Source organism: Campylobacter sp. RKI_CA19_01116 (genome assembly GCF_025771405.1).
GTDB lineage: Bacteria > Campylobacterota > Campylobacteria > Campylobacterales > Campylobacteraceae > Campylobacter_D.
This window is the reverse complement of the sequence record NZ_JAKMQF010000001.1, coordinates 171366-229036: the sequence shown is the minus strand read 5'-3', so window position 1 is coordinate 229036 and position 57671 is coordinate 171366. Positions and strand designations below refer to the sequence as shown.

General features: G+C 30.6%; 57 protein-coding genes and 1 tRNA gene (2 of these 58 cut by a window edge). 9 read left to right on the top strand and 49 right to left on the bottom strand.

Annotated features, from left to right (window positions below):
* The 27 genes from L8U41_RS01215 to L8U41_RS01085 all read right to left on the bottom strand — a co-directional run.
* Positions 1-111, bottom strand: the start of a protein-coding gene (locus L8U41_RS01215) for a type II secretion system F family protein (RefSeq protein ID WP_263727593.1). Its footprint begins 1050 nt before the window's first position; the window shows 111 of its 1161 coding nt (coding positions 1-111); its start codon is at positions 109-111; its stop codon lies beyond the left edge, outside the window.
* Positions 108-1622 carry a GspE/PulE family protein gene (locus L8U41_RS01210; protein WP_263727592.1) on the bottom strand — a complete coding sequence of 505 codons (1515 nt, stop codon included), beginning with the start codon at positions 1620-1622 and terminating at the stop codon, positions 108-110. Before L8U41_RS01210 ends, L8U41_RS01215 begins: the two co-directional genes overlap by 4 nt.
* Entirely contained in the window at positions 1615-1944 is a 330-nt protein-coding gene (locus tag L8U41_RS01205; RefSeq protein ID WP_263727591.1) for a hypothetical protein, read from the bottom strand. The genes L8U41_RS01210 and L8U41_RS01205 overlap by 8 nt, the downstream gene beginning before the upstream one ends.
* Positions 1925-3316 (bottom strand): pilus (MSHA type) biogenesis protein MshL, encoded by a 1392-nt coding sequence (gene mshL, locus L8U41_RS01200; RefSeq protein WP_263702492.1) that lies wholly within the window; start codon positions 3314-3316, stop codon positions 1925-1927. The genes L8U41_RS01205 and mshL overlap by 20 nt, the downstream gene beginning before the upstream one ends.
* A complete protein-coding gene (locus tag L8U41_RS01195; RefSeq protein ID WP_263678564.1) occupies positions 3288-3611 on the bottom strand; it encodes a hypothetical protein in 324 nt (107 codons plus the stop codon). Before L8U41_RS01195 ends, mshL begins: the two co-directional genes overlap by 29 nt.
* Positions 3612-3614: 3 nt before the next feature.
* Positions 3615-7169, bottom strand: a complete 3555-nt coding sequence (gene nifJ, locus L8U41_RS01190; protein ID WP_263663818.1) for a pyruvate:ferredoxin (flavodoxin) oxidoreductase — start codon at positions 7167-7169, stop codon at positions 3615-3617.
* A gap of 117 nt (positions 7170-7286) precedes the next feature.
* Complete coding sequence (locus L8U41_RS01185; protein ID WP_263727590.1) at positions 7287-7931, bottom strand: HAD family hydrolase; 645 nt, start codon at positions 7929-7931, stop codon at positions 7287-7289.
* 3 nt (positions 7932-7934) lie between these two features.
* Positions 7935-8921, bottom strand: coding sequence for an OmpA family protein (locus tag L8U41_RS01180; protein ID WP_263727589.1), 987 nt, complete (start codon positions 8919-8921; stop codon positions 7935-7937).
* 251 nt (positions 8922-9172) lie between these two features.
* The gene (gene rpsI, locus L8U41_RS01175) at positions 9173-9562 is read right to left on the bottom strand and encodes a 30S ribosomal protein S9 (RefSeq protein WP_039617655.1); all 390 of its coding nucleotides are present in this window, start codon (positions 9560-9562) and stop codon (positions 9173-9175) included.
* Positions 9563-9564: 2 nt separating this feature from the next.
* Positions 9565-9990: a 50S ribosomal protein L13 gene (rplM, locus tag L8U41_RS01170; RefSeq protein WP_039617653.1), complete on the bottom strand. Its 426-nt coding sequence runs from the start codon at positions 9988-9990 to the stop codon at positions 9565-9567.
* A 174-nt stretch (positions 9991-10164) separates the two neighbouring features.
* Positions 10165-12912, bottom strand: a complete 2748-nt coding sequence (locus L8U41_RS01165; RefSeq protein WP_263724598.1) for a RecB-like helicase — start codon at positions 12910-12912, stop codon at positions 10165-10167.
* A complete protein-coding gene (locus L8U41_RS01160; RefSeq protein WP_263727588.1) occupies positions 12909-15299 on the bottom strand; it encodes a PD-(D/E)XK nuclease family protein in 2391 nt (796 codons plus the stop codon). Before L8U41_RS01160 ends, L8U41_RS01165 begins: the two co-directional genes overlap by 4 nt.
* Positions 15299-15811: a FixH family protein gene (locus tag L8U41_RS01155; RefSeq protein WP_263724600.1), complete on the bottom strand. Its 513-nt coding sequence runs from the start codon at positions 15809-15811 to the stop codon at positions 15299-15301. The genes L8U41_RS01160 and L8U41_RS01155 overlap by 1 nt, the downstream gene beginning before the upstream one ends.
* Positions 15812-16387 carry a hypothetical protein gene (locus L8U41_RS01150; protein WP_149062089.1) on the bottom strand — a complete coding sequence of 192 codons (576 nt, stop codon included), beginning with the start codon at positions 16385-16387 and terminating at the stop codon, positions 15812-15814. It lies immediately after the preceding gene.
* The gene (locus L8U41_RS01145; protein ID WP_149062088.1) at positions 16384-16485 is read right to left on the bottom strand and encodes a hypothetical protein; all 102 of its coding nucleotides are present in this window, start codon (positions 16483-16485) and stop codon (positions 16384-16386) included. The genes L8U41_RS01150 and L8U41_RS01145 overlap by 4 nt, the downstream gene beginning before the upstream one ends.
* A gap of 2 nt (positions 16486-16487) precedes the next feature.
* Positions 16488-16700: a DUF4006 family protein gene (locus tag L8U41_RS01140; protein WP_039617641.1), complete on the bottom strand. Its 213-nt coding sequence runs from the start codon at positions 16698-16700 to the stop codon at positions 16488-16490.
* On the bottom strand, positions 16700-17578 hold the full coding sequence (gene ccoP / locus L8U41_RS01135) for a cytochrome-c oxidase, cbb3-type subunit III (RefSeq protein ID WP_263724601.1): 879 nt from the start codon (positions 17576-17578) through the stop codon (positions 16700-16702). Before ccoP ends, L8U41_RS01140 begins: the two co-directional genes overlap by 1 nt.
* Complete coding sequence (locus L8U41_RS01130) at positions 17578-17781, bottom strand: cytochrome c oxidase, cbb3-type, CcoQ subunit (RefSeq protein WP_039617636.1); 204 nt, start codon at positions 17779-17781, stop codon at positions 17578-17580. The genes ccoP and L8U41_RS01130 overlap by 1 nt, the downstream gene beginning before the upstream one ends.
* A gap of 8 nt (positions 17782-17789) precedes the next feature.
* The gene (ccoO, locus tag L8U41_RS01125) at positions 17790-18455 is read right to left on the bottom strand and encodes a cytochrome-c oxidase, cbb3-type subunit II (RefSeq protein ID WP_149062087.1); all 666 of its coding nucleotides are present in this window, start codon (positions 18453-18455) and stop codon (positions 17790-17792) included.
* 11 nt (positions 18456-18466) lie between these two features.
* On the bottom strand, positions 18467-19933 hold the full coding sequence (gene ccoN / locus L8U41_RS01120; protein WP_263663810.1) for a cytochrome-c oxidase, cbb3-type subunit I: 1467 nt from the start codon (positions 19931-19933) through the stop codon (positions 18467-18469).
* Positions 19934-20056: 123 nt separating this feature from the next.
* Entirely contained in the window at positions 20057-20719 is a 663-nt protein-coding gene (locus L8U41_RS01115; RefSeq protein WP_263724602.1) for a sulfite exporter TauE/SafE family protein, read from the bottom strand.
* Positions 20716-21834: a glutamine-hydrolyzing carbamoyl-phosphate synthase small subunit gene (gene carA / locus L8U41_RS01110; RefSeq protein ID WP_263708606.1), complete on the bottom strand. Its 1119-nt coding sequence runs from the start codon at positions 21832-21834 to the stop codon at positions 20716-20718. Before carA ends, L8U41_RS01115 begins: the two co-directional genes overlap by 4 nt.
* Positions 21831-22382: a DUF507 family protein gene (locus L8U41_RS01105; protein ID WP_039617626.1), complete on the bottom strand. Its 552-nt coding sequence runs from the start codon at positions 22380-22382 to the stop codon at positions 21831-21833. The genes carA and L8U41_RS01105 overlap by 4 nt, the downstream gene beginning before the upstream one ends.
* 61 nt (positions 22383-22443) lie before the next feature.
* Positions 22444-22959, bottom strand: a complete 516-nt coding sequence (locus tag L8U41_RS01100; protein ID WP_412174992.1) for a MotE family protein — start codon at positions 22957-22959, stop codon at positions 22444-22446.
* Complete coding sequence (locus L8U41_RS01095) at positions 22959-23378, bottom strand: flagellar FliJ family protein (RefSeq protein WP_263678553.1); 420 nt, start codon at positions 23376-23378, stop codon at positions 22959-22961. Before L8U41_RS01095 ends, L8U41_RS01100 begins: the two co-directional genes overlap by 1 nt.
* Entirely contained in the window at positions 23375-24625 is a 1251-nt protein-coding gene (locus L8U41_RS01090; protein ID WP_263702511.1) for an adenylosuccinate synthase, read from the bottom strand. Before L8U41_RS01090 ends, L8U41_RS01095 begins: the two co-directional genes overlap by 4 nt.
* Positions 24626-24649: 24 nt before the next feature.
* Positions 24650-24747 (bottom strand) — tRNA-Sec (locus L8U41_RS01085).
* Between the two features lie 158 nt (positions 24748-24905).
* Between L8U41_RS01085 and yedE the strand changes: the two genes are divergently transcribed.
* Entirely contained in the window at positions 24906-26120 is a 1215-nt protein-coding gene (yedE, locus tag L8U41_RS01080) for a selenium metabolism membrane protein YedE/FdhT (protein WP_263702513.1), read from the top strand.
* Positions 26117-26344 carry a sulfurtransferase-like selenium metabolism protein YedF gene (gene yedF, locus L8U41_RS01075; RefSeq protein ID WP_012661107.1) on the top strand — a complete coding sequence of 76 codons (228 nt, stop codon included), beginning with the start codon at positions 26117-26119 and terminating at the stop codon, positions 26342-26344. Before yedE ends, yedF (L8U41_RS01075) begins: the two co-directional genes overlap by 4 nt.
* 17 nt (positions 26345-26361) lie before the next feature.
* On the opposite strand, the gene putP is transcribed toward yedF (L8U41_RS01075), so the two are convergent.
* The 11 genes from putP to nspC form a co-directional block, all read right to left on the bottom strand.
* Positions 26362-27843: a sodium/proline symporter PutP gene (gene putP, locus L8U41_RS01070; protein ID WP_263678549.1), complete on the bottom strand. Its 1482-nt coding sequence runs from the start codon at positions 27841-27843 to the stop codon at positions 26362-26364.
* Positions 27844-27860: 17 nt separating this feature from the next.
* The gene (locus L8U41_RS01065) at positions 27861-31358 is read right to left on the bottom strand and encodes a bifunctional proline dehydrogenase/L-glutamate gamma-semialdehyde dehydrogenase (RefSeq protein WP_263727587.1); all 3498 of its coding nucleotides are present in this window, start codon (positions 31356-31358) and stop codon (positions 27861-27863) included.
* Between the two features lie 140 nt (positions 31359-31498).
* On the bottom strand, positions 31499-32530 hold the full coding sequence (gene selD / locus L8U41_RS01060; protein WP_263727586.1) for a selenide, water dikinase SelD: 1032 nt from the start codon (positions 32528-32530) through the stop codon (positions 31499-31501).
* Entirely contained in the window at positions 32527-33105 is a 579-nt protein-coding gene (yedF, locus tag L8U41_RS01055) for a sulfurtransferase-like selenium metabolism protein YedF (protein WP_263727585.1), read from the bottom strand. Before yedF (L8U41_RS01055) ends, selD begins: the two co-directional genes overlap by 4 nt.
* Before the next feature lie 48 nt (positions 33106-33153).
* Positions 33154-33882, bottom strand: a complete 729-nt coding sequence (locus tag L8U41_RS01050; RefSeq protein WP_263727584.1) for a winged helix-turn-helix domain-containing protein — start codon at positions 33880-33882, stop codon at positions 33154-33156.
* A gap of 55 nt (positions 33883-33937) precedes the next feature.
* The gene (fdh3B, locus tag L8U41_RS01045) at positions 33938-34507 is read right to left on the bottom strand and encodes a formate dehydrogenase FDH3 subunit beta (protein WP_263727583.1); all 570 of its coding nucleotides are present in this window, start codon (positions 34505-34507) and stop codon (positions 33938-33940) included.
* A gap of 10 nt (positions 34508-34517) precedes the next feature.
* Entirely contained in the window at positions 34518-37340 is a 2823-nt protein-coding gene (locus L8U41_RS01040; protein WP_263727582.1) for a formate dehydrogenase subunit alpha, read from the bottom strand.
* 16 nt (positions 37341-37356) lie between these two features.
* On the bottom strand, positions 37357-37560 hold the full coding sequence (locus L8U41_RS01035) for a twin-arginine translocation signal domain-containing protein (protein ID WP_012661099.1): 204 nt from the start codon (positions 37558-37560) through the stop codon (positions 37357-37359).
* Positions 37561-37736: 176 nt separating this feature from the next.
* Entirely contained in the window at positions 37737-38417 is a 681-nt protein-coding gene (locus tag L8U41_RS01030; protein WP_263682715.1) for a molecular chaperone, read from the bottom strand.
* 63 nt (positions 38418-38480) lie between these two features.
* Positions 38481-39410, bottom strand: a complete 930-nt coding sequence (locus L8U41_RS01025) for a formate dehydrogenase subunit gamma (RefSeq protein ID WP_263727581.1) — start codon at positions 39408-39410, stop codon at positions 38481-38483.
* A 136-nt stretch (positions 39411-39546) separates the two neighbouring features.
* Entirely contained in the window at positions 39547-40710 is a 1164-nt protein-coding gene (gene nspC / locus L8U41_RS01020; RefSeq protein ID WP_263727580.1) for a carboxynorspermidine decarboxylase, read from the bottom strand.
* A 143-nt stretch (positions 40711-40853) separates the two neighbouring features.
* On the opposite strand from nspC, the gene L8U41_RS01015 reads away from it, so the two are divergent.
* Genes L8U41_RS01015 through L8U41_RS01000 form a run of 4 tightly spaced genes read left to right on the top strand, consistent with a single transcriptional unit; the run spans position 40854 to position 44262 of the window.
* Entirely contained in the window at positions 40854-42398 is a 1545-nt protein-coding gene (locus tag L8U41_RS01015) for a multicopper oxidase family protein (RefSeq protein WP_263727579.1), read from the top strand.
* A 9-nt stretch (positions 42399-42407) separates the two neighbouring features.
* A complete protein-coding gene (locus tag L8U41_RS01010; RefSeq protein WP_039617593.1) occupies positions 42408-42629 on the top strand; it encodes a molybdopterin synthase, small subunit in 222 nt (73 codons plus the stop codon).
* A 3-nt stretch (positions 42630-42632) separates the two neighbouring features.
* Complete coding sequence (locus L8U41_RS01005; protein WP_039627992.1) at positions 42633-43079, top strand: molybdopterin synthase catalytic subunit; 447 nt, start codon at positions 42633-42635, stop codon at positions 43077-43079.
* Position 43080: 1 nt separating this feature from the next.
* Positions 43081-44262, top strand: a complete 1182-nt coding sequence (locus tag L8U41_RS01000) for a molybdopterin molybdotransferase MoeA (RefSeq protein WP_263727578.1) — start codon at positions 43081-43083, stop codon at positions 44260-44262.
* Position 44263: 1 nt separating this feature from the next.
* On the opposite strand, the gene L8U41_RS00995 is transcribed toward L8U41_RS01000, so the two are convergent.
* The 3 genes from L8U41_RS00995 to L8U41_RS00990 all read right to left on the bottom strand — a co-directional run bounded on the left by L8U41_RS00995 (position 44264) and on the right by L8U41_RS00990 (position 45868).
* Complete coding sequence (locus tag L8U41_RS00995; RefSeq protein WP_263727577.1) at positions 44264-44470, bottom strand: hypothetical protein; 207 nt, start codon at positions 44468-44470, stop codon at positions 44264-44266.
* A 158-nt stretch (positions 44471-44628) separates the two neighbouring features.
* A complete protein-coding gene (locus L8U41_RS07875) occupies positions 44629-44769 on the bottom strand; it encodes a DUF1643 domain-containing protein (RefSeq protein ID WP_412175016.1) in 141 nt (46 codons plus the stop codon).
* Positions 44770-44797: 28 nt separating this feature from the next.
* Entirely contained in the window at positions 44798-45868 is a 1071-nt protein-coding gene (locus L8U41_RS00990) for a Fic family protein (RefSeq protein WP_263727576.1), read from the bottom strand.
* A gap of 180 nt (positions 45869-46048) precedes the next feature.
* Here L8U41_RS00990 and L8U41_RS00985 point away from each other — a divergent pair, with 180 nt between their 5' ends.
* Entirely contained in the window at positions 46049-47131 is a 1083-nt protein-coding gene (locus L8U41_RS00985; protein ID WP_263727575.1) for an NAD(P)-dependent alcohol dehydrogenase, read from the top strand.
* Here L8U41_RS00985 and L8U41_RS00980 read toward each other — a convergent pair.
* Positions 47128-47580: a lipocalin family protein gene (locus tag L8U41_RS00980; protein ID WP_214114847.1), complete on the bottom strand. Its 453-nt coding sequence runs from the start codon at positions 47578-47580 to the stop codon at positions 47128-47130. The genes L8U41_RS00985 and L8U41_RS00980 overlap by 4 nt on opposite strands.
* Positions 47577-47906, bottom strand: a complete 330-nt coding sequence (gene rrpA, locus L8U41_RS00975) for a MarR family transcription factor RrpA (RefSeq protein ID WP_087700365.1) — start codon at positions 47904-47906, stop codon at positions 47577-47579. The genes L8U41_RS00980 and rrpA overlap by 4 nt, the downstream gene beginning before the upstream one ends.
* 417 nt (positions 47907-48323) lie before the next feature.
* Between rrpA and L8U41_RS00970 the strand changes: the two genes are divergently transcribed.
* Entirely contained in the window at positions 48324-48908 is a 585-nt protein-coding gene (locus L8U41_RS00970; protein ID WP_263727574.1) for an NAD(P)H-dependent oxidoreductase, read from the top strand.
* Here the strand turns inward: L8U41_RS00970 and L8U41_RS00965 are convergent.
* The 6 genes from L8U41_RS00965 to lgt form a co-directional block, all read right to left on the bottom strand.
* Positions 48898-50715: a dynamin family protein gene (locus tag L8U41_RS00965; RefSeq protein ID WP_263727573.1), complete on the bottom strand. Its 1818-nt coding sequence runs from the start codon at positions 50713-50715 to the stop codon at positions 48898-48900. The genes L8U41_RS00970 and L8U41_RS00965 overlap by 11 nt on opposite strands.
* Complete coding sequence (locus tag L8U41_RS00960) at positions 50705-52930, bottom strand: dynamin family protein (RefSeq protein WP_263727572.1); 2226 nt, start codon at positions 52928-52930, stop codon at positions 50705-50707. The genes L8U41_RS00965 and L8U41_RS00960 overlap by 11 nt, the downstream gene beginning before the upstream one ends.
* Positions 52908-53633 carry a fumarate reductase iron-sulfur subunit gene (locus L8U41_RS00955; protein ID WP_012661078.1) on the bottom strand — a complete coding sequence of 242 codons (726 nt, stop codon included), beginning with the start codon at positions 53631-53633 and terminating at the stop codon, positions 52908-52910. Before L8U41_RS00955 ends, L8U41_RS00960 begins: the two co-directional genes overlap by 23 nt.
* A complete protein-coding gene (locus L8U41_RS00950; protein WP_066007209.1) occupies positions 53626-55617 on the bottom strand; it encodes a fumarate reductase flavoprotein subunit in 1992 nt (663 codons plus the stop codon). Before L8U41_RS00950 ends, L8U41_RS00955 begins: the two co-directional genes overlap by 8 nt.
* Positions 55601-56380, bottom strand: coding sequence for a fumarate reductase cytochrome b subunit (locus L8U41_RS00945; protein WP_263727571.1), 780 nt, complete (start codon positions 56378-56380; stop codon positions 55601-55603). Before L8U41_RS00945 ends, L8U41_RS00950 begins: the two co-directional genes overlap by 17 nt.
* 77 nt (positions 56381-56457) lie before the next feature.
* A complete protein-coding gene (lgt, locus tag L8U41_RS00940) occupies positions 56458-57273 on the bottom strand; it encodes a prolipoprotein diacylglyceryl transferase (protein ID WP_257928651.1) in 816 nt (271 codons plus the stop codon).
* 72 nt (positions 57274-57345) lie between these two features.
* Between lgt and L8U41_RS00935 the strand changes: the two genes are divergently transcribed.
* Positions 57346-57671, top strand: partial view of a membrane lipoprotein lipid attachment site-containing protein gene (locus L8U41_RS00935; RefSeq protein WP_263727570.1) — the start only. 472 nt of this gene lie beyond the right edge of the window; the window shows 326 of its 798 coding nt (coding positions 1-326); its start codon is at positions 57346-57348; its stop codon lies off the right edge, out of view.

Genomic DNA, 57671 nt, shown 5'->3' with positions numbered 1-57671 from the left:
ATTTTCAAATGATTTTTGTGCAATATTTCTAGCTTCATATAGATTTTTAGCTTTAATTACACATTGCTTTTGCTCTTGTTTTAAGATATAAGAAATAATAAATTTTTTCAAAAACCAATCTTTCTTAGCTCATCTACACTTGTTAAACCAAGCTTAACTTTTTCCAAAGCATCCATACCTAAAGTTAAAAAGCCTTTTTTTAAAGCATATGTTAAAATATTTTCATAATTTGCATTATTTTCTATCATACTTTTTAAATTATGGTCTAAAAATAAAAACTCAGCCACCATTAAACGCCCTTTATATCCACTATACATACACTTAGCACAACCCTTTGCTTTATAAAATTTTCCTTCAAAAACTTGATTTTGAAAATGAAATTTTTCATCGCTAAGTTCTTTACATTCACATAATTTTCTTACCAAACGTTGGGCTATGATCAAATTAAGCGCATAAGCTATTAAATACTCTTTTGCACCCATGTGTTTCATTCTAAAAATAGCTTCTATAGCACCATTAGTATGCAAGGTGCTTAAAACTAAATGTCCACTTAAAGAAGCTTTTAAAACTATATCCAAACTCTCCTCATCTCTGATTTCACCCACCATAATCACATCAGGATCTTGCCTTAAAACCGCTCTTAAAGCCTTGTGAAAATCAAAACCAGTTTTAGAATTTAACAAAATTTGCTGAGCATGTTTAAGTTTATATTCTATAGGATCTTCTAGAGTAATGATTTTTTTATTTTGATCAAGCTCGTTTAAAATAGCATGCATAAAAGTGCTTTTACCACTCCCCGTTGGCCCGCAAAATAAAATCAAACCATAAGGTGCGTTCATGTATTTTTTCAAATAGATTAAATTTTCTTCTTTAATAAAAAGTCTATCAAGTTTTAAAACATGCTCATCTTGTTTTAAAATCCTAACCACCACACTTTGCCCAAATAACAAAGGCATAATTGAAATTCTAAAGTCATACTTTTGCTCTAAGATTATCTTAGAAAAACTCCCATCTTGAGCTTGTCTTTGTTCGGCTACATTAAGCAAGGCAATGATTTTTATATGCATTAATAAAGCCTGATAAGAATCCACATCAAGACTATGGATATATTTTAATTCTCCATCTATTCTAAATCTTATCAAAACTTCATTTTCCAAAGGCTCTAAGTGAATATCACTTGCTCTTAAAAAACAAGCATAAGTTAAAATTAAATTCAAAAACTGCTCTAATAAAAACTCATCTTTATTTTCATCACTTTTTAAATTAAGCTCTAATTTATCAAGATAGTTTTGAAAGCAAATTAAAAATTTAATCCTTTCTAGTAAGAATTTAAATTGTGTAAAATCACAAAGAAAAATTTTAATAACCTTTAAGCGGTATAAATTTTGTATTTTTTCTAAAATACTCTCATCTAAAGGTTTTAAAGAAGCTATATGAATATTTTCACCATCTTCATAAAAACAAAAAATATTATATTGTTCTATTAAAGAAAAAGGCAGAACATGGAGATATTTTTCTATTTTAAGAGTTTGATTTAAGTCTAAAATTTCCAATTTATACTCTAAAGCCAATTCTTGCAAAGAAAGTTCATTTAAAGCTTTTATTGTTTTTGCGTCATTCAAAATAATTTCCTAAAAGTTTTTCATACTCTTCTTTAGCTCTTAAAGCATCTTCATGCTTTCCAAGTTTTAATTTAGCATTGATAAAAACTAGCCATGCTTCTTTTTCCAACAACTCAAATTCATTTGCCTCAATAGCCCAAAAGATAGCTTTTTGATAATCTTTTATTTGATAAAAATATTTAGCCAAATTTAAAGCATTTTCATAACTTGGGTGATTAATAAATTTTTCATAAAATACATTTTGCTCAAAACTTTCATTTTGAATATTCATTGCATTCAAAAAAGACAAACAAATTAAAAAATTAAAACATATCATCTTCATGTTCAAAACCTAATTCTTTCAAACTTAATACTTTTTTATCAGCTCTTATTAAACTTGGCTTGATGATAAAAACTATTTCACTAATATCTTCTAAATTTTGCTTTCCTTGAAATAAAGCACCAAAAAGTGGTATTTTAGATAAAGCACTTACTTCATTATGGTTACTAATCGTATTTTTACTAATCAATCCGCCCAAAATTAAAGTTTGTCCATCATCAACTTCAACTACAGTAGAAAGCTTTTTTTGTATAGTATCTGGTGCTATATTTCTTGGTTTATTTTGTCTATGATTATCAACACTATATTTAAAATCACTCAAACTAGGATTAATCCTAAGCATGATTTTATGATCATCTGAAATTTCTGGCAAAATATTTAGTAAAATTCCTACAAAAATAGAATAATTATTATAAGTTTCACTAATAGTTGTACCATTTTCAGTACCCTTAGAGCTTTCTTTTACTTGATAATTAATCGTATCACCTATGGAAATAATAGCTTGCTGATTATTAAGTGCCATAAGTTTTGGGTTAGAAAGTACAGTAGTTTTACCATTTTCTTGTAATAAATTTAAAATAGCCTTAGTTTCAACATTAGCTTTAAGATTAATATTTTTAACACCGCCTTTATTGATTATAAAATCATTATCATCTCCATTAAGTTTAAAAGCAAGCTCTTGCCAATTAATTCCACTTGAATGACTTTTATTTAAATGTACTGCAACTATACTTACATCAATTAAAACTTGTTTTTTAAGTCTTTTATTTAAATCTTTTAAATATTTTTCAACCCTTGTAAGCTCATACAAAGTAGCATTTAAAGTGATAATCCCTGCATTAGTATTAATAATAGGCTTAGTTGTATTTTCATCTAATAAAGCTTGTATTTCTTCTGAAATTTTTTCCCAAAAATCAAATTTATCCGTGCTAATGACCAAATTATCTGCTTCTTTAGCACTATCATAATCGCCCTGTTTAGGTCTTGAATCCACTGAAGCTTTGGTAATACTTTGCCCTTCTCTAATAGAGCTTATATAATGCACTTTAAAAGTTTTAACTTGTCTTCCATAAATTTTTAAAATATTTTTTTCATACTCATAAGCAAGATTATTTTCCATCAATAAAAGTTTAAAAATTTCTCTTAAAGACATTTTTCTTATGTGTAAATAATTTTGAGTATGATTTAACTTTTCTCTGGCTAATGAATCTTTTATTATAATACTAAAACCACATTCTCTACCAAGTTCATTTAAAATTTCAATCAAAGAAGTTTTATTTTCTACACTTATATCAAAAAAGCGTTGATGACACTGTGAAGCAAAAACGTTTGTAAAGGTTAAGATGCTAATAAATAAAAATATTATTTTTTTCATACAATTTTAAAACCATGATTTTTTCTTCCTTTATCAATACAACTTGAGAATTTTTAATCTCAACAATCTTAAAACCTTCAATATCATCATTTAAAGCATACCATTTATCATTAATCTTAACTTTATTAGAAATGATAGCTTGCAAAGAAAAATCAGATTTTATATTTGTAGTCTTTTGAAAAAAAGGATCTTGAATCAAAGAAAAATCAATATTACTGCAATCTTGATTCAAAAATGGGTACTTAGCACCAAAAGCACTAAGCACCCATAAACTCACAAGTAAAAATCGAAGCAAATTTTAATTTTCATTACTAAAATCAGCACTTGCTAGACGTTTAAGTTGTCTATAACGGCGTTGTGCTTCTGCTTTATTTTTTTCAAATAATTCTTTTGCTTGCTCAGGATTTGATTTTTTCAAAGAATTATAACGCACTTCATTCATTAAAAAGCTTTCATACAAATCCCAATCAGGCTCTTTAGAAGAAATTGTTAAAGGATTTTTACCTTCTGCTTCTAAACGTGGATCGTAAATATAAGTTGGCCAATATCCACATTTTGTGGCAAGTTCTGCTTGATTTCCTGAATTTCCAAGCCCACCTTTAATACCATGAGCTATACAAGGAGAATAAGCAATAATCAAAGAAGGTCCATCATAAGCTTCTGCTGCTATTATTGCTTTTAACAATTGCGCATAATTTGCATTAGAATTTACTTGAGCTACAAAAATATAACCATAAGTCATAGCAATTTGTCCAAGATCTTTTTTCTGTACTGGCTTACCTGCTGCAGCAAATTGAGCTACTGAACCTGTTCTTGAAGATTTTGAGCTTTGACCTCCAGTATTAGAATACACTTCAGTGTCAAGCACTAAAATATTTACATTTTCACCACTTGCTAAAACATGATCAAGCCCGCCATAACCTATATCATAAGCCCAACCATCACCACCAAAAATCCAATGTGATTTTTTACTTAAATAGCTTTTCAGTTCTAAAATATCATTTACAGTTTTAATCTGTTTATTTTCTTCTAGCAATGGCACTAACTTATCTCTTAGCTCTAAAGAAGCTTTAGAATCTTCTTTATTTGCAATCCATTCTTTATATAACGCAGAAAGCGCATTAGGAACTTCTTGCATACTTTCATTCATGATTTGCTCAATTTTATGTCTTGTTGTTTCAGTTGCTATTTTCATACCAAGACCAAATTCAGCATTATCTTCAAATAAAGAATTACCCCAAGCTGGTCCATGACCATTTTTATTACTTTTTCTATATGGAGTTGAAGGAGCTGAACCACCATAAATAGAACTACAACCTGTCGCATTAGCAATAATCATTCTTTCACCAAACAATCTAGTGATTAAAGTGATATAAGGAGTTTCTCCACATCCTGGACATGCTCCATGGAATTCAAATAAAGGTTGAGCAAATTGAATACCTTTTGCATTTTCTCTATTTAAGATATTATCTTTATAGCTTACTTTTTTGAATAAATAATCTGCATTTTCCTGCTCACCATGATCAAGCTCTTCACCTAGCGGAACCATTACTAAAGATTTTTCTTTAGTTGGACACTCATGCACACAAAGCTCACAACCTGTACAATCAAGTGGCGAAACTTGAATTTTGAAATTTAATTTTTGCTCTTTTACGCCTTTTGCATTTAAACTATGTTCTTTTACACCTGCTGGAGCATTGTTTAATTCTTCTTCATCAATCAAGAAAGGTCTAATAACCGCATGCGGACACACTGAAGCACATTGATTACACTGAATACAATTAGTTTCTATCCATCTTGGCACCATAACACCAACACCTCTTTTTTCATACTCAGTAGTACCATGCTCAAAACTACCATCTTCATAACCCAAAAATGCTGAAACTGGTAAATCATCTCCCTTAGCTGCATTCATAGGTTTTGCGATTTTTTCAACAAACTCAGTGCCTTTATAGGCTATAGTTTCTTCTTTAACTTCATCAGCTAAATTTGCCCAAGAAGGATCAATATCAACTTTTACAAGTCCATCTGCACCCACATCAATAGCTTTGTAATTCATCTCAACTATAGCATCACCTTTTTTGCTATATGATTTATAGGCTAACTCTTTCATATATTTTTGCGCATCTTCAAAAGGAATGATATTAGCAAGCTTGAAAAACGCTGATTGCATAATTGTATTTGTTCTACTACCTAGTCCTATTTCTCTAGCAAGTTTTGTAGCATTAATAATATAAAAATTAATTTCTTTTTGCGCTAAAACCCTTTTTACTGCATTTGGAATCTTCTTAATAGTCTCTTGCGCACTCCAAATACTATTTAAAAGAAAAGTTCCGCCTTTTCTAATGCCTGCTAAAACATCATAAATTTCTAAATAAGCAGCCACTGAACACGCTACAAAATGCGGTGTAGAAACTAGATAGGTTGAAGTGATAGGTTTTTTAGAAAATCTTAAATGGCTTCTTGTATAACCACCTGATTTTTTAGAATCATAAGCAAAATAAGCTTGTGCATAAAAGTCTGTTTTATCCCCTATAATTTTAATAGAGTTTTTATTCGCCCCTACAGTACCATCAGCACCAAGTCCATAGAATAGGCACTCTATAGTACTCTCATCACCCAAAGAAATTTTTTCTCCCACAGGCAATGAAGTAAAGGTCACATCATCATTAATTCCTATGGTAAAACCATCTTTTGGATTTGCTTGATTTAGGTTTTCAAAAACCGCTAGAAGTTGAGCAGGATCAACATCTTTTGAAGAAAGTCCATATCTACCACCAACGATTAAAGGTGCTTTTTCTTTTCCATAATATGCGCTTTTTAAATCCAAATAAAGTGGCTCGCCTAAACTTCCTGGCTCTTTAGTTCTATCTAAAACAGCTATTTTTTCAACACTTTGAGGCATTACATCAAATAAATATTTTAAACTAAATGGTCTATATAAATGAACTTTTAAAACCCCTACTTTTTCGCCTTTGTTGTTTAGATGATCTACAACCTCTTTTAAAGCTTCAGTCACTGAACCCATTGCTACTACAATGCGCGTTGCGTTTTTATCCCCATAATATACAAAAGGTTTGTATTCTCTTCCTGTAATTTTTGAAATTTCTTGCATATATTCATTAACAATGTCAGGAATAGCTTCATAATATTTATTTGCCAACTCTCTTGTTTGAAAATAAATATCATCATTTTGAGCCGTACCTCTTGTTTTTGGATTTTCTGGATTTAGACAGGAATTTCTAAATTCTAATAAAGCTTCACGGTCAAGCAAACGATCAAAATGCGCATAATCCATTACTTCAATTTTTTGGATTTCATGGCTTGTTCTAAAACCATCAAAAAAATGCATAAAAGGTACTCTACCTTTAATAGCTGCTAAGTGTGCAACACCTGCTAAATCCATACTTTCTTGCACAGAATGTGAGCAAAGCATAGCAAAGCCTGTTTGTCTTGCTGCATAAACATCTTGATGATCGCCAAAGATAGATAGTGCTTGAGAAGCCAAAGCTCTAGCTGCCACATGAATAACCCCAGGTAAAAGCTGACCTGCGATTTTATACATATTTGGTATTTTTAGTAAAAGTCCTTGAGAGGCAGTATAAGTAGTAGTTAAAGCGCCAGCTTGCAAAGAACCATGAACCGTCCCTGCCGCTCCTGCTTCACTTTGCATCTCTACAACTTTAACCGGTACTCCAAAAAGGTTTTTTTTACCTTGAGAAGCCCATATATCAGTATAATCTGCCATTGGTGAACTTGGGGTAATAGGATAAATTCCGGCAACTTCTGTAAATGCATAAGCTGCATAAGCTGCTGCTTCATTACCATCCATTGTTTTCATTATTTTACTCATCTAATTATCCTTATAATTAAAATAATTACTTAAAATCAATAGCTACTTTATCTTGAATTGTCTTAAACAATGATAAAAAATTTTTATTATTTATGAGCATGGGGTTTGAGTGTGAAATTATCGGATATTTTTTATATACTCTATTGCCTCATAAGTATTTTTAAAAAGTGGAATTTTAAATTTAGCTAAACTTTCCTTGCTTTCATAACCACTACTTACTGCTATGGGTTTAACGCCAGCATTACAAGCTGCTTGGATATCTAAATGAGTATCTCCGATCATAAATGCATTTTCTTTACCTTTAGATAATTTTTCTAAAGCTAATAAAATAGGCTCAGCATTTGGTTTTGGGTGAGTTACATCATCTCTACCTATAATAACTTTAAAGTATTTTCCTATCCCTAAATAATCTAGCAAAGGTTTGGAAAATTTAGAACTTTTAGTCGTTACAACAGCTAAATCAGCAAACAAACTAGCCTCATATACACTTTCTTTTGCCAAAGAAAGCAAAGAAGTTTGCTCTATATAGATTTTTTGATATACGCTTCTATAAGCATTAATATACTCACTTGTTTTTTCTTTTGCCACTCCAAGTTTTTCAAAAGCTACATCTAAAGGAAAGCCTATTAAAGCTTTAATGGCTTCATGATCTCTTAAAGGCTCGCCAAAAGCTTTAAAAGCAGCATCAAAACCATCTAAAATGGCACTTGTAGAGTCTATCAAAGTGCCATCTAAGTCAAACAAAATTGTCTTTTTTAACAAAGTTTATTCTTTAATGAAAAATTTTGCTTCCACGCGTCTATTTTGCGCACGGCCTTCTTTAGTATCATTGCTTACTTTTGGCTTATCAAAACCATAGCCTTTAGTTGCAATTTTTTCTTTAGCAACACCTGATTTTTCAAGTTCTTTCGCAACTGCCTTTGCACGCTCTAATGATAATTTTTGATTATAAGCTTTAGTTCCTGTACTATCTGTGTGACCTTCTAAAATGGTATAATATTGTGGGTTTTCTTCTAAAACCTTACCTACTTCTTGGATTTTTTGTGCAAACTCAGGGTTTATAGTGATTTTATCAAAACCAAAATGCCCTTCAAGTGCTATTGTCTTTTCACAACCTATATGATCAAGCAAAGCACCTTTTCTTGGTTCTGGACATGATTTATCAATTTGTTTTGATTGCGGTTTTTCTTCGATTTGTTTAGTTGCAGTTTGAGGAGTTTTTGGAGCTTTATTACCAAAATAAAAACTCAAGCCAACACTAGAAATCAAATTATGTTCACCATTATTGAATTTAATTTGATCTCTTGCTTCAAGTCTTAAAGCCAAATCTTCGCCAAGTGCAAATTTAAAACCTGCACCATATTGAGCAAACATACCACTTTTATTTTCATAAGCTCCATGACTCAAATACTCATAACCTGTTCCCAACAAACCATATAAATATACATGATTAGCCAGATCAATTCCCTTAATAGCATTTACATAAAATCTTGAAACACTAGTATCTGTATGTGTATTATCGTTTGGATTATTATATTTTGCATTGTCATAATACTCTAAGCCAAGTTCAGCCTGATCTAGCCATAAATCATCATAATGATAACCAAATCTCAATCCCACTCCACCATAATTTTTAAGATCTAAATTTCCTTCTGGAGTTGTGTAGTTAAAGGTTGGAGTAATTTCTATTTTACTAGTATCAAAAGCAAACAAAGCACTAACTAAACTAACCAATCCTATGATTTTTTTCATCGACTATCCTTAAAAATGAAAATAAATGGGGTATTATATAAAATGAAGATTAAAATAAAATAAGCCCCTTTTGGGTAAGGGGCTTAAATTTACTACAAAAAGGAGGTTTCCCTGATCGGACTTTGAAATTATAAAAGTTTATTATAAATAAAAAATCCTATAATTTTAAACAAAACTAAAATACATGAAAAAATATGTTTTTTTTAAAAAATGAAAGAAAAAATGGATCCAAAAATGGATCCAAAAAAAGATTAACGTTTAGAGAATTGTGGGCTTCTTCTTGCTTTTCTGCGACCGTATTTTTTACGCTCAACAGTTCTACTATCTCTAGTAAGAAGTCCTTTTGGTTTTAATAATGCTCTAAAATCTGCATCCATAGCAGCTAAAGCTCTTGAAATACCATGTCTTAAAGCTTCAGCTTGAGCGCTGTATCCACCGCCTAAAGTTGTTGCTTTAATATCCATAGAAGTTTCTTGCTTAGTTACTAATAAAGGCTGAACTACTTTTAATTTTATAGCTTCATGTCCGCCAAGCCAAGTGTTTAAATCCATACCGTTAACGATGATTTTACCACTACCAGCTTTTACCCAAACTTTAGCTACAGCGGTTTTTCTTTTACCTGTTGCGTATGTTGTTGCCATGATTATTTTCCTTTATTAGCAATTTGAGCAGTATGAGGATGTTCGCTACCTGCATAAATTTTTAATTTTTTTAGCATAGCTCTACCTAGGTTTGTTTTAGGTAGCATACCACGAACTGCTAATTTATATAATTTAACTGGATTTTTTTCTAATAAATCACCAAATTTCTCACTTTTTACACTTCCAAAATACCCTGAATGTCTGTGGTATAATTTATCTTCTGCTTTATTTGCACCTGTGAAAACTGCTTTAGAAGCATTGATAATGATTACATAATCTCCACAATCAACATTTGGAGTATAGCAAGGTTTATTTTTACCTCTTAAAATAGTCGCTACTTCTGTTAAAAGACGACCAAAACGCTTTCCTTCAGCGTCTAAAACGATCCATTCGCGTTTTACTTCGTTTGGCTTTGTTATCTTTGTCATCATCTTACCTTTGCCAAAAATTTTTTAAAAATGAGATTATAATTATTTTAGCTTAATTAATACTTAATTTAAGAATATTTAAAGCTTAAATATTCTTACCACTATATGAAAAATATTGAGTATGAAAAAATACACAACTTAAAAAATAAAACGATATAGATATCTTATATAATGTTAAACCTCTATTACATCCACTTTATCTTTTAGAATATACACCAAAAAAGCCTTAGTGGAAGTCTTGGTTAAGATTTTTTCTATGGCTTCTTTGTAAAGTAAAACTTGCTTTTTATGCTCGTTTAAATTTAAACCTGTTTTATAATCTATAATGATAGCTTCATTATCATCAAATGTAAGCATATCAAGCTGTTTTTGCTCGCCTTTATAAGTGATGATTTGCTCTTTAAGTAACTTTTTACCCACTAAAAGTGCGTTAAAACTCTCATCTTTTAAAAGCATAGTAAGTCTTTTAAAAAGCTCACTAAAAGCTTCATCATCTAAGTAAAAACGATATTTTTTATACACCATTTGCTTACAAAATTCAAAATTATTTTTAGTGTTAAAATCAAAATATTGTAAAAATTCATGCAAAGCCAAGCCAAAATGTATTTGCTCGCTTGTAAAATAGTTTTTAACTTTAACTTCTTGTAAATTTACCTTTTGAAATTCTTCAAAGCTTTCTATTTGCTCTAAATTTTCCAAAGGCTCATTTGTTTTTGAAAGTTGTTCTTCTAAAATACCTATTTGCTTTTCTTCATAATCTTTAAAATATCCTTTAAAACCCTTATAATTTTCATCATTTTTTATAACAAAAAGAGAATTTTTAGCTCTAGTAAGTGCTACATATAGACAATTTATCTCATCTTCTGTTTGGAGTTTTTTTCTTTTGTCTAAAAAGGCATTATAGCTATCATCTTCAAGGTATTCTCTAGCACTATGTCTGTATTTTATTTCCCAGCCCTGCTCTAAATCATACTCAAACATTAAAGTATCAGTATCTGGAGCTTTTTTACTAAGTCTATCAAGCACGATTAAATTTTCAAATTCAAGCCCCTTAGACTTATGCACGGTCATAATGCTAACTCCATCATTTTGCGCTTGTAAAGAACTTAATTTACAAGGACTAAATAAAAAATCAAAAAAATTATCAAAAGTACTTGCATGTTCTAAATAAGCGATAAGATTAACATCACTTAGATCAAGCTTTAAATAATCAATCAAGTATTTTAAAATTTCACCTACACTGCGGTTTAGATCAAGCTCAAGATAGCTAAGTTCTTTTTTTAAAATATCATTTACAAAATACAAACTAAACTCATCTTTAAGCACACAAGCCTTTGCATACTCAAAAAGCACTCTTACGCTAACACAATCTAACAAAGGAACATTGCTTTGCGTATAAGCTTTAACGCCATTTTCTTCAAGAAATTCTTGAATCAAAGTGGCGTCTTTATTGACCCATACTAAAATGCAAATATCATCAAGCTTAATGCCTTTTTCTAAAAGTCTATGGATGATTTTTAAAGCTTCTTTAGCACTTGCTTCATAAACAGAACCATCTTTACTAGGGATGTGATTTTGCAAAATTTCTACATACCCGCCTTCTTTAACGCTTTTTTGCAAAGTAAAGCTAGGATTTAAAAAGCTATCAAAAAATTTATCTTTAAAAGTGTCATTGACATAATCAACAATGATTTTTTTACTACGATAATTAGTATCTAAATGCTCTAGTTTAATTTGTGGAAAGTCTTTTAAAAGCTTATCAAAAAGTTCTTTTTTACCCCCTCTAAAACCATATATACTCTGCTTTTTATCGCCTACATAAAAAAAACTTCTGTTTTTTTTCACACCCTCACCTGAAACAAGCTCAGCGATAATAGGCTTTAAAATTTGATATTGCAAGACATTAGTATCTTGAAATTCATCGATTAATAAATGAGAAATATATCCATCAAGTCTAAAATAAATCAATTCTTTATTAGCCTCATCACTAATTAATTCATAAGTTTTTAAGGCTATATCTGAAAAAGTTAATGCATTTTGCTTGGTATTGTTTTCATTTCTTGCTTCTTTAAAATGCTTCAAAAGCTTTGCAAGCATACTTATGCGGTAATTTTCTATTTGATTAAAATATTCTTTTGCATTTTGTATAAGCTCTGCTCTTTTTTGTAAAAATTCATTATCAATGACTTTAGTAAAATAATTTTTATCTAAATTACTAATAATAGGCTTAGCGAAAAAATCTTCCATTCTTTCAAAATTAAAATTTGAAAGATAATTTTTATTTGTGCTTAAATTTTTTGCATAAGCTATAAACTCATCAATATTTTTTTCTAAAGCAGCCTTGCTTGGAAGGTAAGCTTTTGGATTTGGCTTAACATCACAATGTTTGGTATATAAATTTTCAAGGTTTTTTAAAAAATCACTTTTGCTTTTTGTTTGGATAATGTAATACGCTAGACTTTTTAGCTCTTCTTCGTTTAATTTAGCAATGAAATTTTTATAACTATCTTGACTTTCTATGATCTCAAAATCACTCATAAAACCTAAATTTAAAGCAAAAGAACGAATGATTTGCGAAAAAAAACTATCAAAGGTATAGATATTGAGTTTAGATCTTAAAAATTCGTTTTTACGCTTTTGTCTTAAATCTACAAGCTCTTCTTTGCTTTTGCCTAGCATTCTCATAAGCTCATTGCATTCTGCTTTATTTTCTCCATTTTCAAGCACATCAAATTCTAAAAAGGTTTTAAAAATCCTTTCTTTCATCTCGCTTGTGGTTTTATTGGTAAAAGTAAGAGCTAAAATTTCATTAATCTTAGCTCCCATTAACACCAAAGCTACAAAACGCACGCTTAATGCAAAAGTTTTTCCACTTCCTGCACTAGCTTCTAAGGCCAAAAAAGGCTCAAAATTACAACTCAAAGCTTAAACTCCTTTTTATAAAGCATGGTATAAGAACTATAGGTATTATCATTTCTTTGATTAGTAAATTCTTTTTCTAAAGGATCTTTTGCAAGCTCATTAAGCATGTCTTTAAGCTCTTGCACCTTTTCACTTTCAGTATTTTCATAAACGATTTTCATATTTTTTAAATCATAAAAACAAGCATTTATATTTTCTAAAGGGTATACACCCTCTAATAAAAACTTATAAAAAGCAAGCTGGTAAGTTTTTTCATCTATTTTCCCAGTTTTATAATCTATGACTAATTTTTCATTTTCATTTTCATCTAATCTATCTAAACGACCAAAAATAGTAATTTTAACTCCATTTTGAGCGATAAAATCTTTTTTTTGTGAAAATTCACAATCTCTTACCATAAAACCTTGTTTAAAATGCTCATTTTCAAGCACTTGAAATTCTTTAAACATTGCTTGTATTAAAGCTAAATTTAAAGCATCGATTTTGTAATCTTTCAAATTTTTTACAATATCCATAAATTTTTCATAGTCAAAATATTTTGCTTTTTTGTTTTGTTTATAGTATTTTTCTAAAGCTTTATGAATAAAACTTCCTAGCTCATTCGCCCTAAGAGTATCTTCTAATTCTTTTGGTTCTTTTAGTCCTAAGACATATTTATAATAATAATCTAAGCCATAATTTATCAAAAGGTGGAATCTCGTAAAAGTAAGCTCTTTACTAAAATAATCATGCTTAGCCATTATATGTGTAATTGGCTCAAGGTTAAAATCGCACTTGTGTGTTTGAAAGTATTTGATATAGGCATTGTCACTGTATGTTTTATCCTCTATGAGTAAAAAATCAAGCTCACTTAAAAATCTTGACTTGATTTTTTCTTCATTCTCTACATAAGAAATTCCTACTAATTTTGCCTTGGCTATTAGGGTATAATAATAATGTCTTTGTAAATTTTCTCTTTGAGCATGAGTAATAAGTCCTGCTTTTTTTCGAATTTCATTATTTAAAAATAACTCACTTGAAACTCTTTTAGGGATAAACTCATCATTAAAATCAACTATAATCACCCCATCAAAGCTGAGCCCCCTACTTTCTAAAAGCCCCATTACAGTAACTTCACCACCGCCAACACTGCTTAGTTTTTTATTGTCAATTTGCATGAAAAATAACTCTAAAATTTGCTTAAAACTTAAAGTATGTGTTTTTATAAGTTCTTTAATGAATGCAAGCTCTTGATAGATATAATCTTGCAATTCTTGATTGTTAATATCTTCTAGCAAATTATGGATGAAGTTTTCAAAAAAATCAAAAGAGATATTTTCATCAAAAAGCTTTCTAAACTCTATAAAATCAATACCAGAAGGATAAAAATGCAAATTACATAGGTGCTTGTTTAACTTTTGCCTATCAAAAAAATCTTCACTCAGCTCATACTCAAACTCATCATCTTTAGCACTTTCATATAAAGTCTTTAATCTATGATAAAAAAGCGTATGTTTGATACTTTCCCCATTGGCATAGTTTAATACATTGTTTTTATCATAAAGTCTTAAAATATCTACAAAGTTCTCATCAGGAGTAATCACTACAATATCTTTTGCACTAATACCAGCTTTTAAAAAGCTGTTAATTTTTTCAAAAACAAAAGCAGCTTGCAAAGACCGTAAATTAAAACTTTTATAAGTGATTTTATTTTCTTGTACAAAAGGACACTCTTGTAATATTTGTTCTTGGTTTACATCATATAAATACGCATGATTTTCCTTAAGAGAAAGCCCTTGTAAAAAGCCAAGAGAACTTAAAAAATCTTTATTAAATTTAGTACAATTAAATTGCACTTTAAGAGGAAGTATTTCCTTAACTTTTAACAAAAGCTCTACTTCAAAAGCATTCAAAAAACCTTGAAAATCAAAAATAATCTCATCATAATTTTTTAAAAAATCATTATTAATTTCATAATCTAATACTAAAGAAATATCATCATATAAATTTTGTTCATGTAATAGGGTAAGATAATTTTTAAAAAGCTCTTCTAAAATTTGTAAATGTTCATCATACTGAGCATAAGCGTCATAATTTTTTAAAGCACTAATATCCTTTTTCTCCAAGCTAAGTTCTTTAAAAAAACTAAATAAATAAGCATTGTTTTTTAAAAATGCAAAAAAATTACTCGGTATTTTCAAACTTTGTTCTAAATTTTTGGTTTGTTCACAAGCCTTTTTCATCAAAAGCAAACACTCATAATGAGTTGCTTGAAAATGCGGAGAAAAAACTAATTTTTGCATAAATTCAGCTATACTCATAGCCGGATCTACTAAAGTGTCTATTTGTAGTTTTTTCTCATAATATTTTCTTAAAGCTCTTAGTGAGCTAAAAACAAAAAGCTTCATTATTTAGTCTGTAAAAAGAATTTAAAAAATCCTACGCTATTTTCATCTTGAGTGATTTTTAAAAGTATTTGCCATGCGCCTTTTTCTTTAATATTAAAATCAAACACCAAATCACTTCCTTCTAATCTTGCTTGTAAATTCTCATCATTTACATTTGTATGTGGACGCGAAAGTAAGGTTTGGATTTGAAGCTTACTTAAGTCATAATCTTTTAAATTTTCAATCGCAATCCTAAGTTCATTTTGCCCTTCATTAATATAATAAACTTGATTTTTCTTATGTATAAAGCTTTCTTTATCTTTAATGCTTAATTTAAAATTTTCATCAAAAGTCTTTTGTCTGTTTTGAATTTCATTATAATTTAACTCTACATTTTGATAAGAATCAAAATAAAAATTATCTTCATATACAGGTGCTTTGCTTGCGATAAAAATCGTTACAATACAAGCTATAACAATAAGCCCTAAAGAAATCAAAATACCATAAGGCCAAAATGTTTTCTGATTTTGCATTTATCTTCTCCTTTTGATTTTTCTTTGCACTAACATCAAAATCGCAACACATAAAAAGCCATAAATTAAAATTCTCATGATATTTAAAGTATCACGATTTGAATTTCCATAAAAAGGTTTTATATTAAAATGATTTGCCACTTGATCAGCAATATCTGCATAACCATTTAAAATAGCAGCATTATAAATGTCTTTTTGTTTAGGATTTGCAAGTATAGGCAAAATCGTTCCTTTTTCAGGGTAAGGACTCAAAACACCTTCTTTATCAAAAAAAGCTAAAGCATCATCACTTGCAAGTATATCCACCTTATGTGAAGCTTTAGAAAATACAAGTAAAATATATGGTTTACTTAAATTAGCTTCATAGCTCTTTAAACTTTCAAAATCTTTTTTATCACTTAATGCCAAAGCGATATTTACTCCGGTTAACTCACGAATTTGCTTAGAGCTTGAAGTAATATTTTGTTCTATTGCAGTATTTAAGATATTGTCATTTAATAGTATTTCAGCATGTAAGAAATTAGCAAAGCAAATAAAAACGGCGGTTAAAAAACCGCCTTTAAATATATTTTTCATCCTATAAAAAGGTGATTTACAGTTAAAACTGACCAAGCAGTAACTCCTGCTGCTACAACTAAGCCAGCTATGATTAAGTATTCAAGAACTTTTGCCATAATCATTCCTTTATGATGATATGTTCTTCTCTTTTAGAGTCAAACATTTTAATTTGCTCTGCATTTTCTATTTTATAAGGTTTTTGCATAACATCTTGCTGTGTTTTAAGACCCCAAACAGTAAGTCCAGCTAGAATCGATAGCAATAAAACAGTTGCTATTAACATTCCACTAACACCCGAAAGTGAAAATACACATCTATTTGAATTTTCCATTATTCACCCCTTGAAAGAGAAATTGCATATTCGCTAACTGCTTCTTTTTGAAGCTCATTTAATAAACCATTATTAAAATGAGGCATCACACCTATGCTACCTGCTTTACCACGATTTAAAACATCTACTACAAACTCAGCACTACCATATTTTGTAAGATCTGGAGCAACCAATTGTCCATCAATCGTTCCTTTTCCATCTTCACCATGACACACTGTACAAGTTGCAAAAAGTTCTTTTCCTTTTGCTACAAGTTGAGGATTTTCAGTTTTTTTAATTGCTGAAATTTCAGAAGCAACATAGGCAGCAATTGCAGGGATATCAGTCTCATCTATGCCATTATCAGCTGCACTTAACATTTCACCCATAGGATAATTCATACCCTTAGAACCTTTAGTAATTACCTCTATAAGCCCTTCTTCTGAACCCCAAATGTTAAGATTTTGTGCTTTTCCATTAATACCATCACCTGTAATACCATGACAAGAAGAACATTGAACCAAGAAAATATTCTTACCCATTTCTTGTTTATCTTGTGCACTTAAATTTGCAAATTTTTGTGCAAATTTTTCATTATGTGCTTGCACTTCTTTATTATACTCACCAATTTGAGAATAACTATTTAAAGGATATCCCCAAAGAAAATACCATATACACCATACTATAGCTAAGAAAAACACTACAGCCCAACCAAGTGGTATAGGATTTTTAAACTCACCTATACCATCCCAACTATGCTCGCTTAGTTCACCTTGGCTCTTTTCTTCTTTCATACTTTTAAACAATTTTCCTACCACAACAAGCGTAATTAGTATGATAAGAATTGCTCCGATAAAAGATAATAAATTAACATTATCTTGTAAATTCAACCATTGCATTAAGCACTCCTTTTATTTTGCTCTAAAACACGATCGCTGATTTCATCATGCAATGCCAAATCAGCGTATTTTTCATAGTTTCTTCTACCTGTTTTTTCAGATCTATACAAATGAAACCAATAAGAATATAAAACTACCACTAAAAATACTACAAGAGCAAAAAAACCATAAGCTTGTAGCTCTCTTATTAGTTCTAAATCCATAGTTTTTCCTATTTTAAGCTGTTAAGATACGCAATCAAAGCTACAATCTCTCTAATTTCACCTCTAGCAAACGCATCTTTAACATCTTGATTTTTCATTTGATCTACTATAGCTTGAGCTTCTGCTTTAACTTCTGCTTGAGCCTCTTCCCAAGTACCTAGTTTTGTACCATTTTCAGTATCATAAGGCACATTGAAAACTTTTTTTACAGTTAGTGCTTCTGCATAAGCTGTTTCTATATTTGCATTATTGCTAAACATATGTTTATAAGCTGGCATAATAGAACCAGGGACAACTGAAACTGGATCCCACATGTGATTTTCATGCCAATCTGTTGTTCTAAAATTACCTATACGCAATAAATCAGGCCCTGTTCTTTTTGAACCCCATAAAAATGGTCTATCATAAGCATATTCACCACTAACTGAGTACATACCATAACGATCTGTTTCTGATTTAAAAGGACGAATAAGTTGCGAATGACATGCATTACAACTTTCTTTAATATAAGCATGACGTCCTGCAAGTTGTAAAACTGTATAAGGTTTTTTACCTTCAATTGGTCTTGCATTCTGAGCAAAATCAGGTAAAACTTCTACAATACCTGCATATGCAATCACTATAAATACTGCCACAGCAAAAAAGAATGGATTTTTTTCTAACCAACTAAACATATTTTTCCTCCTTATGCTGCCATAGGTGAAGCACTTTTTGGCTCTTTATCAAGCACTCTACCCACTGAAATTGATTTATAAATATTATAAACAAACATGAAAAATCCTACTAAGTATAACAAGCCACCCACAGCTCTAATCCAATAATAAGGAACAATAGCTTCAACAGTATCAATGAAAGTATAAAGTAAGTTACCATACTCATCAGTAGCTCTCCACATCATACCTTGAGTAATACCTGCTATCCACATAGAACTAAAGTACAATACTATACCTGTAGTTTGAATCCAAAATTGAGCTTCCATTAATGATTTGCTATATAGTTCTCTTTTAAACATTCTAGGCACCATGTGATAAAGTGCAGCCATAGTCATAAAGCCAACCCAACCTAAAGTACCATCATGAACATGTCCTGGAATCCAATCTGTAAAGTGTGCTAATGCATTAACTGATTTAATAGAAAGAATAGGACCTTCTAAAGTTGAGAACATATAGAAAGTTGAAGCTAAAATCATAAATTTAATCAACGGACTTTCTCTTAATTGACTCCACTCACCTTTCATAGTAAGCAAGATATTAATTGCTGAACCCCAAGAAGGTAAAATAAGTACAATTGAAAAAACTGAACCCATAGTTTGCATCCAATCAGGCACAGTAGAATAAATCAAGTGGTGTCCACCTGCCCATAGATAAACAAACATTAAGCCCCAAAACGCAAATAAAGATAACTTATATGAGAAAATTGGCTGACCACTTTCTTTTGGTAAGAAATAATAAATTTGAGCAATAATACCAACAGTAAATACAAATGCAACAGCATTGTGTCCATACCACCATTGAACTAACGCATCATTAGTTCCTGCATACATAGAAACACTATGCCACCAATCGCCCATTCCACTTACAAAATAAGTTGGAACTGCCATATTATTAAACAAATAAAGCATTGCTATACCTAAGAAGGTAGCTATATAATACCAAAGTGAAACGTATAAAGTTTTTTCACGGCGAATTCCAATAAGCCCAAAAATACTTACACCCCATAAAACCCAAACTAAAACTACCAATATATCAAGTGGCCATTCAAGCTCTGCGTATTCTTTTGAAGTACTAATACCTGCAAACAAAGTAATAACAGCTATAATCATAGTGATCATATAAAGCCAAAAATGTAGTTTGCCAACAAACATTAAAAAGCTTGATTCTGCCATACTAACTTTTAGTACACGCTGACCAATATAATACCAAGTAGCCCAAATTCCTGAGAGCATAAAACCAAAAATTACACCTGAAGTGTGCAATGGTCTAAGTCTTGAAAAAGTGCCATATTCACCAGCTAAATAGTTTAAATCCGGATAAGCCATTTGAAAGGCGATAAGCGTTCCAATAGCCATACCAATAACACCAAACAATAAGGTAGCAAACATAAAATATTTAGCAACCGTATAGTCATAGTTTAATGCATTTCCTGGGTGCATTTCCTCTCCTTAAGTTTTTTTCTGCAATATGCAATCACTATATTATATGATAATTATCATCTTTTTTAGCTTAAAATCACAATGATTAATCATCTATTAAGAATTATAAGTAAATAATAAATTTTATCGAGTTAAAGAAAAACCTATATAAGAAAAATACAAGCCATAAAAAAATATTAAAATATAAGAAATCAAACTAGCTGTTTTTTGAAATTTTTCACTCAGTGTTTTAGAAAAATAAGCAAAAAATACCAAAGCAGGCAGTGTTGAAAGTCCAAAAACAAGCATAATTAACGCTGATAAGTATACATTTTGTACACTCATTCCAAAAGCTATATAAAAATACACCAAGCCACAAGGTACAAAACCATTTAAAAAGCCTAAAAAAATAGTACTTTTTAAAGACTTATTTTGAATTAATCTTGAAATGTTTTTTTTAATGACACAGTCAAAAATTAAAGAGCTTTCAAAAAAAGCTAACAATTTTCCTTTAAAAATTAAAGCAAAAGCTAAAACCACCATAAAAATCCCGATAGTAAAAAGCATTATACCTTTTGCAAATTCGCTAAAAGAAAATAAATTTCCAAAAAATCCAAAAAATACGCCCAAACAAACATAGGCAAAAATTCTAGATAAATGATAAGAGAAAATCAAAAGAGAAAAAGGGAGTTTGATCTGCTTTGAAAGCTGAGTATAAGCTAAAACAAAACCTCCGCACATTCCATAACAATGTCCAAAGCTAGAAAGAAAAGCTATACTCGCTAAAGCAATAAAATCTAAATTCACAAAAGCTCTAAAAATTCTTTAAAGATGTATTTGCTCTCATGTGGTCCTGAGGAGCTTTCTGGGTGATGTTGTACTGAAATGATAGGATAATTTTTGTATTTTACACCCTCTACATTATCACCAAATAAATTTCTATGAGTAATTGTTGCAACCTCTGCTATTTCTTCAGGAACATTATAGTTGTGATTTTGCGCTGTGATTTCTACTGTATTATTTGTAAGATTAATTACTGGATGATTTGCTCCATGTTGACCAAATTTCATCTTATAAGTTTCATAACCAAATGCATTACTTAAAAGCTGGTGCCCTAAACAAATACCTAGCATAGGAATTTTTGCTTCTGCTAATTTTTTAATCTCTGTAATTTCATCTTTTAAAATTTTTGGCTCACCTGGTCCATTGGATAAAAATACCCCATGAATTGCACCTTTTTGGTATAAATCAATCAAATCTTTTGCCTTGGTATTATAAGGAAAAACCTCTACTTCAAGTCCTACACTCACAAGTTCATTTAAAATATTTTCTTTTACACCATAATCAATCACAGCTACTTTTTTACCATTTGCTTTTACATTCTCATAAGTTTTGTTGCTATGATTCCAAGCACCTTTATTATGCTTATAAGAGCTTTTAGTGCTAACTTGTGCTACATAATTTACCTCATCGATTTTAGCACTAGAAAGAAGCATTTTCTTAAGCTCTTCTTTGTCTTTAATTTCAGTAGATATTATAGCTCTTAAATTTCCTTGATCTCTAATCATTTTAACCAAAAATCTTGTATCAATTTCACAAAGTCCTATTTTGCCATGGTTTTTCAAATAAGCACTCAAAGAATCATTGGCTCTAAAATTAGAATAATCTTCATTTAATTCCCTTATGATCATACCGCTAGCAAAAACTTCTTTGCTTTCATTATCTTCATCATTAACGCCAACTATACCAATTTCTGGCATTGAGAAAACCACAAATTGGCCCGCATATGAAGGATCAGAAATAATCTCTTGATAGCCCGTTAAAGAAGTATTAAAAACAAGCTCACCAAAAAAAGTTCCACTTTCTCCAAAAGCCTTTGCACTTAAAAAAACATCATTTTCTATATAAATATATGCTTTCATAAAAGTCCCTTTTTTCTAAGCTCTTCTTGGTAAAGCTTTTCAAACACCAATTCATATTCTTCAGAACCTGGGATAAGCTTTCTTTTATAATTTGAAATTTTTTCATAAACCAAATCTTCTAAATTTTCATACTCTTTTAAATAAGACATAATACTTGAGAAAATGAGATTTTTCACACGATTTTCTGATACATTATAATTTATCAAATCCTCTTCTACTAAATTTTCTAAAATTTTATGAGAAAGGTTATTGTATCTATCTTCACTATCAAGCATAAATTTAAACTCATTTGCTAATTTTTTCTTAATCATCCAAAACATACTTTTTCTATCTATTTGCATAAACTCGATTTCATCTTCCTGGCTTTCTAAAAGCTCTTTTGCTTTTTCATCAAGCTTACGCTCGTTTAAAACATCTATTTCTATAATCTCTTTTGCTATTTTTAAAAGTTTTTGACTATCATCTTTAATTTTAACAAAAGAAGAATGCATTAAATCAAGTATTATTTTATTTGCTATATAAGGTATGTGAGCTGGTTTGATACGCATTTATTCACCTTTTTATTTTTATTGAAATAATACTAAAAAAAAGGTAAAAACTGCTTAAAACTTACTGCGAACTTGCATTTTGATCTAAATTTTTTAAAAGTAATGTTAAATCTGAAGCTTTCTTAGGTTCCATTTTTGCCATAATGGATGAAATTTTTCTAGGATCAAGCGAAAGTAGAATTTTTGAAGCTTCATCAGGTTCCATTTCACTTAATATACCTGCAACAGCCACATCTTTCATTTTTGCATAGATTTCTGTAATACGCCCCATAGTTTTATCATTAATCGCTTGGAGATTTTCTCTAGTTGCTTTCAATATACGTTCATTTTGTTCTTTTAAGCTTTTGATTTGTTCTAAACTTGCATTAATATCAGCTTCTTTTTGTACCAAAGCTTGCATTTTTTCTTTTTGTAAAGCTTCAAAAGATGCCCTATATGCTTCTAAACTTTGTCTTGCCTCATCATATTCTCTAATTTGTTCTTGCATTTGTTCTTTTCTTGCTTCAAAATATTGCTCACAATTTTGTTGCGCATTTACAAAATTTAAAAAAATTAATAAAAATATTATTTTTTTCATTATTTATCCTTATTAAAATGCCTTGTTATAGCAAGTTCGTCTATAAATTTTTCTTCTTCTTTTTGTAAGGCTTTTTGAATCTTTTTTAATTCTTCATTTTCTAAAACTTTGATTTTTTCAAATTCCAAATGAGCTTTTTTATATAAATGCTGATGATGCGCTAATTCTTTTTTGGTTAAATCCAATTTTTGTTTAACCCTTTGCTTGCCTTCTCTTGCAATTTCTTGCAATTTTAAAGACGATCTTAACAAAGCTATTGAACCCTTATCGGCTAAAGTTAAGCTTTCGCAAGTTTTTGAAGCTTCTTTAAGCTCTTCTTCACACTGCAAAAGCTTTTGTCTTGTTTTGGTTAAATTTGCTTCTGCTTTATCAAGCTGTTGTTTTCTAAGCTTAATCACAGAAGAATATTTGCTTTTCATAAAATGATAGTATCTTCTCTTTCAGGGCTTGTAGAGATATAACCTACTTTAACACCACTTAATTCTTCTAAACGTTTAATGTATTTTTTAGCATTTTCAGGTAACAAATCATAATCCCTAATCCCTGCAACTTTATCCCAACCTTCCATTACTTCATAAATAGGTTTAGCATTTTCTAAATCACAAGGCACATAGTCTATTTCTTGCCCCTTATACTCATAAGCTTTACAAATTTTAACACTTTCAAAACCATCCAACACATCAAGCTTCATCAATGATAAAGTATCTAAGCCATTTAATCTTGCAGTATATCTTACCGCAACCGCATCAAACCAACCACATCTTCTTTTTCTACCTGTACTTACACCGATTTCTTTACCAATAAGTCCTATTTTTTCACCATCTTCACCTAAATCTTCACTTGGAAAAGCTCCATTTCCCACTCTTGTTGTATAAGCTTTTACTATACCTATAACTTTTCCAATTTCTTTTGGATTTAATCCCAAACCACTTAAAGCCCCAGCTGAAATAGTCGTTGAACTAGTAACATAAGGATAAGTTCCATGATCAATATCAAGCATTGATCCTTGTGCACCTTCTAACAATACTTTTTTATCCTCATCCAAAGCTTTCCAAAGCATTCTCGTGGTATCTGTAATATATGGCGCTAGCACTTCTTTAAAGCGTTTTAAATCTTTTAAAATTTCATCATAACTAGGCATTGCAATACCTAAAACATCAAAATAAGTTTTTTTAAGTTCAAAATCTTTCATTAAATTTTCACAAAGTTTTTCAGGCTCTAGCAATTCCCCTACTCTATGTCCATTACGACTTATTTTATCTTCATAGCTTGGCCCTATGCCTTTGCCTGTTGTTCCTATAGCTTTATCGCCTTTAAGTCTTTCTCTTGCTTGATCAATCAAAGCATGGTGGTTTAAATTTAAATGAGCTCTATCACTTATAAATAATCTTCCTTCTAAATTTTCAAATTGAGCCATTTCGCTAATTAATACATCGGGATTAACTACAACTCCATTTCCTATAACATTAACACATTGCTTATTCAAAACACCTGATGGCATTAAATGTAAAGCATATCTTATACCATCAACCCATATAGTGTGACCTGCATTATGTCCGCCTGCACTCCTGCAAACATAATCATAATTTTCACATAGTTTATCAACTATCTTACCTTTACCCTCATCACCCCATTGGATACCAACGACAATATCTGCTTTACTCATGAAAACTCCATTTTGACTTAAATTTGGCGAGAAGGTGAGAGAATCGAACTCCCCAAAAAGTAGTCAACTACCCTTTCATCTGATTTGAAGTCAGTGGCCATCACCAGATAAGCTAACCTTCCAAAAAGATATTATATCTTAATATTTTTAATTAAAACAAAAACCAAATACGTAAAATTGAAACTATTTTTAATAATATTTTATTTTGTATAAATTTATTAGCTATAATACTAACTTTATTAGTGTCAAGTTTTGACAATCACAATTTTTGGATACGACAATGCATTCTTTCAAACAATCTTTTTTTATAAATTTTTGGGATAATTCCAAAGGCATGATTATACTTGGAATTTTAAGTGCTATTTATTTTGGAATTTTTGGTAGCGTTTGGGCAGTCACTGGCGAAATGACGCGCTGGGGCGGAGAGTTTTTAGAATTTTTTGGTATGGACTTAAGCTCTTATTCTTATTATCAAAAGCAAAATTTAAGTGGCAGTCCCTTAACAAGAATTGATGGTATTATGCTTATAGGTATGTTTATAGGGTGTTTAAGTGCTGCATTTTTAGCAAATAAATTCAAATGGCGCTTACCTGCTAGCAAAATTCGAATTTTTCAAGCTATTATAGGTGGAATTTTATCCGGTTTTGGTGCAAGACTTGCCTTTGGTTGCAATTTGGCAAATTTTTTTACAGGTTTACCTTATTTTTCTTTGCATACTTGGGTTTTTACCTTATTTATGATTTTAGGGATTTATTTAGCTGTTAAAGTTTGCAATCTAGCACCTTTTAAACCAAAAGCTAAATTACAACGTGTATGCAAAGAAAACCAATCATTAAAAACACAAAATAAAACTGCAAAGATATATTTTTATATAGGACTTGGTGTATTTATAATTTTTATAACTTATGTTATATTTATACTACAAAGACAACCTTTAAATATTAAAAATAAAGAAAGTATTCTTCCTTTAGCGTTAATATTTGGCTTTGTTTTTGGTTTTATCATATCTAGAGCTCAAATTTGCTTTACTTCTTGCTTTAGAGATTTATTTTTATTTGGTAGGGATAATGCCATAAAGGGTGCTTTAATAGGTATGATTATAGCTTGTTTAATAGCTTTTGCTTTTATCTTACAAGGGCACACTAGCAAAATAATAGAAATATCACCAAATATTGCTTTAGGTGCTTTTTTATTTGGCTTTGGGATAGTTTTTGCCGGAGGATGCGAGTGTGGCTGGATGTATCGAGCTTGTGAAGGACAAAGTCATTTTATTATAGTGGGTATTGCAAATATTATTGGCACTATGATATTAGCTTTAAGCTACGATCATTTTCCAAATTTCTTAACAGATGGAGTAAAGATTCATCTTTTAAATGAATTTGGTTATTTTAATGGTTTAGCAATCAATTTAATTTTATTTGTAATTTTATTTTTATTTATATTAAAGTTTAAAAAATCATTCTTTTTCAAACAAAATAAAAAAGGAAAAATATGATTATTCATTATAGTTTAAATTTAGAAGGTGAGGCTTGTCCATACCCTGCTATAGCTACTATTGATGCCTTAAAAGAACTAAAATCAGGTGAAGTTTTAGAAATTTTATGTGATTGCCCACAAAGCATTAATTCCATACCACAGGATGCTAAAAATCGTGGTTTTGAAATTCTAGAAATAAATCAAGATGGTCCAACGCTTAGATTTTTAATTCAAAAGCCTTAAAGGCTTTTGAATATATATTAAAGATGTTTTAACATTGTTTCATAAGCTGCTTTAGTTCCTGGGCGAACTTTAGTTACCAAGCTCACTAAAACAATCACAATAGATGCAGCTAAAAATCCTGGAATGATTTCATAAATAGGAAAATTAAGCCACTCAGCCAAGAAATTTTTATATGCTACAACTACAACTGCGCCCGTAATCATACCTGCAATAGCAGCATATCTAGTCATTTTTGACCAAAATAATGAAAAGAGCATTACAGAACCAAAACTTGCTCCAAACCCTGCCCAAGCATAAGCTACTATGCTTAATACGCTTGAGTTTTTATCAGTAGAAATAACAAAAGCTATCACAGCCACTGCTAAAACACCAAATCTACCTAAAGTCATTACCATTTTATTAGACGCTTCTTTATTGAAAATTCTTTTATAAAAATCTTCTGCTATAGTCGAACTTGAAACAAGCAATTGTGAACTTGCTGTACTCATAATAGCTGCCAAAATAGCGCTTAATAAAATACCTGCTATCCAAGGATTAAAAAGTAATTGTGACATTACGATAAAAATCTTTTCAGGATCTTGTAAACTAAGTTCAAATTTACTCACATAAGCTATACCTAAAACACCTATCAAACAAGCACCAATTAAAGATATAACCATCCAAGAAATTCCTACAAAAGTAGCAGTTGGGATATCTTTAGTTGAGCGTATAGACATAAAACGCACCAAAATATGCGGCTGACCAAAATATCCAAGCCCCCAAGAAAGCGCTGAAACTATGCCTAAAAAGCTTAATCCTTCTCCCATAGAAAAAGTATTTGGCTTAATTTCTTTGACTATATTAACAGCTTCACTAAAGCCACCCAAATGATAAATCATCACTATAGGCACGATAATCAAGGCACTCATCATTAATAAACCCTGAATCAAATCCGTCCAACAAACTGCCTTATATCCACCCAAAAATGTATAAGCAACTATAATCACAGTTCCTGTAGTTAAAGCATAATCATATTGAATTCCAAAAGTTGCTTCAAAAAGTTTTGCTCCACCTACAAGTCCTGAAGAAACATAAAAAGTAAAGAAAATTAAAATAACAATAGCACAAACCACTCTTAATATATGCTTATCATCATCAAATCTTGTTTCAAAATAATCTGGAATGGTAATAGAATTTGCAATCACGCTAGTGTAAATTCTAAGTCTTTTTGCTATAAAAGCCCAGTTTAAAAACGCTCCTATACTAAGACCTATTGCAATATAACTTTCAGCTAAACCACTTACATATAAAGCTCCTGGCAAACCCATTAAAAGCCAACCGCTCATATCAGAAGCTCCAGCACTAAGTGCTGAAACCACAGGTCCCATAGAACGACCACCTAAAAAATAGTCCTCTGAATTTTTATTTTGTTTATAAAAATAAAATCCGATAAAAAGCATTAATGCTGAATATGCGACAAACATTATCGCAATTTGAGTATTAATTTGAACAACCTCCATTTTATCTCCTTTTTATATTATTTTAAAGCACGAATGCCTAGATTTCCATAACGATGGAAGGATATACTTAAAGCTTTTTCATTGTGATATAAAAGCAACTCAAAACGTCCATTCATTAAAGGCTTAGCATTAGCGATGATTTTTGCGCAACTTGCTGCCTTTATGAAAATTTCATCATTAACATCTAATGGAGCAAAATAACGAATTCTTTCATAATCAGCTATTTTGCTAATGAAATTTTCCTTACTTTCTTTAAGGAATAAAGTTTTTGAACTAATTTTTTGATTAATCTTTTGCACAAGATCTATTTTTTCATGCTCATCATAACTTAAAATAAGATCAATATTTAGCACACTAGCTGCTAAAATAACTCCTAAAATATCTTTTAAGCTATCATCTTTATGCACTCTATAAGCGATATTTTTAACCTTTGTATAAGAGAAAAGATTATCCTCACCTCTTATATTGACATAATCTTTCGCACTTGCAAATTCATGTTTTGCATGATAAGCATAGCTTCTTGCCATAGCTTTAATGACTTCAAAATCAGCTTTATCTTTTTCATTTAAATCCAAGCTTAAAGCGTTTAAATTTGATACTAATTCATTGTCTAAAACATTTTGATCAGCTTGACTTTGCTCTATATCTAAAAATTGGGTAATGTAATTATAAATTCCAACTTTTCTACCAAAACCAATGGCTGATTTTTTAATACCACCAAAAGGCTGTCTAAGAACTATAGCTCCTGTTGTTGGTTTATTAATATAAATATTTCCTGCCTCTATGTGAGTGTGAAAATATTCCCATTCTCTCTCATCTAAACTTTCAAATCCTGCTGTAAGTCCATAACCTGTAGAATTTACTATATCAATAGCTTCTTTTAAATCTTTTGCTTTCATTACAGTTAAAATTGGTGCAAAAAGCTCATTCATATGCGTAAAATCACCTTTTTTAGTACCATATTTAATCCCTGGAGTTAAAAGATAAGGATTATCATCTATAAATTTAGGTTTTAAAGCCCAACTTTCATACGGAGCTAATTCATCTAAAGCTTTTTGTAATTTCACATCTGGTTTATCTGCTAAAGCTCCAAGTTTATTTTTAAACACAAATGGATTTCCAACCGCCATAGAACTAGCAGCATCTACCAAAGTCTTTTTGAAATCTTCATCATTATAAACTTCTTCTTCTAAAACCAGTAAAGAAGTAGCAGAGCATTTTTGACCTGAATTTGAAAAAGCTGAATGAATGATATTTTTAATCGCACTATCACGATCAGCAAATTTAGAAACAATGGTTGCATTTTTACCGCCTGTTTCGGCACTTAAAAGCAATGTTGGATTAGCTTTGAGCATTGCATAAGCAGTTTCTTCTCCACCAGTTAATACTGAAAATTTCACACTTTGATCAACAAGTAAATATTTTGATATATCACTACCTTTAGCAGGTAAGAAAATCAAAGCATCCTTAGGAATTCCTGCATCCCAAAAGCATTTACAAAGCATATAACCTGTTAACATCGATAAAGATGATGGTTTATATATCACTTTATTTCCTGCGGCCAAAGGCGCTGCTATGGTTCCTACTGAAATACCTACTGGGAAATTCCATGGCGCAATCACCACGCCTATGCCTTTTGCTTTAAAAGTCGTATTTGGATTTTGCTCTTTTAATTTTTCTAAAGAATGTGGGTAAAATTCTAAAAAGTCTATAGCCTCACTAACTTCAGGATCAATTTCTAAGAAAGTTTTTCCTACTTCTAAAGCTGCTATACCTATTAAATCTCCTCTACGCTCTCTAACAAGTTGAGCAGTTTTTGCTAAAATTTTATAAATTTCATCATGACTTAAATCACTAAAATTTGAGCTCTTAGCTACATCTAAAGCGTATTTGATCTCTGCTTGGCCTGCTAAGTGTGCTTTACCTATAGTGCGATTTTTGATTTTATCTTTAACTTCTACTACTTGTAAGTTTTCGTTTTTAATTTCTTCTTTTGCAACTGGATAGACATCATAATTTTCTAAATTTTCATACTTAGCTCTTATACCCTTAGCCCATTCTCTATTTGCTTTTAAGATAAAATCTGTGTCAGGTTCGTTTTTAAATTCTTTACTCTCATAAGAACTAATAGCCTTTGTTTCATTATTTCTATCTTGAGTTCTATGAGTAGAATTATCCAAACTAGCAACACCTTCTAAAGATTTTATAAATAATTCTTTTTGTATTTGCCAATTTTTATCATTAATTTTAAGATTGAAAAAATATCTCATGAAATTATCTTCACTAGTATTTTCATCAAGTCTTCTTACTAAGTATGCAATAGCATTGTTAAAATGTGCTTCATCACAAACTGGTGCATAAAGTATTAGATCATGCATTTTAGAAAGCTCATAAGAGCATTGCAAACTCATACCCTCAAGCATTTCAAAAGTAAAAGATGATAAAGCTCCAGCTTGTGAAATTCTAGTATAAGCATAAGCAATTTCAAATAAATTATGACTTGCAATACCTATATTAATATATTTATGATTATCTCCCTCTAAGACAAAATCAAGCATTTTTTTATAGTTACTATCGGTGTCAATTTTTTTATAAAAAGTAGGTAGAGCCCAACCTCTTTGTGAAGCTATAGTTTCTTCACTTTCCATATTCGCTCCTTTAACAAAACGAATTTTTATAGGCTTCATACCTTTTAAAACTCTTTCTTTAGAAAAGGCAAAAAGTTTTTTCAAATACTCATAAGAATCAGGCAAATAAGCTTGTAAAACAATACCTGCTTTAATATCGTATTTTGCAACACTTTCCATAAAAGCTTCAACGGTTAATTCTAAATCTCTAAATTCTTCCATGTCAAGATTGATAAATTTAGACACACCTTGCTTTTTTTCTTCCTCTAAAGCAAGAGCATATAATTTATCCAATCTTTTTACCACCTCATCTTTAGAGTATTCAAAATCAATGATATTGATTTGGGAAAAAATGGTAGTAATTTTAATAGAAATATAAGTAATATAGCTTGTTTTTAATGCTTCTTCGTATTTTTTCATCCTATAAGCACTCTCAGCTTCGCCCAAAACCTCTTCACCAATTAAATTTACATTTAAAGTAATTTTATCTTCATCTTTTCTTTTACGCATATGAGGCTCTAAAACACTAGGATTTGCATCTAAAACCATAGCTTTAGTATCTTCTCTTAAATGCTTAATGAAAAATGGCACACTAAGAGTTGGTGCAAATTTTCCAAAATTTAAAAATGAAAAAAGTAAAAATTTTTCAAAAGCACTAAAAAAATCAGCTATACCATATTTGTTTAAAGTATGTTCTATAAGCTCAAAACTCGCGCTTTTATCTTTACATCTAAAAGAGCGATCTAAAAGCTCAATTAACATTACTTTATTTTTAGGATTGTTTAAAAGTTTTTGCATTTTGGCATGAAATTCTTTTTCGCTTTGAGAGATATTACTTTCTATCTTTCTTTGTAATTCTTCAGCTAATTGCAAAGCTTTTTGTATCATTTTTTCCTCCACTTTAATAGTTAATATGTATTTATGATACAAAAATTGCAACGAAAATCAACATATATTTATTTGTAATTTATTTTTTTATGTAAAAAAGTAACAAATATAAACATATATTTTTGATTGTAAATAAAATATTAGCGCAATAATAAATAATTATGAGTATTTCTTACACATCTAGCAATAATCTTTGCTTCAATATTATGATCCTTTAAGATTTTTAAAGCCTCAATTGCTTCATTTTCACTCATACTAGCTAAAAGTCCACCTGAAGTTTGAGGATCAAAATACACTATATCCTCATCTTTTTCATTTAAATTTTCAACCCAAATTTTTAGACTATCTTTATTTTTATAAGCTCCGGCTGGGATAATCCCTATATTAGCCATTGACAAAACTCCATCCATTAAAGGAATTTCATTTTTATATACTTCTATCATAAGCTCTTTATTTAACATTTCTTTTAAATGTCCCAAAAGGCCAAAACCGGTAACATCGCTTAAAGCACTAAGACTTTTAAAGCTCTTTAAAATACGACTTGCATAAAGATTTAAAAAACTCATTTGTTCTACTGCTTTTAAAATCTTTGCTTTTTCTAGCAAACCAGCCTTGATAGCAGTACTAATAATACCACTACCTATAGGTTTAGTAAGTAAAATCACATCACCATCTTTTGCGCTATTATTAGCTATAAATTTCTTAGGATGAACTACACCTGTTACACTAAGACCAAAAATAAATTCATCATTTTCTATAGTATGCCCACCTACTAGCACAGCACCAGCTTCTTCAACCTTAACTCTAGCACCTTCTAACACTTCAAGTAAAATTTCATTATTAAAATGACAAGTATCAAAGCCTACAATATTTAAAGCATTAATCGTCTCAGCACCCATAGCAAATACATCACTTAAAGCATTTGCAGCAGCTATAGCGCCAAAATGATACGCGCTATCAACCACAGGTGTAATAAAATCAAGAGTTTGCACTAAAGCTAAATCTTCATTTAGCTTATAAACACTTGCATCTTCATTATTATCAATACCACTTAAAATGTTTTCATGCGGTTTTAAAATGCCAAGAATTTTGTCAAGACCCACCGAGTCTAATTTGGCAGCTCAACCCGCAGCTTTTACATATTGGGTTAGTTTTTGATCTTTATATATCATAAAGAGATAATCTTTGCCTTTCCAAAAAGTTCATTTAAAATTTCATAAGCATTACCTATTTTACCTATTTTAAGCTCTTTGCTTTTGCCAAAAAATTCCAAACACGCCCCGCAACTATAAATTTCAACTCCTAAATTTTCAAGTTCTTTCATGGCTTCAAATGCCATATGAGAGCAATCAGTATTCATCAAAACACTATCATTAACACAAAGGATTTTTGCAGGTTTATTAGGTAAATCTTTTAAAGTTTTTAAAAAACCTAGCATTAGATTTTTTCCAAGTTCTCCCTCGCCTACTCTATCACTTTTTAAAAATAATACATTGTATTCTTGTAAATTTTTTTCTTGATTATGAGCTATATTGCTATCTTTTACAATGCTAATAATACTCTCATCATCTAAATCTTTAACATTAAATTCCAAATTTAAAGATTTTAAAAATCTCATTACATTTTCTTTAGAAGCTTGAGAATTTAAAAGAATTTCTAAATTTTCATTTTCTTTTAACTCTTCTAAAGCTTTTTTTGTTTCTATCACAGGACGTGGACAAGCTAAATCTCTACAATCAACTTTCATCTTTTACCTTTTTTATTTAATGATATATTGTTATAACTTGTATTCAAATTAAGTTTTGTTTTTTTCTTGATTTTTCTTAAAAAATAATTCTTTAAAGCGTTTATTGGTGTATTCTTCTACATCTTGTTGTAAAATTTTAAAATTTTGAATTAACTCATAAGCTCTTGGAGTAAGTTTACTACCTGACTCACTTCCTCTTCCTTTTTTAGCAATGAGTAATTCTTCTTTCATATTTTTTTCTAAATCTTGTATATAAAGCCATGCTTTTTTATAATTAATCCCTAGTTGTTTAGCCGCTTGGGAAATACTTCCACATTCTCCTACTAATTCTAAAATATCTGTTTTACCTTTACCAAAAAGCAATTCTCCTTCAGAATTTTCTACCCAAATTTTACTTTTTACATGAAATTTTTTACCTTTTTTTTCTTCAAAACAACCAAGTTCACAGTATTTAACATCAATTTTATAAGTTTTAAGTGTAGCTCTCATATCAGCCATATTAAAGTCTTTAGCATATTCTAAAGCATCTTTACATGTTATACGACGCTTAGAATCTAATTTTGTTTCTAATTTTTCTAAAATTTCACTTTTTGCTATATTTTTATTTAACTTGCCAAATTGACCTAGCTCACAATCTGAAATTTTTACGCCTAATTCTTTTATAATAGCTTGAAAATCTTCTTTAGAGTATTGTTTTAAAAGTTCTAGTGCTTTTTTACAAGTAAGTTTATTATTTTCATCAAGATTTTTTTGAATTTGTAAAATTAGCTCTTCCATGAATTAACCTTGGATTATAAGTGGTAAAAAGGGTGCTTGTAAACACCCTTTTGAGTTATTTTGCATCAAGTCCTAAGTTTTGACCCTTGAGTAAAACTCTTTTTCTATACATTGTACTAACTTCAGCTGCATCACCAACCAAAAGTGCATTTGTAGAACAAACCGCAGCGCACATAGGTACTTTACCTTCTGCAATACGATTTTGTCCATAAAGCTCTCTTTCTTCATGAGAGTTAGTAGGCTCAGGACCACCTGCACACATAGTACATTTATCCATTTCACCCTTAATGCCAAAAGCACCATCTCTTGGAAATTGTGGAGCGCCAAAAGGACATGCATAAAGACAATACCCACAACCTATACAAGTTTTTTTATCATGTAAAACAATACCATCAGCTCTAATATAAAAGCATTTTACAGGACAAACTTGCTCACACGGAGCATCTGTGCAGTGTTGGCAAGCAAGAGTTGTTGAAAACTCTTTGCCTTCTATACCTTCATTTAGAGTGATTACTTTTCTTCTATTAATTCCTACTGGCACTTCGTGCGCACTTGAACAAGCTACTTGACAAGCAAAGCAAGAAATACAGCGATTATTATCTACATAAAATTTCATTCTAGCCATAACTTACCCCTTAAGCCTTTTCAAGTCTGCAAAGTCCTGCGTTAAACTCAGAAATTTGCGTATTTATATCAAAACCATAGTTAGTAACCGTGTTAGAACTTTCCCCTATAGTATAAGGTTTAGTGCCTTCAGGATAATTATAACTTAAATCCACTCCTTGCATAATACCTGCAAAATTATAAGGCAAGCAAATTCTATCTGGTGTAACTGAATGATTATGCACACATTTTACTTTAATCTTAGTGCCTTGTGGTGAGTGAATCCACATCATATCACCATCATTTATGCCATATTTTAAAGCAAGTTCAGGGTGCACATTAGCAAACATCTCAGGTGTGATTGCAGCAAGATATTTACTAGTTCTCTCAAGCATACCCGCGCCACTTAAATTTACTAAACGCATACTTGAAATAATAGTTGGAAACTCTTTGCTCCAATCTGTTTTTTGTTGCTCGCTAATAAATTTACTCTCAACCCTAAAGTTTTTCTCTTGATCACCCCAAGTAGGATATTTTTTAACCAAATCCCAGCGAGGTGAGTGAATAGGCTCTCTATGTAGTGGAATAGGATCAGCAAATTCCCAAACTTTCATTCTCGCTCTTGCATTACCTAAACAACAAGCACTTTTTTCTCTACATTTTTCTAAGATTATACCTGAAATATCTGTGCTCCAGCTAGCACCCATTAATTCTTTTTCTTTATCACTTAGTTTGATATTAAACACTTTTTCGATATTTTCTTTAGTGATTTGCGGGTAGCCACCTTTAACTTTACATCCTTTTGGAGTAAAGGCTTCATCTGCTAATTGAGAATGCCCATCATGCTCTAAACCAAAGCGATTTCTAAAGCCCATACCACCTTCTTCATAAGGAATATCCGTGTTCCACATGATAGAAGTACCTGGGTGTTGTTTATCCCAACAAGGCCAAGGTAAGCCATAATATTCACCTTTAACTTCACCGCCAATACCTCTTTGAGTATCAGGATCAAAATGTTCCCAATTTTGTTGGTGTTTTCTTAGACGTTCAGCTGAAATACCTCTTAAGCCTATACTTAAAAGACCATTACTCATTTCTCTTGTAGCATCATCAGGCCATATGAAATTATCATCACTATCATCTCTTGTTTGTACAAGTTTATGATCTTTTAATTCCATTTTCATACCACGAGTGTATTCTTTATAAAAATCAAATTTTTTAGCAAAAGCAAACATAATCTCTTGGTCTTCTTTACTTTCATAAATTGGTTTTACTACTTGAGAACGCCATTGCATAGCACGGTTAGTCGCTGTTACATAACCTTCTGTTTCAAATTGAGTACAAGCTGGGATGATATAAATACCATCTGGACGATCTGCTAAAACTGCTACTTCATTTACAAAAGGCTCAGCAATTACGATCATATCAAGTTTTTTAAGTGCTTCTTGAATTTTTACCGTATGTGCCATAGAAGTAATACCCGTTCCTTGCACCCAAAGTACACGGATAGGTGAGTTTGAATAAGTTTTTTCTTCATGTAAAACACCTTGCCACCATTTTGCTAGTGAAAAGCCTTTTTCATGCATCCATTCTTTAGAATAAAATCTTGAATTTAAATACTCTCTCTCAACATTCCATACATTAGAGAAGTGATTCCAAGCATTATCATCAAGTCCATAATAAGCTGGTAAAGTATCTGCCAAACAACCCATATCAGTAGCACCTTGAACATTATCATGTCCTCTGATGATGTTTGTTCCTGCGCCTGGTTTACCTATATTACCAAGAACAAGTTGCAAGATAGCTAGAATTCTTGTGTTAGAGCTACCTACTGAGTGTTGAGTAATACCTAAAGCCCAAAATAGCGTAGCAGGTTTGATTGTAGCTAGCATTCTTGTGATTTTTTCAAGTTGAGCAGCCGGAACACCTGTTACATCTTCTACAACTTCAGGAGTCCATTTAGCAGCTTCTGCTTTTATTTCTTCAACCCCATAAGTTCTGGTTTTTATTAATTCTTTATCTTCCCAACCGTTTTTGAAGATCAAATGAAGCATACCATAAACTAAAGCTATATCTGTACCTGGACGAATTCTTACATATTCATCAGCATGTACTGCAGTTTTTGTAAATACAGGATCTACAACTACCAATTTAGCATTATTACGATCTTTTGCTTGCAATAAGTGTTTAAATCCAATAGGATTAGCCACAGCAGTATTTGCACCAAAAATAATCATCATTTTTGAATGTTTAGTCACATCACCAAAATGATTTGTCATAGCGCCATAACCCCATGTATTCGCCACACCGGCGACTGTTGCGCTGTGTCAAATTCTAGCAACGTGGTCTATATTATTAGTACCCCAAAATGCTGCAAATTTTCTAAAATAATAAGCTTGTTGGTTATTAAATTTAGCCGAACCTAAGAACATAACGCTATCAGGTCCATTTTCTTTACGGATTTCAAGCATTTTATCACCAATTTCATTGATAGCTTGCTCCCAAGTTAAACGCACCCATTTGCCGTTTTCTTTTTTCATAGGATATTTAATACGCTGTTTTGATTTAGTAAGATCGATTTGATCTATCCCTTTACAGCAGTGTGATCCTTGAGAAATAGGATGTTCTATAGCGTTTTCTTGACGCACCCAAACTCCATCTTGCACTTCTGCTTTAATTCCACAGCCTGCACTACAGATACTACAGATTGTTCTAACAATCTTAGAATCTGGATAAGGATTTGCTACTTCTTGTTCACTTGCAGCTCTAATAGCTTTGTTTTCACTACCAAAAGCCGCACTTCCAAGACCAGCAATACCAGCAAGCTTAAGAAAATTTCTTCTTGCTAATGCCATCTTCTTCCTTTCTTAATTAGTAAGCTATTTTGTAGTATTTTTCCCAATGCATAGTTTTTTTATAAAGCACTTCTTTTTTAGTACTTTTTCCTAAAACTACGGTATTTTGCTCTTGGTAATCATCTTTAGCTAAAGCATTAACGCTCGCTCCAGCTACTACCCCTAAAGCACCAATTTTCAAAGATTTTTTTAAAAAATCCCTTCTTTGATTGGCCTCCATGTTCTCTCCTTTGAAATAAAAGTAAAGAATAACTATAAATACTTAATTTTAAAGTATTTACACACTTAAACATTATAACTTTTGCATATTTTCACTTAAGATTTTATTTAATTTCTATTTTCATAAAAAGATGATTTTGATAATATGTATTTTGGTAACAAAATACATATTAATTTTTATAATTTGCTAAGTTCTTCTATATTTGTTTTACTAAATTTAGTAGGAAGTCTTGGTTCATAAGGAAGTCTTTGTAAAGCTTCATCTGCTATACTTTTACCTTCTTTTTTTACAGGTGCTTGTACTTCTAAATAAGCTCTTTCGTTTGTAAAAAAGACTTTCATAATATTGGCAATAGCAATGTAAAAATTTGAGTTTTTATGGATTTGTAATTTTTCTATAAACTCATCTATTACAGGATTTATCACAAAGCGAAATAATTGCTGTGCAACTTTCAAATCATGCTCAATAATGCTTGCCATAAAAGCAAACAAAAAGCCAAATTCATCTTCACTTTGTCTGCAATCTTCTTTTTTTCTAAATTTGGTTTTTCTAATGATTTCACAGGCTTGAAGCTTCATTTTGCCATCATCTCTGCCCTCATCATAAAAAGAAGCGCTAATAGGCACATTCACGTAAGAAAAATCAAAAAATACTCCATTTTGTTCTTCTTTAAAACTTGCAAAATCACATGCACTAAGTTTTTCAAAATCAGACTTTAAACTATCATCTAAAGGACTTTGAGCTAAAACTAAAACTTGTTCATGCCAAATTTTAAATTCATTTTCATCGATAAAATTAAAAGCTTTTGAAAAAAATTCATAAAAATATTTACGCGAAAGATCAATATCTTGTATCATTAATTTTCCTTGTTATTTTTATTTGATTATAACAAGGAAAATTTAAAAAAATCAAGTGAGATTTTAAAATTTTGTTTTAGAATCGTAAGTAAATGATGGATTGATTTGTTTTTTATCGCTTAATTCTTTATACCAATAAGAGTGTAAAATATAAACTTCCTCTTCTTCTTTATAACCACTAATCATAGAATGGATACTTCCTTTAATAGCAAATACAGCCATATAAATATGAATAGCAAAAAATACCGCACATAAAATACCCAAAATATTATGGATGATAGCTGAAGCTCTTAAAATATCTATATGAGAAATTCCAAAAATAGATTGTAAAGAAGTAGAATTAAAATCAAGGAAAAACATAAACGCACCGGTGATTATCATCAAAAATCCACCAAAAACAGCTATATAATACCAAGATTTTTGACCAAAATTAAACTTGCCAGCAGGCACAGGTTTTTTCTCTTTACTTAAATATCCACCAACCATCATCATCCATCTTAAATCATAACTTGCAGGAAGCATTCTTTTAATCCAACATAAAAGCATAGGAATGATAGAAATGATAAATAAAATAGTAGCAATGCCATGTAAGTTTTTACACATTCTTACAAAAAATCCACCACCAAAATATGATCCAAAAATCATAATAAGACCGGTTGGCACAAGGATAATCCAAGAAATTGCCGCTACAAAATGAAACAATCTTTCAAATACTGAAAAGGCATAAATTTTCTTACCATCATGAGAAAATTTCTTTGGACCTATGACCATATAATGCAATGCAAAAGCTGAAATTACCACTATAAGTATAATCAAAACAGCACTTGCAATATATTCACCTTGTAGTTTAGTCCACAAAGCACCAAAATTTTGATAACTTTCTATATTCATCACTCTTTGCACATCCCAAATTTGAGTATTTTTAACTTCAAAATTTTCTTGAGCAAATAGAAAGTTAAAACAGGCTAAAAGAGTTAGTATAACCCTATGCATAAATTACTCCTAAACATTACACACTAGCCAAAGCTTAGCGTTGTAGTTTTGTTAATTTTCAGTTTCCATTTTTATTTTAAAAAAAGTTTTATTTAAAAAACATAAATTTGCAAAAAACTACAAAAAAACTCAATTTTTAGTTTCTTTTTGAATAATTTTCATAACCAAATTCTCTTACCATAGATAAATTTTCATTCTTATCTAAGAACATTAAATTTGGAAGTCTTACTCCATTAAAAGTGGTGTTTTTAACTATGGAATAATGAATTTGATCTAAAAATACTATTTTTTGCCCTATTTTTAACTCTTGATTAAAAGCATACTCACCCATGATATCCCCTGCTAAGCAAGTATTACCACCAAGTAAATAAGCAAATTCATTTTCTTTTAACTCGCTATATTTTTCCCCATCACGGCTTGATAAAATTCTAGCATTTAAAACCTCACTTGTATAAGGCATGATGATAGTATCTGGCATATGAGCTTCGCTTGAAGTATCTAAAATAGCTATTTTTTTCTCATTTTCTACTATGTCTATCACACTTGCAACTAAAGTCCCACACTGCCAACCCACAGCCTCACCTGGCTCAAGATACACTTGCACCCCGTATTTATCGCTAAATTTTTCACAAAGATCAATTAGTTTTTGCGTGTCATAACCTTCTTTTGTGATATGATGACCCCCGCCAAAATTAATCCATTTCATATTTTTAATAAATTTTGAAAATTTAGCCTCAAAAGCATTTAACACAAGCTCTAAAGAATGCGCACTTTCTTCACACAAAGCATGAAAATGAAGCCCACTTAAAGCACTTAAATCTTCATTTTCAAAATCAATCGCACGAATTCCTAGTCTTGAAAATCTACCACAAGGATTATAAAGTTCTTTTGGGGCTACTGAAAGCTCTGGATTACAGCGCAAACCAAGAGACTTTTTACTTGCTTTGTCTTTAAATTTTTTAAACTGATTAAAAGAATTAAATACTATATGATGTGAAAGATCGATGATTTCATCTATTTCATCCTCTTTAAAAGCAGGTGAAAAAGTATGAATTTCTTTATCCATATATTCTTTTGCAAATTTAGCTTCCCAAAGCCCACTGCAAGTACAACCTGATAAATACTCACCCACTATATCCATAGCACCTGAAAAAGCAAAACCCTTTAGAGCAAGTAAAACTTTTGCTCCACTTTGCTCGCTCACTTTAGCCAAAAGTTCACAATTTTTTCTAAGTTTATCTTCTTCTAAAATATAAGCAGGGGTTTGAAATTCTTTATCTAAATGATTTTTAATTAGCATTATTTATCCTTAATTTTTGATTTAAAACCACTTGTATAACAAATCATATTAAAATTATATCTTGTTTTTATAATTTACAATCATTAATCAAATAATAGCTATAATCAAAATCCAAATCAAAATTAATTTAGGAGTAAAATTTGATGGACAGAAGGTTATTTTTAAAATTTAATGCTTTAGGTTTAGCAAGTATTAGCAGCGCTTATGCAATGGGGGATCATTCTCATCATAATATGCACTCAAAACATACACAAAAAGATACAAAAGAAATCGATACTTCTTTTATCAAACTAGAAAATCCAAACATTAAATTACTCGATGAAAAAGACTTTCCTAACGGACAAACATTAGCAAATTTAAAACTTCTAAAAAACACAAGCACAAAGAAAAATTTCTTTAGATCAAGTATAGAAGTCAAAGAAAGTCAAATAGAACTTGTTAAAGGTAAAAAAACAAAATGCTTTACTTACAATGGCTCTATACCTGGACCTAAAATAGAAGTTTATGAAGGTGACACTGTAGAAATTTTGGTAAAAAATAGTTTAAAAGAACCAACTACTATCCACTGGCATGGACTTGATATACCACCTGAACAAGATGGTAATCCACATGATCCTATCATGCCTGGTAGAGAAAGAATTTATCGCTTTAAACTTGGAGAAAATTCAGCAGGAACCTACTGGTATCATCCACACCCACACTATACCACAGCAAAGCAAGTTTATAAAGGTTTAGCAGGGGTATTTGTAGTAAAAGCTAAAAAAGATGCATTGTCGCATTTACAAGAACAAGATTGGGTGATTAGCGATTTGCGTTTAGATGAAAATGCACAAATTCCTGATAATAATTTATTTGATTGGCTAAATGGTAGAGAAGGAAATTTAGTTCTTATCAATGGACAATTAAAGCCAAAAATAACACTTGACAAAGCTCAAAGAATTCGTATTTATAATTTTTGTGCGGCAAGATATTTAAATTTACGCATTAAAGGTGCTAAATTTATTTTAGTAGGAACTGATGGAGGGCTTATAGAAAAAGGTATTGAATTAGATGAGTTATTTTTAAGTCCTGCTTCAAGAGTAGAAGTACTAATCAAAGCAAATAAAGGTGATTTTAAACTTGAAAGTACTTATTATGACCGCGATAAAATGCTTGTTAAAGAAGAACCTTACACTCTTATGTTAGCTGATCTTAAAGTAGAAAAAACTATAGAAAACATACCTGAAAAATTACGCGAATTTCCACCTTTAAAAGAAGCTACAAGCTTTAAAGAAGTGATTATGAGCGAAGATCATATGCAAATGCATGATATTAGTAAGAAAAGTGAAGAAGAAATCAAAAAAAGCCTTGCTTCTATGTTTTTAATCAATGGTAAAACATTTGATATGAATAGAACAGATTTAACCTCAAAATTAAATGAAGTAGAAGAATGGGTAGTAAAAAATTCTTCACATATGGATCATCCTTTCCATATACACGGAACACAATTTGAACTCATATCTTCTAAATTTAAGGGTAAAATAACAAAAGCAAAATTCAGAGCATTACAAGATACGATTAATGTAAGACCTGGGGAAGAATTAAGACTTAGAATGAGTCAAAAATTTACTGGTATTAGAATGTTTCACTGCCATATTTTAGAGCATGAAGATCTTGGAATGATGGGAATTTTAGAAATCAAAGAATAAAGGTAAAAAATGGTAAAAGTTGAATTTCTAGGGCCAATTAACAAAGAAAGCTTAGAACTAAATGTAAGTAATCTTAAAGAATTAAAAGCAATTTTAGGACAAGATGAAAGCTTAAAAGAATGGCTTGAGCTTTGTGCGGTTGCTTTAAATGATGAAATGGTTTTTGATGATGAAACTACCTTAAAAGATGGGGATAAAATATGCTTATTACCACCGGTTTGTGGAGGATGAGTCATGTTTGAATTACATCAAGGAGCCTTAGAAATTCCTAGCATTTATGCTAGATGGTATGAATATGCTAAAGATAAAAACTGCGGAGCTTTGATCACATTTTGCGGTATAGTGAGGGCTGAAGATGAGATTGAGGCTTTGAGTTTTGATATATATGAGCCTTTATTAAAAACTTGGTTTGAAAAATGGTGCCAAAAACTTGCAAATGAAAATGTAAGCTTGATGTTTGCTCACTCTATCGGTGAGGTTAAAGTGCATGAGAGTTCTTATTTTGCTGGGGTTTTAAGCAAGCAAAGAAAACTAGGACTTAAGCTAATTAATGACTTTGTAGAAGATTTTAAAGCAAGTGCACCTATATGGAAATATGATATCATTAATGGCGAAAAAATTTATGCCAAAGAACGCTCTTTGAAACTTCAAGGAGCAGGAATTTTAAGCACTAAGGACTAAAATGCTAACTTCTTATAGCCAAAGTTTAGACATACTTCATTCACACATACAAACATATGAAAAGATAGAAAACATCGCTTTAACACAGTGCTTAGATAGAATTTTAGCCATAGATATCAAAGCTTCTACTAACAACCCTCAATTTCCCACAGCTTCTATGGATGGCTATGCGATTAAATTTAGTGAGCAAGATGAGCCTTTGTCTATCATAGGTGAAGTACCTGCGGGAGTTTTTCCAAGCTTTAAAATACAAAATAAAGAATGTGTTAAAACCTTTACAGGCTCTTTAATGAGTGAGGGTTGTGATACCTTAGTGCCTGTGGAAAAAGTTGAAGTTAAAGAAGGTGTAGTTTATATAAAAGAAAAAGTTCCACAAGGCTTTGCTGTAAGAAAGGTGGGTGAGAGCTACACCAAAGATGAAATTTTACTCACCAAAGGTACAAAACTAGGCTATAGCGAGATAGCACTTTTAGCCGAGCTTGGATATTTTCACATTAGTGTTTTTGCTAAACCTATCATAGGCGTGCTAAGTAGTGGAAGTGAGATCAAAGACTTGGGCGAAAGCTTAGAGCACCCTGCACAAATTCGCTCATCAAACCATGTAGCCATAGCTAATATGGCAAAAAAACTTGGTGCTGAAGCTAGAATTTTCCCACTTTTAAAGGATGATATGCAAAAAACTCCAAGTGTTTTAAAGCAAGCACTTAATGCGTGTGATATTTTAGTTACCACCGGTGGAGTTTCCATGGGGGATTTTGACTTTTTAAAGCAAGCTGTTAAAGAGTATGAAATCATCTTAGACAAAGTCAATGTAAAGCCTGGTAAACACATCAAAATAGCCAAATTTGAAGACAAATTCATCTTTGCCCTACCGGGTTTTCCATACTCGGCTATGGTGATGTTTAATTTATATGTAAGAGAACTTTTAAATGCTTGGCTTTTACAAGAAAAAGACTATGTATTTAAAGCATTTGCAAATACTGACTATAAGAAAAAAAGTCCGCATTTAGAATTTGTAGCTTGTAATGTAGAATTTAAAGATGGAAAAATTTATGCCAATTTAAAAGGCAAAAAACAAGGCTCAAGTGCCATCATCAACAACCTTAACCACAAAGCCGCATTAATGATAGCACATGATGATATAAAAGAAAATGATTTAGTGGATATTGTTTTAATGCCTTGATTTATGCTGGATGAGCACTTATTTGATTTCCTTTTTCATCGTAAGTTTTAATAAAAGCGCCTTCTTTTATACTAACACTAGAACCTGTAAAGCCCATCAAAGCATCACCATATTTTTTATTTATTGGTTTAGCATAAAGTCTCCTGTTTCCATCATAAACCTCTACAAATGAGCCAGAAACACTAATTTTAGCTAAAGTAATAGCCATTTTTTCTCCTTTAATTAAAATCGAAGGATGATAATATCAAAAAAAAAAAAAAACGCAAGAGCCAATTAGTTATTTTTAAAAATTGATGATTTAAAGCAAAATTTAACAAGGATATAAAATAGATAAGAAAGAAACTATGAAAAAATTTAAATATTTTCTTAAATTAATATGGTTTTATCAAATTTTTTATCAGTTGCAATACTAGGATTGATTCCTATGCATAGTAAAATACTATTTGAGTTCTTTCCTAAAACATATCTACACTTTTCATCATATACATATATATCATAATTTTTCACGCATAACCTTAATTTAATATACTAACTATCAAAAAATTCCTTTTCTAAAAAGTCCTAAAAGTTTTGTGTTAATGTAATAATTATTTCTACCCATTTTAACACATTCTAAAACCCCTAATTTTTCACAAATTTTAAAATATTTTGAAGCACTCTGTCTTGAAATATCTAATTTTTTTATTAAAAAATCTATTTTTGTATAAGGGTGAGAAAACAAAAGTTCTACAAAATCTTTACTATAAAAATTTGTTTTATTTTGTAAAATATCACTTACATCGTTCATCATTTTTTCTATTATAATGATAGTTTCAATTGTCTTTATAGCAGTTTGCTCTACGCCTTTTAGTATATATTCTATCCATTCTAAAATTACCCCTTCATCGCGTACTTTTTGCAAAAGAGTGTAATATTCATCTTTATTTTTAACTATATAAGCACTTAAATATAAAATAGGCAAATCCAAAAGCCCTTTATACACTAAATAAAGTATATTTATAATCCTACCTGTTCTACCATTTCCATCATAAAAAGGATGTATGCTTTCAAATTGATAATGAATGATTGCCATTTTTACTAAAAAATCAAGCTCATCTAGAGTATCATCGTTAATGTATTGCTCTAAATTTTTCATAAGTTCTTGTATATCATCAAAATTTTGTGGTGGTATATGCTTGATTTCACCTGTAATAGGATTTTTGAGCATGGTTCCACTTTGTTTTCTAAAACCTGCATTATTCCCTTCTAACCTTTTTTGAATTTCTAAAATATGAGCATTTCTTAATAATTGCTCTTTTTTTAAAAGCTCATATCCTTTTTTTAAAGCATTTTCATAGTCTTTTACTTCTTTTGCTGCTCTTGTGAGTTTTTTTTCATCAATTTTAGATAAAAAAAGTTCATCGTGAGTAGTAATAATATTTTCTATCTCACTTGAATCTTTAGCTTCTTGCAAAATTAAAGCATTGATTAAAATATTTGGGTTTGGAATGCTTTTACTAAGTCCATTTAATTCAGCTAATTTTCTTGAAGCTTTGATGATAAGGTTATAAATATTTGCGTTTAATTTTATATCTAAAGGTAGTTTTGGCGGTATAAACTCTTTCATGTTTTTTCCATATGTTAAAATTTATAAAATTTTTTAACATTATAAAAAAATATGTTAAAAAAATCAAAAATTTTTAACATATTAATTCTACACACCTTGAGTATAGTATCTTACTTCATTTTCCCTATTGCAATAAAAACCTAGCTTTATTATAATTTCAAAAACCACAAAGGAGAGAAAATGGACTCAAAAATCTTTTTGGAAAATGGTCGTGTTAAAAGTAAAGGTTATGCCATGCTTAGCAGGGATTCTAAATTCACACCTTTTGAATTTACACGCCATAAAGTAGGTAAAAACGATATCTTAATCGCTATCAAATACGCAGGAATTTGTCATAGTGACATACATACCGCAAGAAGCGAATGGGGCGAGGCAACCTACCCTTGCGTACCTGGCCATGAAATAGCAGGAGAAGTTATCGCAGTGGGTGAAAATGTGAGTAAATTTAAAGTAGGTGATTTTGCTGGGGTTGGGTGCATGGTAAACTCATGTGGAGAGTGCGAAGCATGCAAAAAATCTCAAGAACAATTTTGCGAAAATGGTAAAACCATCTACACTTATAACTGCAAAGATGTATTTCATGATAATGAAAACACCTATGGAGGCTACTCAAACAACATCGTAGTAAGTGAAAAATTTGCTATCAATGTGCCAAAAAATGCTCCGCTTGACAAAGTAGCGCCTTTACTTTGTGCGGGTATTACTACCTACTCACCGCTTAAATTTTCAAATATAAAAGAAGGTTCAAGTGTAGCCGTAGCAGGTTTTGGTGGGCTTGGTATGATGGCAGTTAAATATGCTGTAAAAATGGGGGCAAAAGTAAGTGTTTTTGCAAGAAATGAAAACAAAAAAGCAGAAGCTCTAGCTATGGGTGTGAGTAATTTTTATACTAGTACAGACAAAAGCGTGGTAAAAGAAAGATTTGATCTCATCATCTCTACTATACCAACCCCTTATGATCCGCTAGCTTATATGGATTTGTTAAAATTTGGTGGTGAGATGGCTATAGTAGGATTACCTCCGCATGAAGTAAGTCCTAGCATTAACATCATTCATTTTGTATTTAAAGCAGGTAAAAAAGTATATGGCTCGCTTATTGGAGGCATTAAAGAAACTCAAGAAATGCTTGATTTTTCTTTAGAACATGGAATTTATCCTGAAATTGAAATCATCAAACCAAGTGAGATTGACAAAGCTTATGAAAATCTCACTTCAGGAAAAGCCAAATTCCGCTATGTAATCGATATGAGCGCAGAAAATTAATACTCATCAAAAATCACATCGCTAGTATCAAAACCTCTTTGCTTGGCTATTTCAAGCAAAGAGTTTATTTGCTCTTTTGCTAAAATCTCTCTTGATAAAATCCAAAGATATTTTTTATCAGGACTACCTACAATAGAAACTTGATAATTTGTATCAATGTAAATAATCTCATAATTTGGCTTGTTAAAAACATTCATAAAAATACTAAATTTAACCGCTAAAGCTCTTGGTGATTTTACCCTGGCTTTGCCATTTGCTTGAGAGATTTCTCCATTTTCTTTAGTGCATATATTTTTGACTTTAATTATAGGCGTAGAGCCTTCATACTCTAGCTCATATTCTGCTTTAGCACTTTTGCAAGTTTTTTGAAAAAAGGCAGGTTTTCTAGCCATTTCTAACCATGTACCCATGTATTTTTCTAAATTTATACCATCTAATAATTCTATCATTTTTCTTCCTTTTGATTTGCCTCACCCCAATCACACATCGCTTGTAAAATAGGTATCAAGCTTTGTCCTTTTTTAGCAAGGCGGTATTCTACTTTTGGAGGGATTTGTGGGTATTCTTTACGCGTGATTAAATCATCATTTTCAAGCTCTCTTAAAGTATGCGTTAGAGTCTTAAAAGAAATATTGCCAAGATATCTTTTAAGCTCATTATATCTTACAACTTCATAACGAAATAAACAGTACAAAACACTCATCTTATATTTGCCTGAAATCAAAGATAAAGTATAGTTAAACCCGCATTCTGTAAAATCGCACTTTTCTTCCATATACTTTCCTTTAATATAGTATTATGCTTTTTTATATTATAATCCAAAATCATTTTTTATCAAAATGAATACACATTAAAAAGGGTTTTGATGGATTTCATCACAAATCTTATCATTGCTGCTATTGTTGGTGGTGCATGCGGAGCTGCGCTTCATTTATGGAAAAAGAAAAAAGAAAAAGACAGTAGCGAAAAATAATACGTGAAGCAAAATGCTTCACATTGATTTAATTTATAATATATTTCAGCATATTCTAACTTCAAGATCAAAAAGTAAAAATACTTATTCTATACATTCTGCCTTAAAAGTATAAAAATATAATTACACTTTCTTATAGTATAGTATCTTACATAAATTTCAGTATTGAAATAAAATTATAGTTAAATTATAATTTCAAAAAACGCAAAAGGATAAAATATGCAAAAAGTATTATTATTAAACGGCGCAAAAGACTTTGGACACTCTAAAGGAAGACTAAACACGAGCTTGCATGAGCTTGCACTTAAAACCTTAAAAGATCTTGGTTTACAAACCCAGCAAACACATATAGATCAAGGCTATGATACAAACAATGAGGTAGAAAAAATTCTAAATACTGATGTTTTGATTTGGCAAATGCCTGGTTGGTGGATGGGAGAGCCTTGGATAGTGAAAAAATACATTGACGATGTTTTCACAGCAGGACATGGAGTGTTTTATAAAAACGATGGTAGAAGCAGAGATGATGCAAGTAAAAAATACGGAAGTGGTGGGCTTTTAAAAAATAAAAAATATATGCTTTCGCTAACTTGGAATGCTCCAATACAAGCTTTTGATGATGAGAATGAATTCTTTAATGGAGCTGGGGTTGATGGAGTGTATTTACACTTTCACAAAGCACATGAGTTTTTAGGAATGAGTGCTTTACCTACTTTCATAGCAAATGATGTAATCAAAAATCCTCAAGTGCAAGAGTATTTCACAAATTATAAAGCACACTTAGAAAAAATTTTTAAAGCTTAGAAATTTGGGATTTGATACTAGAAATCATTGATTTTTTAGCATCAAATTCACTTTTTAAATTCAAAATAATCTGCCTTTTAGCTTCAATAAAATCAACAAAGCTTTGCATATAATTTTTATAAATTTTTAAAACTACAGGCTTATTTAAAAGCAAATCTTCAAATTCATATACATTAAGCTCAGTTAATACCCTTTGATGCACTTCACTTGCTTTTGGATGATATAAGCTAAACTCAGTGCTATCAAGCTCGTAAAATTCTTTACTCGCATTCATTTTAGCGCTAAAAAATCCCAAAGTAAGTTTAGTAGCGCTTTCATAATTTGCTAAAGCTTTTAGATTAAGCTTTTCTAAAAATAAATCAAGTTCAAGTTGGCTTTTAAACAATAATTGCTTAAAATCTTTTAAAAAAAGCTCCTCGCTAGCACTAGCAAAGCTTCTAAAACTAGCAAATTCTTTTTCACTTTCTAAGGCATTTTCTTTTTGTAAATTTGAAAATTGAGCTTTAAAAAGCAAAATTTGCTCTTCTAAATGAGTAAAAAATAAGGAAAAATCATCTTTAATTTGACTAAATTCTAAAGCGATTTCATTTTTTAATCTTTTAAATTCCTTATTCATTACTTCAGAGTTATAAAACATAGCCAAAAACGCATCATCGCTTGAAAGATATGGTGCTTTATAAGCAACTTTTTCATAAAGATTTTTCTTAAATAAACCCTTAGCTTCTTTATAATAATTACTATCTTTTTCTTTAATAAATTTTAAAATTTCTTGGGCGATTTTTTCTCCAACAAGTTTTAATTTATCCAAACAATTATGATTTAAAATTTTGATTTTTTGCTCTAGCTTGCTTACTTTGAAAGTTTGCAAAATAGTATTAAATTTAAGCTCTAATTGCTCTAGCGCATTTTGAAACAAATCATATTGATTTGACAAAAGTTCACATAAATTACCAAGTTTTTCTTTAATAAAATCTTTTTTAATGCGCTCATAATCAAGTTCTTTTAAATACTCATAAAGCAAAGGTAAATTTGACTTTTGTAAATCAAATTTTGCTTCTTTGCATGAAATTGCGATGATTTTTTCAAAATACTTATCAAAAACTAAATGCGCATAATTTAAAACATTTTCTAGCTCATCTTGACTTAACTTATCTTTTTGATTAAGCACACAAATCCCACCACGCTCTAAAAGCTTGGCATTTGCTTTTATAGCATCTTCTTCACTTTTTTTACCTGCATTATCAATCAAACTAAGCCAAATAGCACTATGCATAAAAGAAAGCTCTTTAAAAGTAGTTAGCGTGTCGGTGGTGTTTGCATTTAAACCTGGGGTATCTATAAGCGTGATATCTTTTAAAAGCTCAATAGGCGCAAAAAGGTGCAAACTTTTAGTTTCCTTTAGCTCATTTCTTTGATCGCTAAATTTAGAAAGCTCGTCTATATCTACAATCTCATCACTACCATCTTCATATTCAACTCTTAAAAAATACTCCTTAGCATAGCGTAAAAAAGTGGGCTTAAAAGTCACCGGCACCACGCCTGTTGGCAGGCATTCTTTTTGTAAAATCAAATTTAAAAGCGTGGATTTACCGCTGGAAAATTGCCCTATAATGGCCACATTAATGGCTCTTTTATAGCTAGCTATGATCATCTCAAGATCTTTTAAAAAGACATCATTTAAATGCAAACTCGGTTCTAAAAATGCATTTTTTATTGCTAAAATCTTTCCTTCAAAACTATCATCAAAACTTTTACAATAAGCATTTTCATAAGCTTTTAAAAAATCATTAATCAAATCATTTTGCATTTAAAAGCTCCGTTTTTAAAGTCTTTAAACTTTGTAATTTTGTATTGTTTTTTTCTAAAAGCTCTTTGGAGTTTTGTTCATTTTGCTCTATTTGTAAAATCAAGTCTTTTAAGTCTTTGATTTGTTCTTCTTGTTCTTTTTCGTATAAATTTAAACTAAGCTCTAAATTAGTAAAAAATTCTTGATTATTTTTTAAATCTAAGGCAATTTTTTCTATATTAAATGTTTGTAATTTTTCTAAAATTTGATTTTCTAAAGAGCTTTCTAGTTTATAAATATCTTGAGTTGATTCTAAATTTTTTAAAAGCTCCGCTTTTAATGTCATAAAAAGATCATTAGTGAAAATGCTTTCTATTTTTGTTTCAACCTTACTTTTAAAATCATCACAATTTTGCTCTAAAATAGCTTTTAAAAAATCATATTTCACACTTAGAGTGTTTTTAAACTCATTGACCTTATACTCACTTTGCTGTTTTAACTCTCTTAAAAGATCAAAAATTCCATCTTTTAAAGTCGTATCAATGATAGTATTTAATCTTTGAGTGTTGTTTTTGATTTTATTATTTTGATTATATTTTAGCTCATCTATAAGTTTTTCTTTTAATTTCTTAGCTAGCAAATGCAAAAGCGTTAAAATTTCTTGAGTATTTTCATCTTTTGTGCTAAAAATAGCACTTAGCTCTGCTTTTACTTGCATTAATTTTTCTTTTTTTGCTTTAAAATCATTGATAATAGTTTGATTTTGTTTATCAAACTCAAAGCTTTCATAATTTAGCATTTTATTAGAAAATTTAATTTTTTCTTCTATTTTTTCTAAATGCAATAATAATTCTTTTTTATAAGCACTTAGAGCGATTTTGTTTTTATCATATAAGCTTTTAGCTATAAGTTCTTCTAGTGTTAAAATATTACTTTGTTCTAAATTTCCACCTTTTTTTTGATAAAAATCATTAGCTAGTTTTGAAGAAATACACACAAAATCTACATTATCTAATAATTCTTGGCTAAGCTGCTTTTGTGCTAAATTTTCTTTGAGCTTATTTTTAGTATAGTTAATTACTTCTTGCAAGTCTTTTTGACTAAGCAAGTCAGCCTTAGTAAGCACAATCAAAAGCTTACTTACCCTTGAAGTTAACAAACATTCTATAATAAAATCACAATCTTTTTGACTTAAACTTTGAGAAGCATTCATAAGATGAATTAAAAAGTCAGCCTTACTTATATACGCTTTTGTTAAAAGCTCTCTTTGGATAATCACATCATCAAGTCCTGGAGTATCAACTATACAAACATTATCTTTTAAAAAATCAAGCGATGAAAAAAGCTCTATTTTTTTAATAAGTGCTGAAATTTTATTTTTTGCACTAGTGTAATTTTTTAATTCTTCAATTTTTATTTCTATATTTTTATTTTCTTTTTCGATATATTCATTTAGATTAAAATTTTGTTCTAATTGTTTTATAAGATCTTGCATATCTTGATTATCTTTAGAACTTTTTAAAATTTCTTGCCATTCTTCTTCATTCCAAAAATATATCTTAGCTTTTTGCTCTTTGCCGTATTTTAAAACACTCAAATTTGCAGTTTCAGGCACATTAGATACACCTAAAAAATCTTTTTTCAAAAGTGCATTTAGCATACTTGATTTACCTGCATTTACTACACCTGTTACCGCGATAGAAAAATCAATATTACTAAATTTAACCAAAGCTTCTTGTAAGAGTTTTTTAGCTTTTTCATCCTCGCAAAGCTCTTGTAAGTTTTGATTAATGAGATCTAGTGTTTGATGTGAGTTTTTAACTTCTTGCTTGTAATCTTTTTGAATGACTTTTTGTCTAGATACAAAAGCATATATTAAAGTATTATCAGTGATTTTTTGAAGTTTTTCCAAGGATTTTAAAAGCTCGTTTTTATCTAAAATTCCTAAATTTAAAGCATTAATAAAACAAACCTGTGCATACTGAATGCCATAAAGATCTAAGCGTAAATTTAAACTTTTCATCAAACTTTTAAATTCATTTAAAGCACTAAATCTTTCATAATTATCAAGATTAGTACTTAAAAGAATTGCTGCTTTTTGAGCATCAATTAAACTTTCATCAAAAAGTGTATTTGTATCAAGATAAACACTATGATTTTGCCAAATTTGTTTTAGTAAGGTTTTAAGCGCCCCCTTTTCTTGGGGGCAAAGATTATTTGTTTCTTTGAGCGACAAGCTGTCTTCTCATATAAGCGATTTTGCTTTGTAAAGGTAGTTCTTTTGGACAATTATCTTCACATGCAAGTAAAGACATACATCCAAACACACCATCATCATCGCCCACTAATTCATAAAAATCTTCTATGGTTCTGTGATCATGTGGATCTTGTAAATATCTAGCTGTTCTTAAAAGCCCAGTAGCTGCGATAAAGTCAGGTCTCATTAGCTTAGTTGCACAAGAAGCAACACAAATTCCACACTCTATACAACGATCAAGTTCAAAAGTCTCATCTGCAACTTCTGGCTCAATACGCTCTTCAAGTTTAGAAATATCTGTTTCTTTTTCATTATGCACCCAGCTTTCAACGCGTTTACACATACCATCAAACCACTCACCTGTATTAACACTTAAGTCTTTTATGTGTCTAAATGCAGGTAAAGGCATAAGCTCTATAACGCCATCTGGATAGTCTTTTGTCAATGTTTTACAAGCAAGTTTTGGCTTACCATTGATCATCATAGCACAGCTTCCACAAATCCCTGCTCTACATACAAAGTCAAAACTCAAATCCGCATCCATTTTTTCTCTGATTTGAGTTAAGCACACAAAAATCGTCATAAATGGAGTTTCTTCAAGCTCATAAGTAACAAAATGAGGCTTAGAAATTTTACTTAATGGATTATATTTAAATGCTCTTATTGTTAATTTTCTACTCATAATCAACTCCTATTCTTTGATTTGGTGCTTTAAATTTAGCTTGTAATTCATAAGGCATTAAAGCATGTTGAATTTCATATCTACCTTTGCCTTCTGCTTCCATTTTTTCACGGATCGCATCAACTTCAGCTTGGCGTTTTTCGCTTAATGGATTTTCAATGATATTTCCTTTAGCACCATAACCTCTAAATGCAGGTGGGATTTCCATTTTCATAATGTCAAGATCTTCATACTCAACTCTAGGCATACTTTCACCTTCTACCCAGTAAGTATTTGTTCTTTTCATCCAATTTAAGTCATCTCTTTTTGGATAATCTTCTCTATAATGAGCCCCACGACTTTCTGTTCTTAAAAGCGCACCATAAGCAACACATAAAGCAATTTTTAGCATTCTTGGAACTCTATAAGCTTCTTCAAGCTCTGGATTTGCACATTTTAATTCTTTATCATGTACTTTTAAATCAAGTGATTTTTGATATAACTCTTCAAGCTCTTTAACCGCTTCTTCAAGACCTTGGCCTGTTCTAAAGATAGCTACTTTTTCCCACATAATGTCTTTCATTCTGTTTTTGATTTCAAATACATCATGTTTTCCTTCTTTACTTACAAGAGATTTTAAGTAATCATACTCTTTAGAAAGGAAAGATTTAACGATATTTGTATCAATATCATTACCATTTTCTTTACAATATTGTGCAAAATAATCTCCCACGATCATACCTGCAACAACAGTTTCTGAACATGAATTTCCACCCAAGCGGTTAAATCCATGCATATCCCAACAAGCTGCTTCACCGCATGCAAAAAGACCATTTAGCCATTGGCTTTCACCGGTTGGTTTAGTTCTAATACCACCCATTGAGTAATGTTGCATAGGTAAAACTGGTGCCCAGCCTTTTGGACCCTCATCAGCAGGATCAATACCATTAAATGTTTTACAAATATCTTGAACATCGCGAAGATTTTTTTCAACATGAGCACGACCGAGGATAGAAATATCAAGCCATAAATGATCTCCATAAGGACTTTTTACACCTTTTCCTTTTCTAATGTGCTCCATCATTCTACGACTTACAACGTCCCTACTTGCAAGTTCTTTTTTCTCAGGCTCATAATCAGGCATAAAGCGGTAACCATCAACATCTCTTAAGATACCACCATCACCTCTACAACCTTCAGTTAGTAAGATACCACTTGGTACGATTGGAGTTGGGTGAAATTGCACTGCTTCCATATTTGAAAGTCTGCAAAGTCCAGTTTCTAAAGCAATAGCAGCTCCTGTACCTTCACAAATAACAGCATTTGTAGTTTGTTTATAAATTCTACCATAACCACCTGTTGCAATCATAGTTCCTCTAGCAACATAAGCGATTAATTCCCCATTAGTTAAATCTCTAGCAATAGCCCCTAGACATTTTTTACCATCATGGATAATTCTTACTGCTTCCATTCTATCGATGATTTTAACTTGATGTTTAATCGCTTCATTTGCCACACCATATAGCATACAGTGTCCTGTTGCATCAGCAATATAACATGTTCTCCATTTTTTAGTACCACCAAAGTCTCTTGCATTTATAAGACCATGTGCTTCTTCTTTTTCTTCAATGGTAGTTTTTTGAGCATTGATAACTACAGTTCTAGGTCCTTTTGTAACCCTAGTCCAAGGCACACCCCAAGCAGCAAGCTCACGCACAGCTTTTGGAGCAGTTTGTGCAAACATTCTTGCAACTTCTTGATCACAGCCCCAGTCAGATCCTTTTACTGTATCAGCAAAATGCACATCTTCATTATCTCCCTCGCCTTTAACGCTATTTCCTAAACTCGCTTGCATACCACCTTGTACAGCAGCTGAGTGAGATCTTTTAACTGGACAAATACTTAATAAAGTTACACTTTGACCACTTTTTGCAACTTCAATAGCAGCTCTTAAACCTGCAAGACCACCACCGATAACTAAAGCATCACTATATTGTATGTTCATATTTAGCTCCATCATAAGTTTTTACTATTTGCACTACAGAGTTGTTTTGGTAATTATTAAAGCCTATTTTTGCAAAAGCAGCTAAGCTTAATACACCCAAAACTAAGAAGAAAATACTAATAAACCATTTTGCTTTTTTAAGTTTTTTACGACTTTCTTTTGCATCTTTACCTTCAAACCAACCCCATTTTACACATAATCTATAAAGACCAATACTACCATGCAACTCAACACAGATTAATAAGGCAATGTAAAATAACCACATAAAATGGCTCACTACTCTATCACCTGACATATCAGCACTGATTTTATCTGCATTAGTAATGATAAAAATTAAGTGCGCAGAACCCAAGAAAAACATTACAAAACCAGTAGCAGCTTGAACCCACCATAAAGAAGAATCACCATGATTCATATATTTTAAGTGTGTTCTACAAAGTTGGTATTGTCTGAAATTAATAGGAAATTTTCTCATTGCAAGACCCGCATGCACAAAGAAAATAACCAAAACACAGGCAGCCAAGAAAGAAGTGATGTAGCTCATCATAGGGCTATTAATGATAAATTTTAGTTCTAAAAAGTGAACCACTGAATCAAAAAAATCATCACTAACCAAAATGGTAGAAACGAACAACATATGTGCCCACATAAACAAACCTAAAATTAAGCCTGTCGCACTTTGAATATAGTCAAGTTTTGCTGGCATTTTGCTTTTTTTGCCATCAATACTCTTGCCTAAAAAACCTTCAATGAGTTGGCTCATATTTACTCCTTTTAAAAGTTGATAAGTTTTAATATCGGAGCAATTATAGAACTTTTATTCTTAAAATAAATAAAAATTTATAAATTTTTTTTAATATTTCTTAAATAAAAAGATAAAAATAGTCCTAATAAAAACATTAATAAGCTCAATATCTGACCCATGCTCATACCAAAAGCAACAAAGCCTATACCAAAATCAGGCTCTCTAAAAAACTCGCATACAAAGCGCGCTAGAGCATACAAAATCGTATAATAAGCAATCAATTCTCCATTGTATTTTTTATATTTTTTTATTAGTAATAAAATAGCAAAAACTACAAAACCTTCTAAAAATGCCTCATAAAGTTGTGAAGGATGACGCAATATCCCATCTACATAAATACCCCAAGGCACTTCCGTAGCTCTACCAAATAATTCTTGATTTAAAAAATTTCCAATACGACCAAAAATATATCCACATGGTACACTAATAGCAACTAAATCTAAATATTTCCATAAATTTTGCTTATTTTTTTTACAAAAAGCATAAGTTGCTATTAAAAATCCAACAACAGCTCCATGGTAACTCATACCCCTAATCCCTACAAATTCTCCATTATAAAAGGGATTAAAAATTTGCCAAGGGTGAGTAAGATACCATAAAGTATGCGCATCATAAATTAAAATATAACCCAATCTTGCACCTAAAATCACCCCTATTTCTACCCATATAAAATAGCTATCAAGCATAGCTTTAGAAATTCCCATATTGTCTTTAATCGCATAATATTTGGCGACCATTAAAGCAACAAGCAAAGCTAACACATACATAATGCCATACCAATGCACTTTTAAACCAAAAATTTCAAAAGCTACCACATCAAAATTTGCATAAATATTTTGCCAAAATTCCATAAAAAGCCCTTATTATAAAACATATAATATAGCAAAAAATTGTTATAATTATAAAAATCAAAAGGAGAGAAAATGAAAAAAATATTATTATTTTTTAGCATAATTTTATTTTTAAGTGCTTGCACTGGTAATCAAAAAACTTATTATATTTCTATGCCAAATTTTAAAAGTACTTTTGAAGAACACAACAACACAAATGCTAATAGTCCTAAAGTCAAAATCAATGATGTAGAAATTATAAAAAATACTTTTTATAGTTCATATTTTGAGCAATCTACCCTAAATCAAAGAATTAATAAAAGCTTAGAATTACTCAAAAAACAACTTTTAGAAGATAGCAAAGCATTGCTTCAAAGTAAAGGATATATTATAGATAATGAAAATCCTGATTATGCTTT

Bases quoted from the DNA above. Each gene is read 5' to 3' on its own strand.
- ccoN (WP_263663810.1), bottom strand. From the start codon at position 19,933: ATGCACCCAGGAAATGCATTAAACTATGACTATACGGTTGCTAAATAT.
- L8U41_RS01130 (WP_039617636.1), bottom strand. From the start codon at position 17,781: ATGGATTTAGAACTAATAAGAGAGCTACAAGCTTATGGTTTTTTTGCT.
- L8U41_RS01000 (WP_263727578.1), top strand. From the start codon at position 43,081: ATGCTAACTTCTTATAGCCAAAGTTTAGACATACTTCATTCACACATA.
- L8U41_RS01025 (WP_263727581.1), bottom strand. From the start codon at position 39,410: ATGCATAGGGTTATACTAACTCTTTTAGCCTGTTTTAACTTTCTATTT.
- carA (WP_263708606.1), bottom strand. From the start codon at position 21,834: ATGAAAGCATATATTTATATAGAAAATGATGTTTTTTTAAGTGCAAAG.
- yedF (WP_012661107.1), top strand. From the start codon at position 26,117: ATGATTATTCATTATAGTTTAAATTTAGAAGGTGAGGCTTGTCCATAC.
- L8U41_RS01015 (WP_263727579.1), top strand. From the start codon at position 40,854: ATGGACAGAAGGTTATTTTTAAAATTTAATGCTTTAGGTTTAGCAAGT.
- L8U41_RS00990 (WP_263727576.1), bottom strand. From the start codon at position 45,868: ATGAAAGAGTTTATACCGCCAAAACTACCTTTAGATATAAAATTAAAC.
- mshL (WP_263702492.1), bottom strand. From the start codon at position 3,316: ATGAAAAAAATAATATTTTTATTTATTAGCATCTTAACCTTTACAAAC.
- L8U41_RS01140 (WP_039617641.1), bottom strand. From the start codon at position 16,700: ATGGAAAATTCAAATAGATGTGTATTTTCACTTTCGGGTGTTAGTGGA.
- L8U41_RS00980 (WP_214114847.1), bottom strand. From the start codon at position 47,580: ATGATAGAATTATTAGATGGTATAAATTTAGAAAAATACATGGGTACA.
- L8U41_RS00950 (WP_066007209.1), bottom strand. From the start codon at position 55,617: ATGAACATACAATATAGTGATGCTTTAGTTATCGGTGGTGGTCTTGCA.
- L8U41_RS01150 (WP_149062089.1), bottom strand. From the start codon at position 16,387: ATGAAAAATATATTTAAAGGCGGTTTTTTAACCGCCGTTTTTATTTGC.
- rrpA (WP_087700365.1), bottom strand. From the start codon at position 47,906: ATGGAAGAAAAGTGCGATTTTACAGAATGCGGGTTTAACTATACTTTA.
- L8U41_RS01035 (WP_012661099.1), bottom strand. From the start codon at position 37,560: ATGGAGGCCAATCAAAGAAGGGATTTTTTAAAAAAATCTTTGAAAATT.
- yedF (WP_263727585.1), bottom strand. From the start codon at position 33,105: ATGAAAGTTGATTGTAGAGATTTAGCTTGTCCACGTCCTGTGATAGAA.
- L8U41_RS01160 (WP_263727588.1), bottom strand. From the start codon at position 15,299: ATGAAGCTTTTTGTTTTTAGCTCACTAAGAGCTTTAAGAAAATATTAT.
- L8U41_RS01005 (WP_039627992.1), top strand. From the start codon at position 42,633: ATGTTTGAATTACATCAAGGAGCCTTAGAAATTCCTAGCATTTATGCT.
- nspC (WP_263727580.1), bottom strand. From the start codon at position 40,710: ATGCTAATTAAAAATCATTTAGATAAAGAATTTCAAACCCCTGCTTAT.
- rpsI (WP_039617655.1), bottom strand. From the start codon at position 9,562: ATGGCAACAACATACGCAACAGGTAAAAGAAAAACCGCTGTAGCTAAA.
- L8U41_RS01095 (WP_263678553.1), bottom strand. From the start codon at position 23,378: ATGAAAAGCAAATATTCTTCTGTGATTAAGCTTAGAAAACAACAGCTT.
- L8U41_RS00985 (WP_263727575.1), top strand. From the start codon at position 46,049: ATGGACTCAAAAATCTTTTTGGAAAATGGTCGTGTTAAAAGTAAAGGT.
- lgt (WP_257928651.1), bottom strand. From the start codon at position 57,273: ATGGAATTTTGGCAAAATATTTATGCAAATTTTGATGTGGTAGCTTTT.
- ccoP (WP_263724601.1), bottom strand. From the start codon at position 17,578: ATGCAATGGTTGAATTTACAAGATAATGTTAATTTATTATCTTTTATC.
- L8U41_RS01145 (WP_149062088.1), bottom strand. From the start codon at position 16,485: ATGGCAAAAGTTCTTGAATACTTAATCATAGCTGGCTTAGTTGTAGCA.
- L8U41_RS01180 (WP_263727589.1), bottom strand. From the start codon at position 8,921: ATGAAAAAAATCATAGGATTGGTTAGTTTAGTTAGTGCTTTGTTTGCT.
- L8U41_RS01100 (WP_412174992.1), bottom strand. From the start codon at position 22,959: ATGAAAAAAATAATATTTTTATTAATTTTTTTAAATTTTGTAAATGCG.
- fdh3B (WP_263727583.1), bottom strand. From the start codon at position 34,507: ATGGCTAGAATGAAATTTTATGTAGATAATAATCGCTGTATTTCTTGC.
- L8U41_RS00945 (WP_263727571.1), bottom strand. From the start codon at position 56,380: ATGAGCCAACTCATTGAAGGTTTTTTAGGCAAGAGTATTGATGGCAAA.
- L8U41_RS01030 (WP_263682715.1), bottom strand. From the start codon at position 38,417: ATGATACAAGATATTGATCTTTCGCGTAAATATTTTTATGAATTTTTT.
- L8U41_RS01155 (WP_263724600.1), bottom strand. From the start codon at position 15,811: ATGCAAAATCAGAAAACATTTTGGCCTTATGGTATTTTGATTTCTTTA.
- nifJ (WP_263663818.1), bottom strand. From the start codon at position 7,169: ATGAGTAAAATAATGAAAACAATGGATGGTAATGAAGCAGCAGCTTAT.
- L8U41_RS00970 (WP_263727574.1), top strand. From the start codon at position 48,324: ATGCAAAAAGTATTATTATTAAACGGCGCAAAAGACTTTGGACACTCT.
- L8U41_RS01065 (WP_263727587.1), bottom strand. From the start codon at position 31,358: ATGATACAAAAAGCTTTGCAATTAGCTGAAGAATTACAAAGAAAGATA.
- L8U41_RS00955 (WP_012661078.1), bottom strand. From the start codon at position 53,633: ATGAGTAGAAAATTAACAATAAGAGCATTTAAATATAATCCATTAAGT.
- L8U41_RS01090 (WP_263702511.1), bottom strand. From the start codon at position 24,625: ATGAGTAAAGCAGATATTGTCGTTGGTATCCAATGGGGTGATGAGGGT.
- L8U41_RS00965 (WP_263727573.1), bottom strand. From the start codon at position 50,715: ATGCAAAATGATTTGATTAATGATTTTTTAAAAGCTTATGAAAATGCT.
- L8U41_RS01050 (WP_263727584.1), bottom strand. From the start codon at position 33,882: ATGGAAGAGCTAATTTTACAAATTCAAAAAAATCTTGATGAAAATAAT.
- yedE (WP_263702513.1), top strand. From the start codon at position 24,906: ATGCATTCTTTCAAACAATCTTTTTTTATAAATTTTTGGGATAATTCC.
- L8U41_RS01010 (WP_039617593.1), top strand. From the start codon at position 42,408: ATGGTAAAAGTTGAATTTCTAGGGCCAATTAACAAAGAAAGCTTAGAA.
- L8U41_RS00995 (WP_263727577.1), bottom strand. From the start codon at position 44,470: ATGGCTATTACTTTAGCTAAAATTAGTGTTTCTGGCTCATTTGTAGAG.
- L8U41_RS01205 (WP_263727591.1), bottom strand. From the start codon at position 1,944: ATGAAGATGATATGTTTTAATTTTTTAATTTGTTTGTCTTTTTTGAAT.
- rplM (WP_039617653.1), bottom strand. From the start codon at position 9,990: ATGACAAAGATAACAAAGCCAAACGAAGTAAAACGCGAATGGATCGTT.
- putP (WP_263678549.1), bottom strand. From the start codon at position 27,843: ATGGAGGTTGTTCAAATTAATACTCAAATTGCGATAATGTTTGTCGCA.
- L8U41_RS01105 (WP_039617626.1), bottom strand. From the start codon at position 22,382: ATGCGTATCAAACCAGCTCACATACCTTATATAGCAAATAAAATAATA.
- ccoO (WP_149062087.1), bottom strand. From the start codon at position 18,455: ATGTTTAGTTGGTTAGAAAAAAATCCATTCTTTTTTGCTGTGGCAGTA.